General features: G+C 66.9%; 47 protein-coding genes. 26 read left to right on the top strand and 21 right to left on the bottom strand.

The features are described from left to right. Window positions 1-51: 51 nt before the first annotated feature. Entirely contained in the window at window positions 52-405 is a 354-nt protein-coding gene (locus PV773_RS22500) for a hypothetical protein (RefSeq protein WP_347968515.1), read from the top strand. A 133-nt stretch (window positions 406-538) separates the two neighbouring features. On the opposite strand, the gene PV773_RS22495 is transcribed toward PV773_RS22500, so the two are convergent. Beyond that, on the bottom strand, window positions 539-892 hold the full coding sequence (locus tag PV773_RS22495; RefSeq protein WP_347968514.1) for an antibiotic biosynthesis monooxygenase: 354 nt from the start codon (window positions 890-892) through the stop codon (window positions 539-541). Window positions 893-1,019: 127 nt separating this feature from the next. On the opposite strand from PV773_RS22495, the gene PV773_RS22490 reads away from it, so the two are divergent. After that, window positions 1,020-1,913, top strand: a complete 894-nt coding sequence (locus PV773_RS22490) for a LysR family transcriptional regulator (RefSeq protein ID WP_347968513.1) — start codon at window positions 1,020-1,022, stop codon at window positions 1,911-1,913. A gap of 18 nt (window positions 1,914-1,931) precedes the next feature. Here PV773_RS22490 and PV773_RS22485 read toward each other — a convergent pair whose 3' ends face one another. Continuing rightward, window positions 1,932-2,534: a YdeI/OmpD-associated family protein gene (locus PV773_RS22485; RefSeq protein ID WP_347968512.1), complete on the bottom strand. Its 603-nt coding sequence runs from the start codon at window positions 2,532-2,534 to the stop codon at window positions 1,932-1,934. Window positions 2,535-2,806: 272 nt separating this feature from the next. Between PV773_RS22485 and PV773_RS22480 the strand changes: the two genes are divergently transcribed. Further along, window positions 2,807-5,275: an EAL domain-containing protein gene (locus PV773_RS22480; RefSeq protein WP_347968511.1), complete on the top strand. Its 2,469-nt coding sequence runs from the start codon at window positions 2,807-2,809 to the stop codon at window positions 5,273-5,275. 13 nt (window positions 5,276-5,288) lie between these two features. Here PV773_RS22480 and PV773_RS22475 read toward each other — a convergent pair whose 3' ends face one another. Genes PV773_RS22475 through PV773_RS22465 form a run of 3 tightly spaced genes read right to left on the bottom strand, consistent with a single transcriptional unit; the run spans window position 5,289 to window position 9,094 of the window. Further along, window positions 5,289-6,128, bottom strand: coding sequence for an aldo/keto reductase (locus PV773_RS22475; protein ID WP_347968510.1), 840 nt, complete (start codon window positions 6,126-6,128; stop codon window positions 5,289-5,291). A gap of 34 nt (window positions 6,129-6,162) precedes the next feature. After that, window positions 6,163-6,558 carry a DUF305 domain-containing protein gene (locus PV773_RS22470; RefSeq protein WP_347968509.1) on the bottom strand — a complete coding sequence of 132 codons (396 nt, stop codon included), beginning with the start codon at window positions 6,556-6,558 and terminating at the stop codon, window positions 6,163-6,165. 52 nt (window positions 6,559-6,610) lie between these two features. Further along, on the bottom strand, window positions 6,611-9,094 hold the full coding sequence (locus PV773_RS22465; protein ID WP_347968508.1) for a heavy metal translocating P-type ATPase: 2,484 nt from the start codon (window positions 9,092-9,094) through the stop codon (window positions 6,611-6,613). Window positions 9,095-9,257: 163 nt separating this feature from the next. Here PV773_RS22465 and PV773_RS22460 point away from each other — a divergent pair, with 163 nt between their 5' ends. The 8 genes from PV773_RS22460 to PV773_RS22425 all read left to right on the top strand — a co-directional run bounded on the left by PV773_RS22460 (window position 9,258) and on the right by PV773_RS22425 (window position 19,255). Beyond that, the gene (locus PV773_RS22460; RefSeq protein ID WP_347968507.1) at window positions 9,258-12,059 is read left to right on the top strand and encodes a [protein-PII] uridylyltransferase; all 2,802 of its coding nucleotides are present in this window, start codon (window positions 9,258-9,260) and stop codon (window positions 12,057-12,059) included. A gap of 183 nt (window positions 12,060-12,242) precedes the next feature. Next, window positions 12,243-13,835 (top strand): murein biosynthesis integral membrane protein MurJ, encoded by a 1,593-nt coding sequence (gene murJ, locus PV773_RS22455; protein WP_347968506.1) that lies wholly within the window; start codon window positions 12,243-12,245, stop codon window positions 13,833-13,835. A gap of 204 nt (window positions 13,836-14,039) precedes the next feature. Then, window positions 14,040-14,582, top strand: a complete 543-nt coding sequence (locus PV773_RS22450; protein WP_347968505.1) for a dTDP-4-dehydrorhamnose 3,5-epimerase family protein — start codon at window positions 14,040-14,042, stop codon at window positions 14,580-14,582. After that, window positions 14,575-15,498 carry a Gfo/Idh/MocA family oxidoreductase gene (locus PV773_RS22445; RefSeq protein WP_347968504.1) on the top strand — a complete coding sequence of 308 codons (924 nt, stop codon included), beginning with the start codon at window positions 14,575-14,577 and terminating at the stop codon, window positions 15,496-15,498. The genes PV773_RS22450 and PV773_RS22445 overlap by 8 nt, the downstream gene beginning before the upstream one ends. Beyond that, window positions 15,495-16,820: a glycosyltransferase family A protein gene (locus PV773_RS22440; RefSeq protein ID WP_347968503.1), complete on the top strand. Its 1,326-nt coding sequence runs from the start codon at window positions 15,495-15,497 to the stop codon at window positions 16,818-16,820. Before PV773_RS22445 ends, PV773_RS22440 begins: the two co-directional genes overlap by 4 nt. A 91-nt stretch (window positions 16,821-16,911) precedes the next feature. Further along, window positions 16,912-17,979: a tryptophan--tRNA ligase gene (gene trpS / locus PV773_RS22435; RefSeq protein WP_347968502.1), complete on the top strand. Its 1,068-nt coding sequence runs from the start codon at window positions 16,912-16,914 to the stop codon at window positions 17,977-17,979. An 86-nt stretch (window positions 17,980-18,065) separates the two neighbouring features. Further along, window positions 18,066-18,557: a universal stress protein gene (locus PV773_RS22430; RefSeq protein WP_347968501.1), complete on the top strand. Its 492-nt coding sequence runs from the start codon at window positions 18,066-18,068 to the stop codon at window positions 18,555-18,557. Between the two features lie 122 nt (window positions 18,558-18,679). Continuing rightward, window positions 18,680-19,255, top strand: coding sequence for a NifU family protein (locus tag PV773_RS22425; protein ID WP_340041205.1), 576 nt, complete (start codon window positions 18,680-18,682; stop codon window positions 19,253-19,255). Between the two features lie 223 nt (window positions 19,256-19,478). Here PV773_RS22425 and PV773_RS22420 read toward each other — a convergent pair whose 3' ends face one another. Continuing rightward, window positions 19,479-20,099: a L,D-transpeptidase gene (locus tag PV773_RS22420; RefSeq protein WP_347968500.1), complete on the bottom strand. Its 621-nt coding sequence runs from the start codon at window positions 20,097-20,099 to the stop codon at window positions 19,479-19,481. Between the two features lie 275 nt (window positions 20,100-20,374). Between PV773_RS22420 and PV773_RS22415 the strand changes: the two genes are divergently transcribed. Next, window positions 20,375-20,875: an MmcB family DNA repair protein gene (locus PV773_RS22415; protein WP_347968499.1), complete on the top strand. Its 501-nt coding sequence runs from the start codon at window positions 20,375-20,377 to the stop codon at window positions 20,873-20,875. Between the two features lie 87 nt (window positions 20,876-20,962). Here PV773_RS22415 and PV773_RS22410 read toward each other — a convergent pair whose 3' ends face one another. The 5 genes from PV773_RS22410 to PV773_RS22390 form a co-directional block, all read right to left on the bottom strand. Next, a complete protein-coding gene (locus tag PV773_RS22410) occupies window positions 20,963-21,523 on the bottom strand; it encodes an ActR/PrrA/RegA family redox response regulator transcription factor (protein WP_347968498.1) in 561 nt (186 codons plus the stop codon). Between the two features lie 114 nt (window positions 21,524-21,637). Continuing rightward, window positions 21,638-22,963, bottom strand: coding sequence for an ActS/PrrB/RegB family redox-sensitive histidine kinase (locus tag PV773_RS22405; protein ID WP_347968497.1), 1,326 nt, complete (start codon window positions 22,961-22,963; stop codon window positions 21,638-21,640). A gap of 155 nt (window positions 22,964-23,118) precedes the next feature. Continuing rightward, on the bottom strand, window positions 23,119-25,713 hold the full coding sequence (gene hrpB / locus PV773_RS22400) for an ATP-dependent helicase HrpB (protein ID WP_347968496.1): 2,595 nt from the start codon (window positions 25,711-25,713) through the stop codon (window positions 23,119-23,121). 149 nt (window positions 25,714-25,862) lie between these two features. Next, the gene (locus PV773_RS22395; protein WP_347968495.1) at window positions 25,863-26,795 is read right to left on the bottom strand and encodes a hypothetical protein; all 933 of its coding nucleotides are present in this window, start codon (window positions 26,793-26,795) and stop codon (window positions 25,863-25,865) included. A 474-nt stretch (window positions 26,796-27,269) separates the two neighbouring features. Further along, window positions 27,270-28,379: a Gfo/Idh/MocA family oxidoreductase gene (locus tag PV773_RS22390; RefSeq protein WP_347968494.1), complete on the bottom strand. Its 1,110-nt coding sequence runs from the start codon at window positions 28,377-28,379 to the stop codon at window positions 27,270-27,272. A gap of 224 nt (window positions 28,380-28,603) precedes the next feature. Between PV773_RS22390 and PV773_RS22385 the strand changes: the two genes are divergently transcribed. The 4 genes from PV773_RS22385 to PV773_RS22370 all read left to right on the top strand — a co-directional run bounded on the left by PV773_RS22385 (window position 28,604) and on the right by PV773_RS22370 (window position 34,287). Continuing rightward, window positions 28,604-29,482 carry a MurR/RpiR family transcriptional regulator gene (locus PV773_RS22385; protein ID WP_347968493.1) on the top strand — a complete coding sequence of 293 codons (879 nt, stop codon included), beginning with the start codon at window positions 28,604-28,606 and terminating at the stop codon, window positions 29,480-29,482. A gap of 137 nt (window positions 29,483-29,619) precedes the next feature. Continuing rightward, window positions 29,620-31,461, top strand: a complete 1,842-nt coding sequence (gene ilvD, locus PV773_RS22380) for a dihydroxy-acid dehydratase (protein WP_347968492.1) — start codon at window positions 29,620-29,622, stop codon at window positions 31,459-31,461. A gap of 274 nt (window positions 31,462-31,735) precedes the next feature. Next, the gene (locus tag PV773_RS22375) at window positions 31,736-33,124 is read left to right on the top strand and encodes a pyridoxal-phosphate dependent enzyme (protein ID WP_347968491.1); all 1,389 of its coding nucleotides are present in this window, start codon (window positions 31,736-31,738) and stop codon (window positions 33,122-33,124) included. After that, window positions 33,121-34,287, top strand: a complete 1,167-nt coding sequence (locus PV773_RS22370) for a PLP-dependent aspartate aminotransferase family protein (protein ID WP_347968490.1) — start codon at window positions 33,121-33,123, stop codon at window positions 34,285-34,287. Before PV773_RS22375 ends, PV773_RS22370 begins: the two co-directional genes overlap by 4 nt. A gap of 246 nt (window positions 34,288-34,533) precedes the next feature. Here PV773_RS22370 and PV773_RS22365 read toward each other — a convergent pair whose 3' ends face one another. After that, the gene (locus PV773_RS22365; RefSeq protein WP_347968489.1) at window positions 34,534-35,022 is read right to left on the bottom strand and encodes a MarR family transcriptional regulator; all 489 of its coding nucleotides are present in this window, start codon (window positions 35,020-35,022) and stop codon (window positions 34,534-34,536) included. Window positions 35,023-35,110: 88 nt separating this feature from the next. On the opposite strand from PV773_RS22365, the gene PV773_RS22360 reads away from it, so the two are divergent. Then, window positions 35,111-36,010, top strand: a complete 900-nt coding sequence (locus PV773_RS22360) for an EamA family transporter (RefSeq protein WP_347968488.1) — start codon at window positions 35,111-35,113, stop codon at window positions 36,008-36,010. Here PV773_RS22360 and PV773_RS22355 read toward each other — a convergent pair. Next, entirely contained in the window at window positions 36,005-36,253 is a 249-nt protein-coding gene (locus PV773_RS22355; protein WP_347968487.1) for a DUF982 domain-containing protein, read from the bottom strand. The two genes, PV773_RS22360 and PV773_RS22355, sit on opposite strands and share 6 nt — an antisense overlap. Before the next feature lie 202 nt (window positions 36,254-36,455). On the opposite strand from PV773_RS22355, the gene PV773_RS22350 reads away from it, so the two are divergent. The 3 genes from PV773_RS22350 to PV773_RS22340 are packed head-to-tail and all read left to right on the top strand — an operon-like array spanning window position 36,456 to window position 41,717. Further along, on the top strand, window positions 36,456-37,562 hold the full coding sequence (locus tag PV773_RS22350; RefSeq protein ID WP_347968486.1) for an efflux RND transporter periplasmic adaptor subunit: 1,107 nt from the start codon (window positions 36,456-36,458) through the stop codon (window positions 37,560-37,562). Continuing rightward, the gene (locus tag PV773_RS22345) at window positions 37,559-38,629 is read left to right on the top strand and encodes an efflux RND transporter periplasmic adaptor subunit (RefSeq protein WP_347968485.1); all 1,071 of its coding nucleotides are present in this window, start codon (window positions 37,559-37,561) and stop codon (window positions 38,627-38,629) included. The genes PV773_RS22350 and PV773_RS22345 overlap by 4 nt, the downstream gene beginning before the upstream one ends. 1 nt (window position 38,630) lies before the next feature. After that, window positions 38,631-41,717 carry an efflux RND transporter permease subunit gene (locus PV773_RS22340; protein WP_347968484.1) on the top strand — a complete coding sequence of 1,029 codons (3,087 nt, stop codon included), beginning with the start codon at window positions 38,631-38,633 and terminating at the stop codon, window positions 41,715-41,717. Between the two features lie 42 nt (window positions 41,718-41,759). Here the strand turns inward: PV773_RS22340 and pcaD are convergent, their stop codons facing one another. Next, a complete protein-coding gene (gene pcaD / locus PV773_RS22335) occupies window positions 41,760-42,557 on the bottom strand; it encodes a 3-oxoadipate enol-lactonase (protein ID WP_347968483.1) in 798 nt (265 codons plus the stop codon). Between the two features lie 177 nt (window positions 42,558-42,734). Here pcaD and PV773_RS22330 point away from each other — a divergent pair, with 177 nt between their 5' ends. Further along, complete coding sequence (locus tag PV773_RS22330) at window positions 42,735-43,487, top strand: SDR family oxidoreductase (RefSeq protein WP_347968482.1); 753 nt, start codon at window positions 42,735-42,737, stop codon at window positions 43,485-43,487. Between the two features lie 98 nt (window positions 43,488-43,585). Here PV773_RS22330 and PV773_RS22325 read toward each other — a convergent pair whose 3' ends face one another. Next, window positions 43,586-44,956, bottom strand: coding sequence for an aspartate aminotransferase family protein (locus tag PV773_RS22325; RefSeq protein ID WP_347968481.1), 1,371 nt, complete (start codon window positions 44,954-44,956; stop codon window positions 43,586-43,588). 189 nt (window positions 44,957-45,145) lie between these two features. On the opposite strand from PV773_RS22325, the gene PV773_RS22320 reads away from it, so the two are divergent. The 3 genes from PV773_RS22320 (at window position 45,146) to PV773_RS22310 (ending at window position 48,466) form a co-directional block, all read left to right on the top strand. Then, window positions 45,146-45,826 (top strand): GntR family transcriptional regulator, encoded by a 681-nt coding sequence (locus tag PV773_RS22320; protein WP_347968480.1) that lies wholly within the window; start codon window positions 45,146-45,148, stop codon window positions 45,824-45,826. Between the two features lies 1 nt (window position 45,827). Next, window positions 45,828-46,949, top strand: coding sequence for an NAD(P)/FAD-dependent oxidoreductase (locus tag PV773_RS22315; RefSeq protein ID WP_347968479.1), 1,122 nt, complete (start codon window positions 45,828-45,830; stop codon window positions 46,947-46,949). 83 nt (window positions 46,950-47,032) lie between these two features. Further along, entirely contained in the window at window positions 47,033-48,466 is a 1,434-nt protein-coding gene (locus tag PV773_RS22310; RefSeq protein WP_347968478.1) for an NAD-dependent succinate-semialdehyde dehydrogenase, read from the top strand. 42 nt (window positions 48,467-48,508) lie between these two features. Here PV773_RS22310 and PV773_RS22305 read toward each other — a convergent pair whose 3' ends face one another. Then, entirely contained in the window at window positions 48,509-48,973 is a 465-nt protein-coding gene (locus tag PV773_RS22305) for an Lrp/AsnC family transcriptional regulator (RefSeq protein WP_347968477.1), read from the bottom strand. A gap of 132 nt (window positions 48,974-49,105) precedes the next feature. Between PV773_RS22305 and alr the strand changes: the two genes are divergently transcribed. Together alr and PV773_RS22295 are read left to right on the top strand one after the other, a co-directional pair. After that, window positions 49,106-50,239 carry an alanine racemase gene (gene alr / locus PV773_RS22300; RefSeq protein WP_347968476.1) on the top strand — a complete coding sequence of 378 codons (1,134 nt, stop codon included), beginning with the start codon at window positions 49,106-49,108 and terminating at the stop codon, window positions 50,237-50,239. 15 nt (window positions 50,240-50,254) lie between these two features. Further along, window positions 50,255-51,508 (top strand): D-amino acid dehydrogenase, encoded by a 1,254-nt coding sequence (locus PV773_RS22295; protein WP_347968475.1) that lies wholly within the window; start codon window positions 50,255-50,257, stop codon window positions 51,506-51,508. An 83-nt stretch (window positions 51,509-51,591) separates the two neighbouring features. Here PV773_RS22295 and PV773_RS22290 read toward each other — a convergent pair whose 3' ends face one another. The 5 genes from PV773_RS22290 to PV773_RS22270 all read right to left on the bottom strand — a co-directional run. Then, window positions 51,592-52,767, bottom strand: coding sequence for a penicillin-binding protein activator (locus PV773_RS22290; RefSeq protein ID WP_347968474.1), 1,176 nt, complete (start codon window positions 52,765-52,767; stop codon window positions 51,592-51,594). Between the two features lie 111 nt (window positions 52,768-52,878). Further along, window positions 52,879-53,619, bottom strand: a complete 741-nt coding sequence (locus PV773_RS22285; protein ID WP_347968473.1) for a transglycosylase SLT domain-containing protein — start codon at window positions 53,617-53,619, stop codon at window positions 52,879-52,881. A 61-nt stretch (window positions 53,620-53,680) separates the two neighbouring features. Beyond that, window positions 53,681-54,055: a hypothetical protein gene (locus PV773_RS22280; protein ID WP_347968472.1), complete on the bottom strand. Its 375-nt coding sequence runs from the start codon at window positions 54,053-54,055 to the stop codon at window positions 53,681-53,683. Window positions 54,056-54,143: 88 nt separating this feature from the next. Continuing rightward, entirely contained in the window at window positions 54,144-54,443 is a 300-nt protein-coding gene (locus PV773_RS22275) for a hypothetical protein (protein ID WP_347968471.1), read from the bottom strand. A 198-nt stretch (window positions 54,444-54,641) separates the two neighbouring features. After that, window positions 54,642-57,671: Ig-like domain-containing protein (locus tag PV773_RS22270; protein WP_347968470.1), on the bottom strand; the 3,030-nt coding region annotated here is incomplete at its 5' end.

Genomic DNA, 57,671 nt, shown 5'->3' with positions numbered 1-57,671 from the left:
GGACGCGGTTTGCGGCTGGCGGCTCGATGAAGATGCAGCCTGGGCTGGGACGTGGTCATTTTCAGGAACGCGGATACGACCACCGTGCTGCGCACCGGGCTGACCACCTCGACTGTTACCCATGACTATGCCGCCGGCGACGAGATCCTGGCGATCGCCTTCAAGGCGAACAGCTTCATGCCGCTGATGCCGGGCGAGATGATGCGCGACCGGGGCGTGGTGCTGCCCACGATCGGCAAGGACCGGTTCCGGCTGGGGTCGGATGTGCTGGAGATCTCGACATTCGACACGGTCGACGGCTTCGTGCGCAAGCTGGTGCGCAATGGAAACGTCGAGGACAACCGGGTGGTCGCGTCGATCGTGTCGGGGCCGGCACCCTTCGGCGCGAGGCGACCAAGCCGCTGAGGCTCTACAGGGCGTGAGACGCGTCCAGCCCTGACACGGCCGACCCCAGCCATCTGAGGCCGCCGCAATGAAGTGCCGGTGCCCGGCGCGGCAGAACCCCTGCCGGGCACGCCATCGTCGCGAGCCTAGGCGTTTACCTGTCCGCGCGCTTCGGCATCACCAGGTCGTCCACGGTGTAGACGTGGAATTCGCTCGACGAGACGGTGTCGAGCTTGCGGAACTTCTCGACAAAGGCCGGATCGGAGAAGAACTCGTCGACATTGCCCGCTCCCTGGATGGCCTCGATGTTGACCACCGTCTTGCCGTCGGTGCTCCTGGCGAGATTGCTCCAGAGGAAGCCTTCCTTGCGCTCGGCCACGTAGTGCACGACGTCCTGGATCAGCCGGAACGCTTCCTCCTGCCGGCCGGGATGGGCGTGGATGACATTGACGACGAAGGTGGTCGGCCGCGGCTTGTCGGTGAAGCCGGCTGCGAATTTCTTGTCCAACTTTGACTCCTGTGTCGCTGGGAAGCGGCTTGCCTGCCGCACGACGACTGGATATCGGGGCAAGGATATCGGATAAATGGTCCGGTATTCGCTACAGACCGGCAATTTTTTCCGCAATCGAGGCAGCATGGACAGGCTTGGATCGCTCGATGTCTTCGTGCAGGCGGCCGAGGGCGGCAGCTTCGTCGCGGCGGGCCAAAGGCTCGGCCTGTCGAGTTCGGCGGTCGGCAAGGCCGTGGCCCGCCTGGAAAAGGACATGGGGGTGCGGCTCTTCCATCGCTCGACGCGCAGCATGGCGCTGACGCAGGAAGGCGGCGTGTTCCTCGACGCGTGCCGGCGCATCCTGGCCGAACTCGACGCGGTGCAGGCGGAACTGTCGAGCGCGTACAATGCCCCGCGCGGGCTGCTGCGGGTCAGCCTGCCGCTGACCGGGATGCTGTTGATGCCGGCCATCTCGGCCTTCATGCGGGCCTATCCGGAAGTGTCGGTGGACCTCGATTTCACCGACAGGCTGGTGGACGTGATCGAGGAAGGGTTCGATGCCGTGATCAGGACCGGCGAGGTCCGCGACACCCGGCTGATGAGCCGCAAGCTCGGCACGTTCCGGCACCGGATCGTGGCCGCGCCGCACTATCTGGCGGCGGCGGGAACACCGCTGGTGCCGGAAGACCTTGTGCAGCACAGGTGCCTGCATCACCGCTATCCGAGCACCGGCAAGCTGGAACCGTGGCCGCTGCTGCGGGACGGCGGGGAGCTGCGCCTCGACCTGCCGACGACGCATGTGGCCAGCACGTTGGAGCCGCTCGTCCACCTCGCCGAATGCGGCTTCGGCATTGCCTGCCTGCCGCCCTTCGCGGTTGCGGCCGAGATCGCGGACGGCCGGCTGCAAACGCTGCTCGACGACCACCTCGCGCCGACCGGCACGTTCAGGGTGCTGTGGCCGACGAGCCGCTACCTGTCGCCGAAGGTGCGCGCCTTCGTGGATTTCATGGCCGCCAACCTGTTTCCCGACCCGGCCTGAGCCGGAAATGCGGGCCGGTCACGGCTTCGGCTTCTGCGGATAGATGGTCTCGCCGCGCTTCAGCATGTCGACGAAGGTCGCGATCTTGTTCCTGCGGCCGGCTTCCGTCTTCATGTTGTGGACGCGGAAGGCGAGGGCGAAGCGGTTCTGCTCGCTGAGCCTGCCGAGCATCGCTTTGGCCTCCGGCTCGGCATCGATGGCGGCCTGGAGGTCGTCGGGGATCTTCATGTCCTTGCCTGACTTGTAGGCGCGGTCCCAGCGGCCGTCGGCCTTGGCCGCATCGACCTGGGCGAGGCCGTGCGCGGTCATGCGGCCCTCCGCGACCAGGCGGGCGACGTTGTCGACGTTGATCTGGCTCCACACGCTCTTGCGGCCGCGCGGCGAATAGCGCTGCAGGAAGCTCGTCTCGTCCAGCGGCTTGCGGATGCCGTCGATCCAGCCCCAGCACAGCACCACGTCGATGGCCTCCCTGGGCGTGATCGACGGCAGGCCGGAGGCGACCTTGTGGACCTTGATCCAGACCTCGTCGGCCTTGTCGTGGTTGGCGCCGAGCCATTGGTAGAAGCTCGCGGCGTCGCGGAACTCGCGGACCTTTTCGGGATCGACCCTGACCGGCGCCATCAGCCGATGCCCCCATCCACAGCGACCACCAACATTCGCATGCTCTTCTCCGCCGGCACGCCGGGCGCTTGTTGCCGAGGCCGGACCGTCGCACAGGACGGAAGTCGCGTCGACGGGTCCAGCCGATGATGCGGGTAGAATTCGGCACGGCAGCAGCAACTCGAAACTTTCCGTGAAGGGAATCTTAAAGCCTGTTCACGTAGCAACTGCATGTATTGCCGCAAGAAGTGCGGAAACGAGAGGCCGGGGGGCGAGTTCGTTTCGCAGTACATGTGAACACGAAGAACGACACCAGATCCAGGTTCAGGCTCTTCGGGCTGCTCTGGCCCTTCATCGTCGTCGTGCTCGTCCAGACGATCATCGCCGGCGCCAGCCTCTACATGCTGTCGGCGGTCCGCGCCTATGTGGCGGGAGAAAGCGCGTGGTCGAAGGGCCAGCGCGACGCCATCTACTACCTGACGCTCTATGCCGACACCGGCGACCAGGACTATTTCGACCACTTCCGGCAGGCGATCGCCGTGCCGCTCGCCGACCGCGAGGCGCGGCGCGCCATGGAGCGGGCGGACCGCGATTACGGCGCCGCCGTCGACGGCTTCCGGCGCGCCGGCAACCACCCGGACGACATTCCCGCGCTGATCTGGCTGTTCCTCAACTTCCGGAACGTGAGCTACCTGTCTAACGCCGTGCAGCGCTGGGTCGATGCCGATCCCAAGATCCAGGAGATCGCAGCGCTCGGCGAAGCCATCCACGCCGATTTCGCCGCCGGACAGGTCTCGCCCGCCCGGAGCGCCGACTGGAAGCTCAAAATCCACCGCCTCAACGATGAGACGACGCCGCTGGCCGACGCATTCTCGCAGTCGCTCGGGCGCGGCTCGCGCGCCATCGCCGGCCTGCTGCTCGGCGTCAACGCGCTGACGGCCAGCCTGTTGATCCTGCTCGCCACGCGGCGCACCGGCAGGCTGCTCGAGCAGCGCGAGGCCTTCGAAAGCGCGCTGAACGCGGAGCGCGAGCGGGCGCAGATCACGCTCGGCTCGATCGGCCAGGCGGTGATTTCGACCGACGCCGCGGGCCGTCTCGACTACATGAACCATGCGGCGGAGACGCTGCTCGGCTGGCGTGGCGACGCGGCGCGGGGCGCGCCGCTCGGTCGCCTGTTCAAGCTGGTTCGGGAAGAGACCGGCGAGGAGGAAGAGGGGCTGATCGAGCGCGTGCTGGCGGGCGAGCCCTACGACGGCAGCGGCGTGCCGCAGCAGCTGGTGCGGCCCGACCGGTCGACGGTGGCCGTGTCGCTCGCGGCGTCGCCGCTCTATGTCGGGCAGAAGGTCACAGGCGCCGTGCTGGTCTTCCACGACCGGACCAAGGAGCAGGAATTCCTGGCGCGGCTGTCGTGGCAGGCGACGCACGACATGCTGACCGGCCTCGCCAATCGGCGCGAGTTCGAAACGCGGCTCAAGGCGTCGCTCGCCGGCCTTGCCAGGCGGCCGGCGGTGCATGCGCTGATGTATCTCGACCTCGACCAGTTCAAGGTCGTCAACGACACCTGCGGGCATGCGGCTGGCGACGAGTTCCTGCGCAAGATCGCCACCGTGCTCGGACAACAGCTGCGGCACGGCGACCTTCTGGCCCGGCTGGGCGGCGACGAATTCGGAATATTGATGGAGAACTGCCCGAGAGAGCCGGCGACGGCGGCGGCCGAGCGGCTGCGCCGCGCCGTGGAGGAGCTGCATTTCGGGTGGGATGGCCGCACCTTCAATTCCAGCGCCAGCATCGGCGTCGTCGGGCTTTCGGACGCGACCTTGTCGCTGGAGGAGATCCTGCGCAGCGTCGACGTCGCCTGCTACCTGGCCAAGGACAACGGCCGCAACCAGGTGCAGTTCCGCGAGATCGGCGACCCCGAACTCGAGCACCGGCTAGGCGAGATGGCCTGGGTGCAGCGGCTGCGCGAGGCGCTGGAGCAGAACCGCTTCCGCCTCCACGCCCAGGAGATCGTGCCGCTCGATCCCGGACGCGCGGAGGCCGGCGCGCATGTCGAGCTGCTGGTCCGCCTCGTCGACGCCGACGGCGCCGTAGTGCCGCCCGGCGCCTTCATTCCGGCGGCCGAGCGCTACGGCCTGATGCCGCTGATCGACCGCTGGGTGGTGCGCTCGGCGCTGGACACGCTGGCCGCCCAGGCCAGGGCCGGCGATTCCGACCCGATCGCCACCTGCGCCATCAATCTGTCGGGCGCGAGCTTCGGCGACGAAAGCTTCGTCGGCTACACGCTCGAGCAGTTCCAGCGCAGCGGGGTCGCGCCGTCGACGATCTGCTTCGAGATCACCGAAACCAGCGCCATTGCCGACCTCGACGCGGCGGCCCGCTTCATCAGGGCGCTGCAGGCGCATGGCTGCCGCTTCTCGCTCGACGATTTCGGCTCGGGCATGTCCTCCTTCAGCTACCTCAAGGCGCTGCCGGTGGACTATCTCAAGATCGACGGCGGCTTCGTCAAGGACATGCTGGACGACCGCATCGACCGCGCCATGGTGGAGATGATCCACCACATCGGCGAGGTGACCGGCAAGCGCACGATCGCCGAGTTCGTCGAGAACGACGACATCGCCGCCGCCCTGCGCGGCATCGGCATCGACTACGGCCAGGGCTTCGGCATCGCGCCGCCGCGCCCCTTCGGCGACCGCTATGTCGGGATCGCGCCACGCCTGGCCATGCTAGATGCCGGGGGACCGGACCTGGCGCTGGCGAGCTGAGAAGGGCTGGCGGTCAGATCATCTCCAGCGGCCGCTTGCGCACCGGCGGCGCAAAGAGCCCGTCGAGCTCGGCGAAATCCTCGGGCAGCAGCTGGATGTCGCGCGCAGCGGCGTTCTGGCGGACGTGTTCGAGGCGGCTCGCCTTGGGGATGGCGATGACGCCGTCCTGGGCCAGCACCCAGGCGAGCGCGACCTGCGCCGGGGTGACGCCGTGGCGGGCGGCGATGCCGCGCAAGCCCCGGTCGCTCGCCAGCTCGCCCTGCTCCACCGGCGAATAGGCCATGACCGGCATGCCGCGTCCGCGGCACCAGGGCAGCAGGTCGAACTCGATGCCGCGCCGCGTGAGGTTGTAGAGGACCTGGTTGGCCTGGGCGTTGCGCCCGCCCTGGAGCCGTTCGAGCTCCTTCATGTCCTCGGTGTCGAAGTTGCTCACGCCCCAGTGGCGGATCTTGCCCGCCCGGCGCAGCTCCTCGAAGGCGGCGACCGTCTCGGCGAGCGGCACGCCGCCGCGCCAATGCAGCAGGTAGAGATCGATGCGGTCGGTACGCAGGCGCTTCAGGCTGGCCTCGCAGGCGCGCAGCACGCCGCTGCGCGAGGCATTGCTCGGCAGCACCTTGCCGACCAGGAAGAGCTTTTCGCGGCGGCCGGCGATAGCCTCGGCCACGATCTCCTCGGAGCCGCCGTCGCCATACATCTCAGCGGTGTCGATCAGGGTCATGCCGAGATCGATGCCGAGCTTCAGGGCGGCCACTTCGTCGGCCGCCCTGCGCCGGTCCTCGCCCATCATCCACGTGCCCTGGCCGAGCACCGGCACCAACTCGCCGGAAGGAAGCGTGGTGGTGGCAATGGGCATGACGGGTTCCTTTCCTGGGTCGATCCCGCCCAGCTTACATGGGCGGATTGGCCTGAAGCCAGGCCTCCATGCGCTTGATCTCGGCTTCCTGGGCGGCGATGACCTCCTCGGCGAGCTTGCGCATCTCCGGGTTCTTGCCGTTCTCCAGCTGGACCTTGGCCATGTCGATGGCGGCCTGGTGATGCGGGATCATGCTGCGGGCGAAGTCGACATCGGCATTGCCCGAGTACTCCATCGACGTCATGGTCTCGTGCATCTTGTCCATGGCCGCCTTGTAGGCCTCTGTCGCCGCGCCGTTCGCCGCCGGTGCGGCCATGCCGCTCATGTTCATGCCGCTGTGATCCATCTGGGCATAGCCGGTGCCGATCGCGGCAAGGCCGACGGTCGTCGCCGCCGACAGGGCAAGCGCGGTCTTTCGTACAAACGTCATTACAGTCTCCTCGTTGAACCAGTCCAAACGCCCGGGAGCCGGATAGGCTCCATCACAGCTTCAGACTGCGCAGCCGCAGCGAATTGCCGATGACCGAGACGGACGAAAGGGCCATCGCGGCGGCGGCGATCATCGGCGACAGAAGCGTGCCGGTGATGGGGTAGAGCACGCCGGCGGCGATCGGCACGCCGAGCACGTTGTAGATGAAGGCGAAGAACAGGTTCTCCTTGATGTTGCGGAGCGTGCCCTGGGCCAGGCGCCGCGCCCGGACGATGCCGGTCAGGTCGCCCTTGACCAGCGTGATGCCGGCGCTCTCCATGGCGACGTCGGCGCCGGTGCCCATGGCGATGCCGACATCGGCGGCGGCGAGCGCCGGCGCGTCGTTGACGCCGTCGCCGGCCATGGCGACGCCCTCGCCCTTGGCGCGCAGCTCGTCGATGAGCGCCTTCTTGCCTTCGGGCAGCATGTCGGCGCGGATCTCGTCGATGCCGAGCTTCTGCGCGACGGCCTTGGCGGTGCGGGCGTTGTCGCCGGTCGCCATGATGATGCGCATGCCGAGGTCGTGCAGGTTGCGGATGGCCTCGGCCGCGGTCGCCTTGATCGGATCGGCGACGGCCACAAGCCCGGCGGGCTTGCCGTCGACGGCGACGAACATGGCGGTCTTGCCCTCGGCGCGCAGCGCATCGGCACGTGCCGACAGGCCGGCGATGTCGAGGCCGAGATCGGTCATCATGGCGGCGTTGCCGAGCGCGATCTTGCGGCCCGACACCGTGCCGGTGACGCCCTTGCCGGTGACCGACTCGAAGTCCTGGGCCTCCGGCACGGCGACGCCGCGCTGGCCGGCGCCGTCGACGATCGCCTCGGCGAGCGGGTGCTCAGACCCCTTTTCGAGGCCAGCGGCCAGCGCCAGCAGCTCGTTCTCGGCCATGCCGTCGGCGACGACCACGTCGGTCAGCTGCGGGCGGCCTTCGGTCAGCGTGCCGGTCTTGTCGACGATGAGGGTGCTCACCTTGGAGAAGCGCTCGAGCGCCTCTGCGTCCTTGATCAGCACGCCAGCCTGGGCGCCACGACCGGTGGCGGTCATGATCGACATCGGCGTGGCGAGGCCGAGCGCGCAGGGGCAGGCGATGATCAGCACCGCCACCGCCGAGACGATGGCGAAGACCATGCTCGGCTGCGGCCCGACGAGCGCCCAGACGATGAAGGAGACGATGGCGATGAGCACCACGGTCGGGACGAAGTAGAACGACACGAGGTCGGCGAGCCCCTGGATGGGGGCGCGGCTGCGCTGCGCCTTGGCGACCATGTCGACGATCTGCGACAGCACCGTGTCGGCGCCGACCTTCTCGGCGCGCATGATCAGCGAGCCATTCTTGTTGAGCGTGCCGCCGGTGAGCTTCTCGCCCTCGACCTTCTCGACCGGAACCGGTTCGCCGGTGATCATCGATTCGTCGACCGAGGAGCGGCCTTCGAGCACGACGCCGTCGACGGGAATGCTGTCGCCGGGGCGGACACGCAGGCGGTCGCCGCTGAGAACCTCCTCGAGCGGCACCTCGCTTTCGCTGCCGTCATCGGCGATGCGGCGCGCGGTCTTGGGCGCGAGGTCGAGCAGGGCGCGGATGGCCGAGCCGGTGCGTTCGCGCGCCCTGAGCTCCAGCACCTGGCCGAGGAAGACCAGCGTGACGATCACGCTTGCGGCCTCGAAATAGACAGGGACCGAGCCGCCATGGGTGCGAAACTGATCCGGGAACAGGCCGGGGAAGAGCGTGGCGACGACGCTGTAGGCGTAGGCCGCGCCGACGCCGAGCGAGATCAGCGTCCACATGTTGGGACTGCGGTTGCGGAACGAATCGAGGCCGCGCTCGAAGAACGGCAGCGCCGCCCACAGCACCACGGGGGTGGCGAGCACGAGCTCCAGCCAGGCGGTGACCCGCTCGCCGATCCACTCGCGGACGGGCAGGCCGACCATCGCCCCCATGACGACGATGACCAGCGGGATCGACAGCGCCGCGCTGATCCAGAAGCGGCGGGTGAAATCGACCAGCTCGGGGCTGGGCCCCTCCTCGCCGGTGGGCATCATCGGTTCGAGCCCCATGCCGCAGATCGGGCAGGAACCCGGCTTGTCGCGGATGATCTGGGGGTGCATCGGGCAGGTGTACTGCGTGCCCGTGGGCACGGCCTGCGCCGCGGGCTTGCCGCCGAGATATCTGGCCGGCTCGGCCTTGAACTTGCCCTCGCAGGCCGGCGAGCAGAAATAGAAGCTGGAACCCTCGTGCTTGAGGAAATGCCTGGCGCTGGAGCGGTCGACGCCCATGCCGCAGACGGGATCGGTGGCGCTGATGTATTTTTCCGGCTCCTTGGCGAACTTGTCGCGGCAGCCGGCGCTGCAGAAGTGGAACAGGTGGCCCTCGCGCTCGAGCGTCGGCTTGCCGGCGGCCGGGTCGACGACCATGCCGCAGACCGGATCACGAATCACATCTTGCGCCGCTTCGGTGCCTTTCGAGGAATGTCCGTGGTGCTGGTGATGTTCATTCATAAGTAAATCCACGCTCCTGTTGCCGAATCGAGCATAATGTCTCCAGCTGGTGGAAGGTCAACGCGTCATTCTCCCTTCCGGTTCGCCCCCGGCGACGGGCCATACCCATGGCGGAAAAATCGCGCTATAGACGCGGCCTCAAGGGCGAGGCCAGCCGAGGCACATGACGAACATCCCGCTCAAGCTCGATCAGCTCATCGACGCGGACGAACTGCGCCGCGAACTCACCGCGCTGACCGCGGCGACGGGCGGCGACGGCACCGATCCGGCGATCCGCGCCAAGGCGCTGCTGCTGTTCAAGGAGCGGATCGCTGCCGGCAAGAGCGTCGCCGAACGGATGCTGATGGAGGACGAGGGCGGCACCGCCTGCGCGACGCGCATCTCGCACTTCATGGACGAGGTCATCCGCGTCCTCTACGACTTCGCCGTCACCCATGTGTACCGGGCCAAGAACCCGTCGCGCGCCGAGCGCATGGCGATCGTGGCGGTCGGCGGCTACGGCCGCGGCACGCTGGCGCCGGGCTCGGACATCGACCTGCTGTTCCTGCTGCCCTACAAGCAGACCCCCTGGGGCGAGCAGATCGTCGAATACATGCTCTACATGCTGTGGGACATCGGGCTGAAGGTCGGCCACGCCACCCGCAACATCGACGAATGCATCCGGCTGTCGCGCACCGACATCACCATCCGCACGGCGATCCTGGAGGCGCGCTACGTCTGGGGCGAGAAGAAGCTCTGCGAGGAGCTCATCGAACGCTTCGACAGGGAGCTGGTCAAGGACACGGGCGCCGAATACGTGCAGGCCAAGCTCGCCGAACGCGACGGCCGCCACGCCAAGTCCGGCGAGAGCCGCTACCTGGTCGAGCCCAACATCAAGGACGGCAAGGGCGGCCTGCGCGACCTGCACACGCTGTTCTGGATCGCCAAATATTACTACCGGGTCCGCACCGGCGCAGAGCTGGTCGACAAGGGCGTGTTCAAAGAGGGCGAATACGGCCAGTTCGTCGAGGCCGAGGATTTCCTCTGGGCGGTGCGCTGCCACATGCATTTCCTGACCGGCAAGCCGGAGGAAAGGCTGCATTTCGACATCCAGCGCGAGATCGCAGAACGGCTGGGCTACACGACGCAGCCCGGCCTGTCGGCGGTCGAACGCTTCATGAAGGACTACTTTCTCGTCGCCAAGGAAGTGGGCGACCTGACCCGCATCTTCTGCGCGGCACTCGAGGAGGAGCAGGCCAAGGACGCGCCGGGCTTCCACGGGCTGCTGCAGGGATTTACGCGGCGGCGGCGCAAGCTCGCCGGCACCAGCGACTTCATCATCGACAATCAGCGCATCAACGTCGCCGACGACAAGGTGTTCGAGCGCGACCCGGTGAACATGCTGCGCTTCTTCTGGTTCGCCGACCGGCACGGGCTGGAGCTGCACCCCAACGCGCTGAAGCTCTTGACCCGCTCGCTGGGGCTGGTGGACAGGGGGCTGCGCCGCAACGAGGAGGCCAACCGCTACTTCCTCGACATATTGACCTCGGACCGCAATCCCGAGCTCAACATGCGCCGCATGAACGAGGCGGGGCTGCTTGGACGGCTGATCCCCGACTTCGGCAAGATCGTCGCCATGATGCAGTTCTCGATGTACCACCACTACACGGTGGACGAGCACCTTTTGCGCTGCATCGGCGTGCTCTCCGAGATCGAGCACGGCGACGGCGAGAAGATCCACCCGCTCAGCCATTCGCTGATCGGCGGGCTGAAGAAGCAGCGCGAGGTGCTCTATGTCGCGGTGCTGCTGCACGACATCGCCAAGGGGCGGCCCGAGGACCATTCCGAGGCGGGCGGCAAGATCGCACGCCGCATCTGCCCGCATATGGGGCTTTCGCCGTCCGACACCGAGACGGTGGCGTGGCTGGTCGAGAACCACCTCGCCATGTCGATGACGGCGCAGACGCGCGACCTCAACGACCGCAAGACCAGCGACGACTTCGCCGACGTTGTGCAGTCGGTGGAGCGGCTGAAGCTGCTCCTGATCCTGACGGTGTGCGACATCCGCGGCGTCGGCCCCGGGGTTTGGAACGGCTGGAAGGGCCAGCTGCTGCGCACCCTCTATTACGAAACCGAGCTCCTGCTCACCGGCGGCTTCTCGGAGCTGTCGCGGGCCGAACGCACGGCCGCGGCGCGCGACACGCTCGCGGCGGCACTCGAGGCCTGGCCGGAGAAGGCGCGCGGGAAATATGTCAAGCTGCACTACGAGAACTACCTCCTGACCGTCGACCTGGACGACCAGAAGCGGCACGCCGAGTTCATCCGCGCCGCCGACGAGGCGGGCAAGCAGCTGTCGACCATGGCGCGGACGCGCCAGTTCGAGGCCGTCACCGAGATCACGGTGCTGGCGCAGGACCACCCGCGCCTGCTTTCGGTGATCGCCGGCGCCTGTGCCGCCGCCGGCGGCAACATCGTCGACGCGCAGATCTTCACCACCGCCGACGGCCGCGCGCTGGACATCATCCTGATCTCGCGCGAGTTCGACCGCGACGAGGACGAGCGCCGTCGCGCCGAGCGGGTGGGCGGGCTGATCGAGGACGTGCTTTCGGGGCGCGCCTGGCTGCCGGAAATGATCGCCAAGCGCACCAAGCCCAAGCGCGGCCACAAGACCTTCCGCATCCAGCCACGGGCCGAGATCCGCAACGCGCTGTCGAACCGCTTCTCGGTGGTCGAGGTCGAGGGCCTCGACCGGCCGGGCCTTTTGTCGGAGATCACCGGCACGCTGTCGGACCTGTCGCTCGACATCGCCTCGGCGCACATCACCACCTTCGGCGAGAAGGTCATCGACACCTTCTACGTGACCGACCTGACCGGCCAGAAGATCGACAACCCCACCCGGCTCGACAACATCCGCGCCCGCCTCATCGCCACGATGGAAGGCCCCGCCCACGAGCGCGCCAGAACCAAGGCAGCGGCCGCGGAATGACGGTGGCGGCTTGCATTTTACGACGCCCCCTCGCCCGGCCTCCGCTTCGCTCGGCCACCCTCTCCCCGGCGGGGAGAGGAGGTTGAGACACATCGCGCCAATTTTGCCTGATTCACTTGGGCGTATTCAGCCTTCGCGTGAGGGGGACAGGGCCGGCACCAGCAAACAGCGGCGGACAATCCTTTGAGCCTTGTGAAAAAATTCGCAACCGTCGCGTCCGGCACGCTGATGAGCCGGGTGCTGGGCTTCGCCCGCGAGATGCTGATGGCGGCCGCCCTCGGCACCGGGCCGGTGGCGGACGCCTTCTATGCGGCATTCCAGTTCCCCAACACGTTCCGCAGGCTATTTGCCGAGGGCGCCTTCAACGCCGCCTTCGTGCCGCTCTTTGCCAAGGAGATCGAGGCCAATGGCGTCGAAGGGGCCAAGCGCTTCTCGGAGGAGGTGTTCGGAGCGCTGTTCTCGGCGCTCCTGGTGCTGACCATCGCCATGGAGCTGGCGATGCCGCTGATCGTGCGCTTCGTGGTGGCGCCGGGCTTCGCCGACGACGCCGGCAAATACGACCTGACGGTGGCGCTGGCGACCATCATGTTCCCGTATCTGATCTGCATGTCGCTGGCGGCGATGATGAGCGGCATGCTCAATTCACTGCGCCGCTATTTCGCCGCGGCGGTGGCGCCGGTGTTCCTCAACATCATCCTGGTCGGGGTTCTGGCCAATGCCTGGTATAACGGCCATGACGGGCTGAAGGTCGGCTATGCACTCGCCTGGGGCGTGCTGGCGGCGGGGCTCGTACAGCTCGCCATCGTCTGGATCGCGGTGCGCCACGCCGGCGTCTCGATCGGCTTGCGCCGGCCGCGGCTGACGGCCAACGTCAAGCGCCTGCTGTGGCTGGCGATGCCCGCCGCGATTACCGGCGGCATCACCCAGATCAACACGCTGATCGGCACGGCCATCGCCTCGGGCCAGGACAGCGCGGTGTCGTCGCTCAACCTCGCCGACCGGATCTACCAGCTGCCGCTCGGCGTGGTGGGCGTCGCCGTGGCGATCGTGCTGCTGCCGGAACTGGCGCGGGCGCTGAAGGCCGGCAACATGGCCGAGGCCTCGAACCTGCAGAACCGCTCGGTCGAATTCACGCTGTTCCTGACGCTGCCGGCGGCGGCGGCACTGCTGGTCATCTCCGAACCGATCATCCGCGTGCTCTACGAGCGCGGCGCCTTCGGCGCGCAAAGCACCGAGGTCGTGTCGTCGATCCTCGCCATATTCGGCCTCGGCCTGCCAGCCTTCGTGCTGATCAAGGCCTTCACGCCCGGCTATTTCGCCCGCGAGGACACCCGGACGCCGATGGTCTTCGCGGCGATCTCGGTGGCGGTCAACATCGCCACCGCGCTGATCCTTTTCCCCTCGATGGGCGCGCCGGGCATCGCCACCGCCTCGGCGCTCGCCGGCTGGGTCAATGCGGGCCTGCTGCTCGTCGTGCTGGTGCGGCGCGGCCACTGGGGCCGCGATCCCGGCCTTATGCGGCGCATCCCCCGCCTGGTCCTGTCCGCCGCAGCGATGGCAGGCGCGCTGTGGTTCGCCGCAGACACCGCCGGGCCGTGGCTCGGCTCGAGCGTCCCGCTCTACACGCAGGCGACGGCGCTGTTCGCGCTCGTGCTCGGAGCGATGGTCGTCTACTTCGCCGTCGCCTTCGCCATCGGCGGCGCCGACATCGGCATGATCCGGCGGAACGTCAGGCGGAAATCGTCCAATGCGACAACGCCGACAGAAGCAGAATAGACTGCCAGAACCATGCGGCCGCGAGCCTCGTGGGAGCTTTGCCACATAGGGGCGGTATGCTGCCGCGTCAGTCCCCCCGGCGTCGCCGAGAAGGCCGACGGATGGCGCAGGGCCGCTCCCAAATTTGCAGTTACGTCGACGAAGTGATGGGCTATATCGGGTCAGCTTCGGCATGACTACCGGCCAAGTACGGAGGGGGAGCGCATGAGACTACCGGAGGGATGCGTCGTCCGCGACCTGGCCACGCACATGGACGATCGCGGTGATCTGACTGAGATTTTCAGGCTTGAATGGGGCACCGGCATAGAGCCGGTACAATGGAATTTCGTGCGCAGCGAAGCCAATGTGCTCCGAGGCGTGCATGTCCATGTCGTCCACTCCGATTATCTGGTGTGCATGGAGGGATCGATGGTCCTGGCGCTCGTCGACATCAGGCCGGAATCGCCAACGCATGACCTGTCGACCACGGTTGTCCTCAAAGGCGAACGCTTGCAAGCCGCCCTCGTGCCGCCCGGCGTGGCGCATGGCTTCCATTTTCCTGACCGTTCGAGCCTCTGCTATTCAGTCTCCCACTATTGGAATCTCGTCGACGAGATCGGCTGCCGATGGGATGACCCAGCGCTCGGGCTCGACTGGCGGGTTGTCGACCCCAAGCTGTCGCCGCGCGATACCAACGCCGGCACCGCAGCCGAGATGACTCGGCTGTTCCTGGAGGAACGCCAGCGGCTGAGCATGGCCCATGACTGACATGCCCTATGTGGGGCTGGTCGGCTGCGGTGGCTGGGGCCGCCTCATCCTTCGCGACCTCAAGTCGCTCGGCGCGATGGTCGCCTGTGTAGCGCCGGGCGAACGATCGCGCTCCAACGCCGAGGCGAATGGCGCCGATCTCATCGTCTCGCGCCTGGAAGACCTGCCGGTTGTCGAGGGCGTGGTCGTCGCAACCCCCAGCAACAGCCACGGCCGCGTGCTCCTGCGCCTGTGCGAGCGTAACGTTCCGCTCTTCGTCGAGAAGCCCCTGACTTCAGATCATGCGACGGCCAAGCTGCTCGCGGAGACTGCACCCGACAGGATCTTCGTGATGGACAAGTGGCGCTATCACGGCGGCATCGACCGCATCGCACAATTCGTAAGAAGCGGCGAACTGGGCGACCCGATTGGTCTCAGACTGTTCCGGTTGGGCTGGTCGATGACGCACAACGAAGTCGATCCGATATGGAACCTTCTGCCGCACGACCTGTCGATCTGCCTGCACGTGCTGGACGACCTTCCACCCGTCGTCACGGCTTTCGGCGACGGGCTAGGCCCTGCTACAAGCGGTTTGGTCGCATTGCTGGCGCGCGATGGCGGGCCCCGCGTCGTCATTGAAACCTCGGCCCATCATCCCGTGAACCGACGCTCCGTCATCCTGGCGTGCAGCAGAGGAACCGTGACGTTGAACGGCAGCCTGGACGAAGAACTGATCCTGCGTCGCGGCACTCCCGACGACCTCGGCGCACCTGAAATCAAGGTGCCGATCACCACAGACATGCCGCTCAAAGCGGAACTCGCAGCCTTCCTAAGCCACCTGCGCGGCGGACCTGCGCCCATGAGTTCGGCGATGGAAGGTGCGCTCATCGTGGAACGCGTCTGCGATATCCGACGCATGGCGGGCCTGCCGGGATGAGCGCCAGGGGCATCAACCCGCCAACCTTCTCCGTCGTCATGGCTGCCTACAATCGCGGCCACCACATCCTTCCGTCGATACAGTCCGTCCTGGGGCAAAGCCTGCAGGACTTCGAATTGCTGGTCATCGGCGATGCATGCACCGACGACACTTCGGAAGTGGTGGCATCGGTCGGCTCGCCAAAAATAAGGTGGTTCAACCTGCCGGAGCGAGGCGGCAGCCAGTCCTTTCCCAACAACGAGGGCATTGCCCGCGCGGTTGGACGCCACATCGCCTATCTCGGTCACGACGACATCTGGGCACCGAACCACCTCTCGGCGCTGGCCGACCTGTTCGAGAGCGACCCGACGGCGGATTTTGCGATCAGCGGGACCATCTATCACGGACCGCGTGCCAGCAACTATCGCCTGGTCACGGGCATCTTCGATGACGGACGGACCGCCTCGGAGCATTTCTTTCCGCCGTCGAGCGTGGCGCACAAGATCGACGTCGTCGACCGGATAGGAAGATGGCGGGCTCCGTCGGACATCGTTCCCCCTGTCGACGCGGAATTCCAGCTGCGTGCCGCAGGCGCGGGCATGCGGTTTGTCTCGACGCAGCGCATCACGGTGCACAAATTCGCCGCCGGCCACCGTTACCTCTACTACCTGAAACAGGCTTCGGACGAACAGGCGCGCATGCTTCGCCGCATGAGTTCGCCGGGCTATACAGGCTATGTGGCGTCCGAGCTGGCAAGATCGAAGGCATCGGGCACCTTCATGACAGCACGGTTTCCGAGCTTCGATAGCTACTCGAAGGGGCAGCTGGCAGAGCTGAATGGCAGAAACAGGGGCGTTGTCCGGCCGGAGCTCAAGCCGCTGCTTGGGCCGGAGATCATCCGCCAGGACAACCACACCAGGGCGCTGGACTGGCTGCCCAATGCGAGCGACCCCGACTGGATACGTTGGGTCGGCTGCAATCCGCGGCCCAAGCTGCTCGTGCCATTCAAGGCTTCGGAGCCGGTCGCCGTTCGGCTGAGCCTTTGGCATCGCGACCCGGAGGCACTGAAATCCCTGAGACTGTCGGTCAACGGCGTTCCGACAAAAGCGCGGATCGGCCGGCTGCGCCAGCGCGGCAACCTCTGGAAGGCCAAGGCGTCGCTCAATGTGCGGCTCAAGCCGGACGACTACACCATCCTGGAGCTGCACCTCAACAAGCTGCAGCGGCCAACCGCGCAACGCCCCGGACTAGGCGTAGCCAAGATCGAAGTCACGCCATCGAGCTGGCGCGGTCTCCTTGGGCGCCTCGGGAGGCTGGTCGCCTCGATCGGTACGGCGCGCTGACGCCACTTGCCCGTTCCCGCGCCTTCGTCCATAAGCGCCACTCGCATTTCGCCGCGCGCGAAACGGCCCTCCACAAGCCACGGGATCACTCATGACCGCCTACAAGCCCCTCGTCTTCTCCGGCGTCCAGCCGACCGGCAACCTCCACCTCGGCAACTATCTCGGCGCCATCCGCAAGTTCGTCGCACTGCAGGAAACCAACGACTGCATCTATTGCGTCGTCGACCTGCATTCGCTGACCGCGCAGCTCGTCCATGACGACCTCGAAGGCCAGACGCGCTCGATCACCGCGGCGTTCCTGGCTTCCGGCATCGATCCCAAGAAGCACATCGTCTTCAACCAGGCGCGCGTGCTGCAGCATGCCGAGCTTGCCTGGATCTTCAACTGCGTGGCGCGCATCGGCTGGATGAACCGCATGACGCAGTTCAAGGACAAGGCCGGCAAGGACCGCGAGAACGCCTCGCTCGGCCTGCTCGCCTATCCGAGCCTGATGGCGGCCGACATCCTGGTCTACCGCGCCACCCACGTGCCGGTGGGCGACGACCAGAAGCAGCACCTGGAGCTGACCCGCGACATCGCCCAGAAGTTCAACAACGACTTCTCGGCGCGTATCGCCGACCTCGGCATCGGCGTCGAGATGCAGATGGGCGAGGAGACGGTGAACGGCTACTTCCCGATCACCGAGCCGATCATCGGCGGGCCTGCAGCGCGCATCATGAGCCTGCGCGACGGCTCGAAGAAGATGTCGAAGTCGGACCCCTCGGACCTGTCGCGCATCAACCTGACCGACGACGCCGACACGATCTCGAAGAAGATCAAGAAGGCCAAGACCGATCCGGAGGCGCTGCCGAGCGAAACCGACGGGCTGAAGGAGCGTCCCGAGGCGGAAAACCTCGTCGGCATCTATGCCGGCCTCGCCGACATGTCGAAAGAGGAGGTGCTTCGGGAGTTCGGCGGCCAGCAGTTCTCGGTGTTCAAGCCGGCACTTGCCGATCTCGCGGTGGACAAGCTGGCGCCGGTGGCCGGCGAGATGCGCCGCCTGATGGCCGATCCGGGCTACATCGACGGCGTGCTGCGCGACGGCGGCGACCGTGCCCGCGTCCTCGCCGAAGCGACGATGAAGGACGTGCGCCGGATCATCGGCCTGCTCGACGACTGACAACGTGCCGGCGCCGGCCTGCTTGCGGGCGGCCGGCGCCGGTGGCAGATTGCTCGCCGGTACGCCCACGCACAGCAAGGTAGCACATGGTCTCCAAACGCCTCAGCAAGGAAGCCGGCCATCGGCGCAAGTTCCTGGCGATCATCGACGAGACGCCGGAATGCGAGCGGGCCGTGGCCTATGCTTCGAAGCGCGCGAGATCGACCGGCGGCGTGCTGGTGCTGCTTTACGTGATCGAGCCGGACGACTTCCAGCACTGGCTGGGCGTGGAAAAGATCATGCGCGAGGAGGCGACCGCCACGGCCAACGGGGCGCTGGACACCCATGCCTCGAAAGTGCGCGAGACCCTCGGCATCGAGCCAGAGCTGGTGGTGCGCGAAGGCCGCCCCGCCGAGGAGATCCACAAGCTGATCGAAGAAGACCAGGACATCGCCATCCTGGTGCTGGCGGCCGGCGCGGGCAAGGAAGGCCCCGGGCCGCTCGTCGCCTCGATCGCCGGCAAGGCGGCCGCCTTCCCGATCCCGGTGACGGTGGTGCCGCAGAACCTGTCCGACGAGGACATCGACAGCCTGGCCTAAAAACCGGGCGCAACATATTGGCGCGGAGGCGCGCCAGCGGCTTGAATGTCGGCCGCCATGAGCCTAATTAGAACTATTCCAAAGTGACGGCCCGCCGACGCGGCGGCCATGGAGATACGGCCATGTTCATCCAGACCGAAGCGACCCCCAACCCGGCGACGCTGAAATTTCTGCCCGGCAAGGAAGTGCTGGTGGACGGCACCGCCGATTTCCGCGACGCCGACAGCGCGCGCGCCGCCTCGCCGCTGGCCGGCCGGCTGTTCGACATTCCGGGCGTCACCGGCGTGTTCTTCGGCTACGACTTCATCACCGTGAGCAAGGACGGCCCGGACTGGCAGCATCTCAAGCCGGCGATCCTCGGCTCGATCATGGAGCATTTCATGTCGGGTGCGCCGGTGATGGCGCGCGAAAGCGCGGCGGGCGCCGGGCATCAGGCGGACAGCGAGGAATTCTACGACCAGGCCGACGCCGAGATCGTGGTGACGATCAAGGAACTGCTCGACACGCGGGTTCGCCCGGCGGTCGCCCAGGACGGCGGCGACATCACCTTCCGCGGCTACGAGAACGGCACCGTGTTCCTGCACATGAAGGGCGCCTGCGCCGGCTGCCCGTCGTCGACGGCGACGCTGAAGCACGGCATCCAGAACCTGCTCCGGCACTTCGTGCCTGAGGTGCAGCAGGTCGAGCAGGTGGCCTGAGGCTGCCCGTCAATTCTACTCCCCCGGCCATCTGACGCAGTTTTCTGCGCTTCCGGTGCTCACGGACCTGAACGTCCGCTGCGCTCCGGTTCTCGAAAACCACCCCAGATGCCTCGGCGGAGCGAATTGCCGGAACAGCCTCACTACTGACCCAAAAACAAAAAGCCGGGCCTTGGAGCCCGGTTTTTGTTTGCGACGTCCGTGTTGCCTGGACGGTTCGCGGTTAGATCACGATGACCTTGGTGCCGACCTCGGCGCGGTTGTAGAGGTCGATGATGTCCTGGTTCATGAGGCGGATGCAGCCCGACGACATGGCCTTGCCGATCGACCACCATTCCGGCGTGCCGTGCAGGCGGTAACCGGAGTCGCCGCCCTTGTTGTAGAGGTAGAGGGCACGCGCGCCGAGCGCGTTCTTGGGGCCGCCAGGCATGCCGCCCGACCATTTGGCGAGCTCCGGCTGGCGCTTGATCATCGCCGGCGGCGGCGTCCACACCGGCCATTCGCGCTTGAGCGCGATACGGGCGGTGCCCTGCCACTCGAAGCCCTCGCGGCCAACGCCGATGCCGTAGCGGATCGCCTTGCCTTCGGGCTGGACCAGATAGAGGAACTTCTGCCCGGTATCGACGACGATGGTGCCCGGCTTCTCGTCGGTCTCGTAGCGCACGATCTGGCGGTGGAACTGGCGCGGCACCTTGCTGATCGGGATGGTCGGCAGCTGGTAGCCGGCATCGACGCGGGCGCCGTAGTCGTTGGAGAAGATGCGCGACACACCGTCGGTCGAGCAGCCCGCGAGTGCGGCGGAAAGCACCAGTGCGGCGGCGATAGCAGAGAATTTCAAGCGCATGCTGGATTCCCGAAAGGAGCGACGCCCAGGCCGATTCGGCCTCATTTCCGCCACCATTCTTAACGGTCCGGCATTTTGCTTGCCAAGCCTCGCGAGCGCCCATTGCCGCCGCGACCTTAACTAAGGTGGAAGCTATGGCATTTCGGCAACACGCAGGACGGGAAAGCGGATGCAGCCAGCGAGGCGAAGTTGAGGAAGCCCAAGCAAGCATATTCACGGCAACAGCCGCCCCAAGGCGGGTTCAAAACGTGAACAAATGATGCCATGATCGGTGCATGCCGATCATTTCGCCGCTTGCCCAAAATCCCCTCGTCGACGGCCGCCAGTCGGACCGCGCCATGCTGGTGCGGCGCGGCGTGCAGCGCCTGCTCTCCCAGATGGGGGCGCATGTGCTGCCCGAGCTGTCGCTGGCGACCGGACGGCGCGCCGACCTCGTGGCACTGACGCGCCAGGGCGACATCTGGATCATCGAGATCAAGTCGTCGGTCGAGGATTTCCGCACCGACCGCAAATGGCCGGACTACCGGCTGCATTCCGACAGATTCTTCTTCGCCACCCATCCCGAGGTGCCGGCGGAAATCTTCCCCGAGGAATGCGGCTTCATCCTCTCGGACGGCTACGGCGCCGAGATCATGCGCGAGGCGCCGGAACACCGGCTGGCGGCGGCGACCCGCAAGGCACTGATGCTGAGGATAGCGCGCGCCGGCGCGGCGCGGCTGCTGGCGGCAGAACTGGCAGGGGTGTCGGTGCCGGCGCTGGAGGGGGAGAGCGAGTAGTGAGTAGTTAGTCGTTAAAAGCCGAAAACGGCGCCTGTTGAGCAAGCGCTGCCCCCACTACTCTCTACTCACTATTTGCCATTCACGCTATCTCGGCGCCCGCTTGGCAAGGATACGCTGCAGCGTGCGGCGGTGCATGTTGAGCCGGCGGGCGGTCTCCGAGACATTGCGCTCGCACATCTCGTAGACGCGCTGGATGTGTTCCCAACGGACGCGGTCGGCCGACATCGGGTTTTCCGGCGGGGCCGCGCGCTCGCCGCCCGAATTGGTCAGGGCCGCAAAGACGTCGTCGGCGTCGGCCGGCTTGGACAGGTAGTCGATGGCGCCGAGCTTCACCGCGGTGACTGCGGTGGCGATGTTGCCGTAGCCGGTGAGGATGACCGTGCGGGTGTCCTCGCGGCGCTCGCGGATGGCGGACACCACGTCGAGGCCGTTGCCGTCGCCCAGCCGCATGTCGACCACCGCATAGGCGGGCGGATTGGCGCGCACCTTGGCGACCGCCTCCTCGACGCTTTCGGCCGTGTCGACGGCGAAGCCGCGGCTTTCCATGGCGCGCGCCAGGCGCGTCAGGAACGGCTTGTCGTCGTCGACGAGAAGCAGAGTGTGGTCTTCGCCCGGCAGCCCGCCTGCAATGTCCTGGGTGGTCATCACATCTTATCCTTTTTGTCCTTGATCCCAGTCGTCCTTATGGTTTTCCACGCAGATATAGGTGCAAAGCCCGGATGTCCAATGCCAGGCCCGTGAAAGCGCCGCCTGGCTCGCTCAGGCGGTGTCGAACATAGTCGAACCTGCCGGCGCCGGATTGAGGAAGACGGCGCGCGGCCAGGAAATCTCGACCACCGCGCCCTCGCCCGGTCCGCTCGAATTGGTGAAGCTGATCTCGGCGCCGGAGCGCTCGAGCAGGGTCTTGGCGATGAACAGGCCGAGGCCGAGGCCGCCGCCCGGCTCGGCGCCCTGGCGGGTGGACATGTAGGGCTCGCCGATGCGGTCGATGATGTCGTGCGGGAAGCCCGGACCGTCGTCCATGATGCTGAAGGTGACTTCCTCGTCGTCCCAGCTCCAGTGGATGGTGACGCGGCTGCGGGCGAAATCCACCGCGTTCTCGACCAGGTTGCCGAGGCCGTAGATGACGCCCGGGTTGCGATGGCCCACGGGCTCGGGGCCGATGCGTTCGCCGGGGTCGAGCTTGATGGCGATGCCGAAATCGCGGTGCGGTGCCGTGACCTCCTCGACCAGCGAGGTGAGCGGCAGCCGAGCGAGATGCTCCTCGCCCTCCGACGACAGGCTGGTGAGGCGCTTCAGGATCTCGCGGCAGCGCTCGCTCTGGCTGCGCAGCAGGGTGACGTCCTCGCCGAACTTCGGATCGTTGCCGAGGGCGCGCTCCATCTCCTTGGCGACGAGCGTGATGGTGGCGAGCGGCGTGCCGAGTTCGTGGGCGGCCGCGGCGGCGAGGCCGTCCAGCGCCGACAGGTGCTGCTCGCGCTGCAGCACGAGTTCCGTCGCGGCGAGCGCATTGGCGAGCAGGCGCGCTTCCTGGGCGACGCGGAAGGCGTAGATGGCGGTGAACGCGATCGAGCAGGACACGGCGATCCAGATGCCGGCGGTGTAGATGAAGGGCATGGCCAGGACGATGCCCTTGTACCAGGGCAGCGGCAGATGGAAGAAGGCGAGCAGGCTGACCATGGCGATGACGAGGCCGGCGAGCACGGCGGTGAGGCGCAGCGGCAGCGAGGTGGCCGAGATGACCACCGGCACGGTCATCAGCAGCGAGAAGGGGTTGGACAGGCCGCCGGTGATATAGAGCAGGCCGGCGAGTTGCAGGCTATCGAAGGTGAGGATGCCGAAGGCGGCGATCGGCCGGAGCCGGTGGGTGGCCGGATAGCGGAAGGCAAGCAGGAGGTTGAGCCAGGCGGAGCTGGCGATCAGCGCGAAGCAGAGGCTGACCGGCAGCGGGAATTCCAGCACGTAGGCGACCACCACCACGGTGATGCTCTGGCCGACGATCGCCAGCCAGCGCAGGCGGATCAGCGTATTGAGACGGAGCCTGTGGCTATGTTGCAGGTCTGGCTTGGGGGTCAGCGGGTTCATGTCGGCTTTATGCGCTGCAACAGGCGCTCGCGCCAAGCCCCAGAGCCTATTGCATCCCGAAATCGGGATGCGGCTCTATGTTCTTCCTGGGTGAGCATGATCTTTTTTCGAAAACCGGTGCCTTCGCTGCGCGGACCTTCGGTTCGGGATGATGCTCAGGTGCCGCGCGGCTTGGCACGGCTGGTGGCCTTGGCCTCCAGCGGGTTGTCGGGCCAGACATGCTTGGGATAACGGCCGCGCATGTCGGAGCGCACGTCGGCCCAGGAGCCGCGCCAGAAGCCGGGCAGGTCGCGCGTCGTCTGGATCGGACGATGCGCCGGGGACAGAAGTTCGAGCGTGAGCGGCACCGTGCCGCCGGCGATGGCGGGGTGCTTGTCCATGCCGAACAGCTCCTGCACGCGCACGGCCAGCACCGGCCATTCGCCGTCGTAGCGGATCGGCACGTGGCTGCCCGAGGGCGCGTCGAAATGGGTGGGAGCGAGCGAACCGATCCTGCGCTGCAGATCGTGCGGAACGAGCGACATGAGCGCATCGTGAAGGGTGCCCGCGCCGATACGCGCGAAAGAGGCCTCGCCGCGCAGGAAGGGCAGCAGCCAATCGTCGAGCCGCGCCAGAAGTGCCTCGTCGGACATGTCCGGCCAGGGCTCGCCCAGGCCGCGGTGAAGCCAGGACAGGCGCTGGCGCAGGGTCTCGGCCTCCTTGCCCCAGTCGAGCAGACCGAGCCCGTGGGCGCGCAAGGCGTCGAGGATGGCGCGGTCGGCCGCCTCGCCGGTGGGTGCCGGCAGCATGCGCTCCGACAAGGTGACGGCGCCGAGCCGGACGGTCTCGCGGACGCGGACCGAGCGCTTTTCCCGGTCGAAGCTGGCGTCCGTCCGGCGTTCGAGATGGCTTGCCAGAACAGCACGAATGTCGGCCTCGGACACCGCCGCCGCGGAGGCGATGCGGGCGTTCTGGGCCTTGCCCTGCAGGTCGGCGACGACGAGGTAGGACTCGCCGGCGAGCGGATCGGCGGCATCGACGGCAGCGCCGCTGCCATTGGCGAGCACGAAGCGGCCGCGCTCGCCGCGCGCCCTGGCGACGCGGTCGGGCCAGGCATAGAGGAGAAGGGCGCCGGGGGTTTGCGAGCCATCTGCCATCACGTCGCGGGAAGGTTTGCGCCGCCCCTCATCCCCTGCCGGACCTTCTCCCCGTGATGACGGGGAGAAGGAGGATGGCCGCGACGCCGACGCCCCCCTCTCCCCGTCATTCACGGGGAGAGGGTAAGGGTGAGGGGCATTCTTTCCGGCCTGCCGCGCCAGCCGCTCGGCCAGTTGCCGCGCGGCGGTTGCACGAGGCGAGCGCTCGGTGCGGAAGCGCGAGAGACGACGTTCGAGATCGGCGCTGTCGCCGCCGAGGCCGCGCTCGGTCATCAAGACGGCGAGTTGGGCGGCCTCCGGCCCGGCGCCCTGGCGGGCGGCCTCGGCGACCATGTGGGCGAGACGCACCGGCAGCGCCAGCCGGCGCATCGCCTGGCCGGCCTCGGTCAGGCGGCCGTTGGCGTCGATTGCATCGAGCTCGCGGAGAAGAGCGCGCGCCTCGGCCAGCGCCGGCGCCGGCGGCGTGTCGAGGAAGGAGAGCGTGGTCGGGTCGGCGACGCCGAAGGCGGCGCAGTCGAGCATGAAGCCGGACAGGTCGGCCTCGAGGATTTCCGGCGGCGAAAAGGCGGGCAGCGCCGCCGTCTGCTCGGCGCGCCAGAGGCGGATGGCGATGCCCGGGCTGGTGCGGCCGGCACGGCCGGCGCGCTGGTCGGCGGCGGCGCGGGACGCCCGCACCGTCTCCAGCCGGGTCAGGCCGCTCGCCGGCTCGTATCTGGGCAGGCGCGACAGGCCGGAATCGACGACGACGCGGACGCCGTCGATGGTGATCGAGGTCTCGGCGATCGAGGTGGCGAGCACCACCTTGCGGCGGCCGGCGGGCGCGGGGCGGATCGCCGCGTCCTGCGCCTTGCCGTCGAGCTGGCCGTAGAGCGGCACCACGTCGACATCGGCAGCCAAGCGGCCCTCCAGGCGCTCGGCGGTGCGCTCGATCTCGCGCTGGCCGGGCAGGAAGGCGAGCACGCTGCCCTGCTCGTCGGCAAGGGCGTCGCGGATCGCCCTGGCCATGGCGTCCTCGACGGCCGTGCCAGCGGGACGCTCGTCGTAGCGGATCTCGACCGGAAAGCTGCGACCCTCGCTCGCGACGACCGGCGCGCCGTCGAGCAGCTTCGACACCCGCGCGCCGTCGAGCGTCGCCGACATGACGACGAGCCTGAGGTCGGGACGCAGGGCGCCCTGCACGTCGAGCGCCAGCGCCAGGCCGAAATCGCCGTCGAGCGAGCGCTCGTGGAACTCGTCGAACAGGACCGCGGCGACGCCGGGCAACTCCGGATCGTCGAGGATCATGCGGGCGAGCACGCCCTCGGTGACGACGAGGATACTCGTCTTCGCGCCGACCTTGTTTTCCATGCGCATGGCATAGCCGACGGTGCCGCCCGGCTCCTCGCCGAGGAGCGAGGCCATGCGGCGGGCGGCAGCACGTGCGGCGAGCCGGCGCGGCTCGAGCAGCACGATCCTGGCGTCGCCGCGCCAGGCGGCGTCGAGCAGCGCCAAAGGCACCAGCGTGGTCTTGCCGGCGCCGGGCGGGGCGACCAGCACGGCGCTGCTGCCTGAGGACAGGGCCTCGGCAAGTTGCGGCAGGACCGCCGTCACCGGCAGGTCGGGGAGCTTGGTCATCGGCAATCGTTCCGGTCAGCCGCACAGACGGCCCGGGCGGAATATCAGGCGCGGACAGGGAGAGGCAATGGTGGGGAAAGGCAACCATGCGAGGGGCAAGGTTGCCGCCCCACGCATGTCTCTGCCGGACTTGATGTCCGGCGGTGCCCTCAGGGCTGCAGCAGAAGGTCGTAGAAGTTGCGGATGACCTTGCAGGAGCCGAGGCGCTGCACGATCTCCTCCATGTCGCGAAGGTCGGCGTCCGATTGGTGATGGCCGGTCATCGCCTCTTCCCGCACCTTCGCCGTCAGCGCCTCGGGCTGGCCGAGCGACCAGCCGGCCTCAAGCTTTCCGGTCCAGGTGCCGGTCCACTGGATGTCGCCGACCCCGTTCGCCGCCGTCCACTTGTCGATGCAGGCGTCGGCCCAGCCATGCAGGTACCAGAAGAACGGATTGACGTGGCTGGAATAGGTGTCTCCCAGATAGTCATACTCGACCGAATCCCATTGGGGATCGATCGCGTTCACGTCCTCCAGGTTGGGTGACGGCATGTAGCCGAAAGGCTGGCTCGCCCACCGCATGTGGAAGCTGTTGTGGATCGTCATCTCGAGCAGGTTGCCCAGCGCACCCAGCGACAGCCTGCGGAGGTTGTTCGGGCTGGTGTAGAAGGTCTCCCAGATTCCGATCGGGTTGTCGGCATAGGCGTCCGACTTCAACCGCTGCAGCGAGGCGGTCATCTGTGCGTTGTCCGCCGCGGACTGGTTGGGATCGGCATATGCCCAGGCGGCCGGCACCGCGAAATCGGGGTTCTCCCCCGGCCTGGGCATGGCGGGCCAGGCGTCCAGCGACGGCTCGCCCTCCTGCGCGAGCAGGTCGTTGACCTCGCGGATCATCTGCCGGTGCATGTAGAGGAAATCCTCGCCGGCAAAATTGTCGAGGATGAGCTTGCCGTCGGCGCCGAACGGGGCGCGGTCATTGGGCGGCGCCCAGCCCTTGTTGCGGATGAGCTGCCTGACCTCCGCCGTCAGGAGCGGATTGTTCCAGGCACCCCGGACCGCATGCCAAAGAAAATGCCGAAGACGATGGCGACGAGAAGCCAGCATATCAACTATTGGCTTCGGTAGCTTGCGAATTGCCATATGCCCCTCCCTTGATTTGCGCCCCTGACATCCAGGTGGCGTTCAGATCTCGGGGCAAGCAGTCATGGGATCGAGCACGACCGATGGCTATCAGCGTTTCGGTATTTGCGCCCTGTGTATTCGCCTGAATATTCTAAGTTTTTGCGTTGCGCGCTACTGTGCAAGTTCTGCATCGCGCAACGGCGACGCCTGGCGCGCGCAAGGCGATAATCGTTCTCATGCCGCATTCCCCCGCACAGCTGATCTCGCCATATCTATGTTGCAACTTCAAGGGGAATCTTTGGATATGCAGCAACCAGAATTCTATTCTGCGTCTTTTTGGCCGGGCGCTGCCATTTTGTCGCCGGAACCTGGTGACTGCCCCCTCACCGGTTTGCTGCGCAAACCACCTCTCCCCCACTCCGTGGGGGCGAGGAATCCAAGCTGGAATGGCGTCGCCTACCTCACCTTCACCCATCTCTGCTCGGCAAACGACTGCGCCATCGCGTGCACGGTGCGTTCGATCTCAAGGCCCTCGTCGAAGTCGAAGACGCGAGCAGGCGCACCGGCGATGCGGGCGAGCAGTTCGCGGCATTCGATGGTCTTGAGGTCGTTGAAGCCGAGGCCATGGCCGGGCGCCGGGATGAACTTGCCGTAGGGCTCGTGCACGGGGGCCGCGAGGATGGTGCGGTAGCCTTGCTCGGTCGGCCGATCCGAGGTGACGTAGAGCTGGATCTCGTTGAAGCGCTCCTGGTCGAAGACGATCGATCCTTTCGAGCCGAAGATCTGGACCTGGATGCGGCCCTTGCGGCCCCAGGCGGAACGGTTGACCAGAAGCGTGCCCGAGACGCCGTTTTCGAGATGGATGAGGCTGGAGGCAATGTCGTAGGTCTCGACCGCGCGGCGGCCGCCGCCGGCGACCTGGCGGTCCGGATAGGGCTTTGCCATGTCGCACATGACGCTCTCGACCCGGCCGAAGAGTGCGGCGATCAGCGACAGCGGATGGACGGCGAAATCGTCGAGCGCGCCATAGCCCGACTTGGCCTCGTGCTTCCAGAAGAAGGGCGCATCCGGATCGGCCATGAAGTCCTCGTCCATCTCGACGCGGAGATGGTTGACCTCGCCGACGATCTTCTCGTCGAGCAGCTGGCGGATATGGCGGATGGCCGGGCTCTGGATGTAGTTGTAGCCGAGCACGGCGACCTTGCCCGACTTGCGGGCGGCGGCGGCCATGGCTTCGGCCTCGGCGAGCGTCGGCGCCATCGGCTTCTCGCACCACAGGTGCTTGCCGGCCTCGAGCACGGCGATCGCCATCTCCGGATGGAACTGGTTGGGCGTGGTCAGCGAGACGACGTCGACCTCGGGATCGGCGACGACGGAGCGCCAGTCGCCCGACGCCTTCTCGAAGCCGAGCTCGGAGGCGCGTTGGGAGGCAAGGTCGGCATTGGCCTCGGCCAGATGGACGAGCCTCACCTTGTCGACGTCGCCGAACACGGTGCGCACCGAATTCCACGCCAGCGCATGGCACTTGCCCATGAAGCCGGTCCCGATAAGTCCTACACCTGTCACTTCACGCTCTCCCGGTTTATAGACACTGTCGCATTCCGACAAAGCGGAATGGGGTTCGAATTTTCTTTGCCGGAGCATGATCCGGACCGAATACCGGTTCCCGCTTTTTAGGATCATGCTCTTGGCGGACTGAATAGTCGAATTTTGGCGAAAATGGAACATACGGTTCATTTTATTTGGACAGCCGGTCGCCCCGGCGCTATTGTGGACCAGGTGGAGGCGGAATGGACAGCATGGCGGACACGGCTTCGGAGGCATTGCCGCGCGATTTCGAGGCGCTGAGGGCGCTCATCCTGGACCGGCGCCAGAGCTTGCCCAAGCGCATCGCCCAGGTGGCGGCCTATGCGCTCGACAATCCCGACGAGATCGCCTTCGGCACTGCCGCCAGCATCGCGAACTCCGCCGGCGTGCAGCCCTCGACGCTGATCCGCTTCGCCCAGCATCTCGGCTATGACGGCTTCACCAGCCTGCAGCAGGTTTTCCGCGAACGGCTGAGGGAGCGGACGACGTCGTATGAAGAACGGCTGACGGTGGTGCGCGGCGAAGGCGACGACGACGCCAGCAACCGCCGCATCGTCGACGGTTTCCTGGCCGCCGCCAGCAAGTCGATCGACGTGATGTCGCGCAATCTCGACGACGAGACCTTGGGCCGCGCCATCGACCTGCTCAACGGCGCCGAGACCATCTACATCCTCGCCCGCCGCCGCTCCTATCCGGTCGCCAGCTACATCGCCTATGCGCTGGGCAAGCTCGGCGTGCGCAGCCAGCTGATCGAATCCGCCTCGGGCCTCAGCCCCGAGATCATCTCGTTTGCCACGCCGAAGGACGCCGTCATCGCCATCAGCTTCTCGCCCTATGCCTCGGCGACGGTGGAGGAGGCGCGCGTGCTCTCGGCCAACGGCGTGCCTGTCGTGGCGATCACCGACAGCGCGTTCTCGCCGCTGGCGCAGTTCGCCAAAGTGTGGTTCGAGGTCGCCGAGGCCGATTTCGGCGGCTTCCGTTCGCTCGCCGCGACCATGGCGCTGGCGATGGGGCTGACGGTCGGCGTGGCCGAGCTCAGGCGCGGCCGCAAGGGCAAGAAATCGGCCAATTCCAAGGGCTGAGGCGCCCGCGCACTGCACTCAGCGCATGGCAGCTGCCCGCAAACGGCATGCCACGCCGCGCATGGGGCGAAAAAGAGTTGACGCAGGGGCCATAGTGGCTCAATCCCAATTTAGCCATCTATCGTATGAGAGAGCCCATGCCTGCTTATCGTTCGCGCACCACCACCCACGGCCGCAACATGGCGGGCGCGCGTGGCCTATGGCGCGCCACCGGCATGAAGGACACGGATTTCGGCAAGCCGATCATCGCCGTGGTCAACTCCTTCACCCAGTTCGTGCCGGGACACGTCCACCTCAAGGATCTGGGCCAGCTCGTCGCCCGCGAGATCGAGGCGGCCGGCGGCGTGGCCAAGGAGTTCAACACCATCGCCGTCGACGACGGCATCGCCATGGGCCATGACGGCATGCTCTATTCGCTGCCGAGCCGCGAGATCATCGCCGACAGCGTCGAGTACATGGTCAACGCGCATTGCGCCGACGCCATGGTGTGCATCTCCAACTGCGACAAGATCACGCCCGGCATGCTGATGGCCGCGATGCGGCTCAACATCCCGGCGGTGTTCGTCTCCGGCGGCCCGATGGAGGCCGGCAAGGTTGTGCTCGCCGGCAAGAACGTGGCGCTCGACCTGGTCGACGCCATGGTGGCGGCTGCCGACGACAAGGTCTCCGACGAGGACGTCAAGGTCATCGAACGCTCGGCCTGCCCGACCTGCGGCTCGTGCTCGGGCATGTTCACCGCCAATTCGATGAACTGCCTGACCGAGGCGCTCGGCCTGTCGCTGCCCGGCAACGGCTCGACGCTGGCGACGCATGCCGACCGCAAGCGCCTTTTCGTCGAGGCGGGGCACCTGATCGTCGACCTCGCGCAGCGCTACTACGAGCAGAACGACGAGAGCGTGCTGCCGCGCTCCATCGCCTCGAAAGGCGCATTCGAGAACGCCATGGCGCTCGATATCGCCATGGGCGGCTCGACCAACACGGTGCTGCACATTTTGGCCGCCGCGCATGAAGGCGAGATCGACTTCGACCAGGACGACATCGACACCCTGTCGCGCAAGGTGCCGGTGCTGTGCAAGGTGGCGCCCGCCAAGCAGGACGTGCACATGGAAGACGTGCACCGCGCCGGCGGCATCTTCTCGATCCTCGGCCAGCTCGACAAGGCGGGCCTGCTCAACCGCGACCTGCCGACGGTGCACACAGCCAGCATCGGCGAGGCGATCGACCACTGGGACATCTCCAGGACCAAGAGCCAGGCGGTGCGCGACTTCTTCCTCGCCGCCCCCGGCGGGGTGCCGACCCAGGTAGCCTTCAGCCAGGACCGCCGCTGGGACGAACTCGACCTCGACCGCGAGAAGGGTGTCATCCGCTCGGCCGAGCATCCGTTCTCCAAGGACGGCGGCCTTGCCGTGCTCAAGGGCAACATCGCGCTGAACGGCTGCGTGGTGAAGACCGCGGGCGTGGACGAGTCGATCCTGAAATTCTCCGGCCCGGCCCGCGTGTTCGAGAGCCAGGACGCCTCGGTCAAGGCGATCCTTGCCAACGAGGTCAAGGCCGGCGACGTGGTGGTGATCCGCTACGAGGGCCCGAAGGGCGGCCCCGGCATGCAGGAAATGCTCTACCCGACCAGCTACCTCAAGTCGAAGGGCCTGGGCAAAGCCTGCGCGCTTCTGACCGACGGCCGCTTCTCGGGCGGCACTTCGGGCCTGTCGATCGGCCACGTCTCGCCGGAAGCGGCGAATGGCGGAGCCATCGGCCTGGTGCGCGAGGGCGACATCATCGACATCGATATTCCGAACCGCACCATCAGCCTGCGCGTCGACGAGGCCGAACTGGCCAGCCGCCGGGCCGAACAGGACGCCAAGGGCTGGAAGCCGGTCGAGCAGCGCAAGCGCAAGGTGACCAAGGCGCTGAAGGCCTACGCCGCCTTCGCCACCTCCGCCGATCGCGGTGCGGTGCGCGACCTCGGCGACTTCGAATAAGTCCGGCGGCGCACGCCGCGACGAAATGCGCACCTGAAACTTTGCCGCCCTGCCCGATCGTCCGATCCGGCGGGGCGGAACTTTTTTGGCAGCCCGAGAATTTCCTTCCCGCGGGCCCCTCCGAAACGAAATTCGCTGCCTTTGTTTGAGCCGGGCGCCGCCGATAAATGCGGCCAGACCGGCCGGACGTGCCGCGAGATCAACCGGGCGGCAGTGTCTGTCCGACCGAGATGGGGTAAGCTCGATGAAACTGCCGGATGAGGGAGGTGCTGCCATGAGCCGCTTGAACCCACCCTTCAGGTCTGCGCTCGATCTGATCGGCGACACGCCGATCGTGGAGCTCAGGCGCTTCGACACCGGTCCCTGCCGGCTGTTCATCAAGCTCGAAAGCCAGAACCCCGGCGGCTCGATCAAGGACCGCATCGCGCTGTCGATGATCGCGGCGGCCGAGCACGCGGGCAAGCTCAAGCACGGCGGCACCATCGTCGAGGCGACCGCCGGCAATACCGGGCTGGGCCTCGCCCAGGTCGGTATCCCCAAGGGCTACCGCATCATCCTGGTGGTGCCCGACAAGATGAGCCGCGAGAAGATCCAGCACCTTCGGGCGCTCGGCGCCGAGGTCCGGCTGACGCGCTCGGACGTCGGCAAGGGCCACCCCGAATATTACCAGGACATGGCCGAGCGGATTGCCACCGAGATCCCCGGCTCGTTCTACGTCAACCAGTTCGCCAACCCGGCGAACCCGCACGCGCATGAGACGACGACGGGCCCCGAGATCTGGAAGCAGCTCGAAGGCGACGTCGACGCCGTGGTGGTCGGTGTCGGCTCCGGCGGCACGCTGACCGGGCTCGGCCGCTTCTTCGCCAAGGTGTCGCCGAAGACCGAGATGGTGTTGGCCGATCCGGTCGGCTCGGTCCTGGCGCCGCTGGTCAAGACGGGCAAGATGGAGGAGGCCGGCAGCTGGACGGTGGAAGGCATCGGCGAGGATTTCGTGCCGCCGAACGCTGACCTCTCCTTCGTCAAGCGCGCCTATTCGGTCAACGACAAGGCGAGCATGCTGGCGGTGCGCGACCTGCTCGCCAAGGAAGGCATCCTGGCCGGTTCCTCGTCGGGTACGCTGCTTTCGGCGGCGCTGCGCTACTGCCGCGAGCAGAAGACGCCGAAGCGGGTGGTGACCTTCGTCTGCGACAGCGGCAACAAATATCTTTCCAAGGTGTTCGACGACTTCTGGCTGGCCGAGCAGGGGCTGGCCGAGAAGGAACAGCACGGCGACCTGAGCGACCTGGTGGCACGCTCGCACCGCGAGGGCGGCACGGTGTTCGTCGGGCCCGGCGACAGCCTGCTCACGGCCTATGGCCGGATGCGGCGCGGGGACGTGTCGCAGCTGCCGGTGCTCGACGAGGGCAAGCTCGTCGGCATCATCGACGAGGGCGACATCCTCGCCAAAGTGGAAGGCCCCTATGACGGGCGCTGGGACCGTTTCAACGCTCCGGTGGCCACCGCCATGACCAGGGAGCTGCACACGCTGCAGGCCAGCCAGACGCTCGACGCGCTGTTGCCGATCTTCGACCGCAACGAGGTGGCGATCATCTTCGACGGCGAGGAATTCATCGGGCTGATCACCCGGGTCGACCTCATCAACCATCTGAGAAGGGCAAGATGACGACGCAGAAGAACAGGCTGGCATTCTCGACGCGCACCATCCATGGCGGCCAGAGCCACGACCCGACCACGGGTGCGGTGATGGTGCCGATCTACGCCACCTCGACCTACGGCCAGCAGAGCCCGGGCGTGCACAAGGGCTTCGAATACGCCCGCAGCCAGAACCCGACGCGCTTCGCCTTCGAGCGCGCCATCGCCGACCTGGAGAGCGGCAGCGCGGGCTTCTCCTTCGCCTCGGGGCTGGCGGCGATCGGCACGGTGTTCGAACTGCTCGACGCCGGCGCCCACGTCGTCGCCACCGACGACATCTATGGCGGCACGTTCCGGCTGCTCGAACGGGTGCGCAAGCGCTCCGCCGGGCTTCAGGCGACGTTCGTCGACTTCACCGACCTTGGCGCCGTCGAGGCCGCGATCCGGCCGGAGACCAAGATGCTGTGGGTCGAGACGCCGACCAACCCGCTGCTGCGCGTCGTCGACCTCGAGGGCGTGGCGGCACTTGCCAGGCGCAAGGGCATCCTGTCGGTCGCCGACAACACCTTCTGTAGCCCCTATCTGCAGCGGCCGCTGGAACTCGGCATCGACATCGTCGTGCACTCGACGACCAAATACCTCAACGGCCATTCCGACATGGTGGGCGGCTGCGTGGTGGTGGGCGACGACAAGGACCTCGCCGCCCAGCTCAAGTTCCTGCAGAACGCCATCGGCGCGATCTCCGGGCCGTTCGACAGCTTTCTCGCCCTGCGCGGCATCAAGACCCTGGCGCTGCGCATGGAGCGGCATTCGGCCAACGGGCTGAAGATCGCGCGCTGGCTGGAGGGGCGCACCGACGTGCGGCGGGTGATCTATCCCGGCCTCGAAAGCCATCCGCAGTACGCCATCGCCAAGGCGCAGATGTTTGCCTTCGGCGGCATGATCACGGCCGTGCTCGACCGCGACCTTGCCGGGACAAAACGCTTCCTCGAACGGACGCATCTGTTCACGCTGGCCGAAAGCCTCGGCGGCGTCGAAAGCCTGATCGAGCATCCGGCACTGATGACGCACGGATCGATCCCGGCGGAAAAACGCAGCGAGATCGGGATTTCGGACTCGCTGGTCAGGCTGTCCGCCGGCATCGAGGACGGCGACGACCTGATCGCTGACCTGGAGCAAGCGCTGGCGGGGTGAGCGTTTGCAGAGCTCGAACGTCCCATACCCCCACCCCTAACCCCTCCCCACAAGGGGGAGGGGGACTCTCTGGCGACGCTGTCCCTCATTGATCGCCCTCAGCGAAATGAAGCGGGCCGGTCCCCTCCCCCTTGTGGGGAGGGGTTAGGGGTGGGGGTATCTTGCGACCCTCCATGCTGAGATCGCCCTGCCCTTCGATAACCTCAGCAGTGGTTGAGCGGCCGCGCCACGCTTCGCCCGCCAGCTTCACTCGCTCTCGAAGCCGACCAGAAACTTGCTGAGCAACGCATTCAGCACGGCCCTCTCATCAGGCGTCAGCATCTCGACGACGCGCGTCTGCGTCGCGACATGGTCGGTGACGGCCGCGTCGATGGTGGCGAAGCCCTTGTCGGTCAAGGAGACGATGAAGCTGCGGCGGTCGTCGGGGTTGAGCCGGCGCTCGACCAGACCGGCCTTCTCCAACTGGTCGACGCGGTTGGTCATGGTGCCCGAGGTGATCATCATCGTGGCGGAAAGGTCACCCGGCGACAGCGCATAGGGCGCGCCGGAGCGGCGCAGCGTCGCCAGCACGTCGAAGCTCGCATAGTTCAGCCCGTGCCGCGCGAAGGTCTTTTCCATCTCGCGCCCGAGATGCTGGGCGAGCCGCGAGATGCGGCCGATCAGCCCCATCGGCGCGACGTCGAGGTCGGGCCGTTCGCGGTTCCACTGGGCGAGAATGTCGTCGACGCGATCCATGCCGCAACCCTCTCCAAATAATATCTTGACGTCAAGAGAAATGGCATTATCTTGATATCAAGATATTTGACATGAAGAGAGTTTCGCCATGTCCCGCAACACCGACCTTCTCCTGACCGCCCTCGCCCCCGCCATCTGGGGCAGCACCTATCTGGTGACGACCGAGTTCCTGCCTGCCGGCTATCCGCTGACGGTGGCGATGCTGCGCGCCCTACCCGCGGGCCTGCTGCTGCTGGTCCTCGTCCGCAAGCTGCCGCAGGGCATCTGGTGGGCGCGGGTGCTCCTGCTCGGCGCGCTGAACTTCTCGGTGTTCTGGTGGCTGCTGTTCATCTCGGCCTACCGGCTGCCGGGCGGCGTGGCTGCGACCGTCGGGGCGATCCAGCCGCTGATCGTCATCCTGCTCTCCCGCGCCCTGCTCGGCACCACGATCAGGCCGCTTTCGATCGTCGCGGCGATTGCCGGCATGGGCGGCGTGGCATTGCTGATCCTGACGCCGAATGCGGCGCTCGACCCGATCGGCATCGCGGCGGGCCTCGGCGGCGCGGTTTCGATGGCGGCCGGCACCGTGCTCAGCCGCCGCTGGCAGCCGCCGGTTTCGCCACTGACCTTCACGGCCTGGCAGCTCACCGCCGGTGGACTGCTTTTGCTGCCGGTCGCGCTGCTGCAGGAGCCGGCGCTGCCCTCCCTGACAATGGCCAACGTGCTCGGCCTCGCCTGGCTCGGCCTGATCGGGGCAGCGCTCACCTACATCGTCTGGTTCCGCGGCATCGCCAGGCTGGAGCCTTCTGTCGTGTCGCCACTCGGCTTTCTCAGTCCGATGACGGCCGTCATCCTCGGCTGGTCGGTGCTCGGCCAGTCGCTGAGCGCGGCACAGATCCTCGGCATGGCCGTGGTGCTCGCCAGCGTCTGGCTCAGCCAGCGCGCCCAGCGGCAGGCCGTACCGGCCGCAGGACCCGCCCTGCCCGCCGGCTCCATCAGCCGGTCATGAAACCAGGATGCCGATCTCTTCCGCAGCGGCGACGAAAGCTCGCCGCGCAGCCTCGCGCGTACGGGTGCCCGCCAAAGCCGCCGAGACCACCTCGACCGCCTCGCGATAGAGCGGGCCGGCCCGCTTGGTATGCGGCCAGTCGACCAGCGCCTCATAGGCGCCCTTGACTGTGGTGACCTCGCGCCGGGTGCTTTCCGGCCCGATCAGGACCATGACGGAGTGGTCGAACAGCATGCGGTCCATGGCTGCCTCCAGGATGAACGCGACCCACAACGCGCGGAAATCGTTCAGGTTCCCAGCCCGATCCGAACGCGCCGCAGCAGCCCCCACGCGGCGCGCCGATGCTATCCCTGCCCCGCCAGCCAGGCAAGAATGGCGGTACTTTGTTGCCGATCGTCCATTGCCAGCGTAGCGTGGAGCAAGGCGATTTTGGGGGGACACGGCCATGGCTCGAGCACACCCGACCAAGCGTGGCGCAGCCGCCGCAGGCGCACACCTCCTTCGCATACTGGCGCTCGGCCTGCTGCTGCCCATGGCTGCCTGCCAGCCCGACGCAGAAGCGCCGCGCCAGCCTGTCATGGTCAGCGCCGTCGAAGTGCAGTTCTCCGACTATGCGCCGACGGCGACGCTGACTGGCGAGATCGCCGCGCGCACGCTGAACAAGCTGTCGTTCCAGGTGGGCGGCCGGATCGGCGAGCGCACGGCCGATGTCGGCCAGCGCGTCGAAAAGGGGCAGGTGCTGGCGCGGATCGACCCCCAAGAGCAGCAGTCGGACGTGCGCGCGGCGCAGGCCAGCCTGGACGCGGCCGACGCGCAGTTCCGGCAGGCGTCGGCCGCCTTCGAGCGACAGAAGACGCTTCTGGCCCAGGGCTTCACGACCCGGCGCGAATTCGACCTCGCCGAGCAATCGATGCGGGTTGCCCAGGGTGGCGTCGACCAGGCCCGGAGCCAGCTCGACAATGCCAGGGACCGGCTGACCTATACCGAGCTCAAGGCGAGTGCTGCCGGGTTGGTGACGGCGCGCATGGTCGAGGTCGGCCAGGTGGTGCAGGCGACGCAGACCGCGTTTACCATCGCCGAGGACGGCGACCGCGACGCCGTGTTCAACGTCGACGAGGCGATGATCGCCCGGACGCCGGTCGCGCCGGTGGTGAAGATCGCCCTCGTCTCCGACCCCGGCATCGAAGCCACCGGCGAGGTGCGCGAAGTGTCGCCGGCGGTCGATCCGACCTCCGGTTCGATCCGCGTCAAGGTGGCGGTCCCGGACACGCCAGCCGGCATGCCGCTCGGTGCCGCTGTCACCGGCACGATCACCGCCAAGGCGCAAGAGGCGATCGTCCTGCCGTGGCAGTCGCTGATGTCGGACGCCGGCAGGCCGGCGGTATGGACGGTCGACCCGGCCAGCCGGGCGGTGACCCTGGTTCCGGTGGAAGTGGCGGCCTTCGCCTCCGGCATAGCCGTGGTGACGAAGGGGCTGGAGCCCGGCCAACAGGTGGTCGCCCGGGGCGGGCAGTTGCTGAGCCCCGGCCAGGTGGTGGAGGTGGCACGATGAGGGTCGTTGCGACGTGCATCGGGCTGGCCGGCGCATTGGCGCTGGCGGCCTGCAGCGAGAGCACCAACGAACCGGCCGAAGAGATCGTCCGGCCGGTGCTGTCGCAGCTGGCCGAACCGCACGCCCACGGCGCGCAGGGCTTCGTCGGGACGATCCAGCCGGAATTCTCCGCCGAGCTGGCCTTTCGCGTGCTCGGACAGCTGGTGGCGCGCGACGTGGGCGTCGGCGACACCGTGAAGAAGGGCACGACGCTGGCCGCGATCGATCCCTTGTCGCTCGAGCTGGCGGCGCAATCGGCGCGCGCCGACCTCTCCTCCGCCGAGGCGCAATTCGCCAACGCCTCGGCCAGCGAGGAGCGCCAGCGGACGCTTCTGGCCGAAGCCAACACCTCGCAGGCGGTCTACGATTCGGCCAGGCAGGCGCTCGATTCCGCCGCAGCCAATGTCGAACGCGCCCGCGCGGCGCTGGCCAAGGCGCAGGAGCAGCTCGGCTATGCCCGGCTGTTCTCCGACTTCGACGGCGTGGTGACCGCCGTCGGCGCGGAAGTCGGCCAGACGGTATCGCCGGGGCAGATGGTGGTGACGGTGGCCCGCTCCGACAAGCGCGAGGCCGTGGTGGACATTCCCGACCAGATGGCGGCGGCGCTGAAGCAGGGCGAAGCCTTCGAGGTGTCGCTGCAATCGGTGCCGTCGCTGCGCACGGCCGCACGGATCCGCGAGATCGCGCCGCAGGCCGACGCCTCGACCCGCACGCGGCGCGTCCGGCTGGCGCTCAACGCTCCCCCGACCGCCTTCCATCTCGGATCGACGGTGACGGCGACGATGCTGGCGAAGGCCGACGAGAGCATCGACCTGCCGCTGTCGGCGCTGCTCGAAAGGGACGGCAAGAGCTACGTCTGGGTCGTCGATCCGGCGGCATCGACGGTCAGCCTGCAGGCGGTCGAGGTGCTGGCGAAAGATGCCGGCAAGTTCATCGCCGGCGGGATTTCGGAGGGGACGCGGGTGGTGACTGCGGGCGTCAACAGCCTGAGCGACGGCCAGAAGGTGCGGATACCGGAGGGGGCGTGAGGTGAAGGATTTCAATCTCTCCGACTGGGCGCTGGGTCACCGTTCGCTGGTCTGGTACTTCATGCTGATCTTCATGGTCGCCGGCGTGTTCGCCTATCTCAGCCTCGGCCGCGAGGAAGATCCCTCCTTCACGATCAAGACCATGCTGATCCAGGCCAACTGGCCCGGCGCTTCGGTCGACGAGACCACCAGGCAGGTGACCGACCGGATCGAAAAGAAGCTCGAGGAACTCGAGAGCCTCGACTTCTCGCGCAGCGTCACGACCGCCGGCCAGACCATCATCTTCGTCAACCTCAAGCCGACGACCAAGGCGCGCGACGTCGCGCCCACCTGGGTGCAGGTGCGCAACATGATCAACGACCTCAGGCCCTACTTCCCGGAAGGCGTGCAGGGGCCGTTCTACAACGACCGGTTCGGCGACGTGTTCGGCAACATCTACGGCTTCACCGCCGACGGGCTGACGATGCGCCAGCTGCGCGACTATGTCGAGATGGTGCGCAGCCGCGTGCTGACCATTCCCAACGCCGGCAAGGTCGAGCTGATCGGTGCCCAGGACGAGGTCATCTATCTCGAATTCTCCACCCGGCAGATCGCGGCCCTCGGGCTCGACCAGCACGCCATCGTGGCCAGCCTTCAGGCGCAGAACGCGATCTCGCCTTCCGGCGTGATCCAGGCGGGTGAGGAGCGTATCGCGGTGCGCGTCGGCGGCCAGTTCACCTCGGAGGAGAGCCTGAGGTCGATCAACCTCAAGGTCAACGACCGCTTCTTCCGCCTGAGCGACGTGGCAACGATCAGCCGCGGCTATGTCGATCCGCCGACGGCGCTGTTCCGCGTCAACGGGCAGCCCGCGATCGGGCTGGCCATCGGCATGAAGCCCAACGCCAACCTTCTGGAGTTCGGGGCGGCACTCGAACGGCTGATGGAACGGGTTACGGCGGAACTGCCGATCGGCGTCGGCGTGAACCTGGTCGCCGACCAGCCGCTGATCGTCGAGGAGGCGGTTTCGGGTTTCACCCGGGCGCTGTTCGAGGCGGTGGCGATCGTGCTCGCCGTCTCCTTCATCAGCCTCGGCCTGCGCGCCGGACTGGTCGTGGCGCTGTCGATCCCGCTGGTGCTGGCGATCACCTTCCTGGCCATGACCTATCTCGGCATCTCGCTGCAGCGCGTGTCGCTCGGGGCCCTGATCATCGCGCTGGGGCTTCTGGTCGACGACGCGATGATCGCGGTCGAGATGATGGTGGCCAGGCTGGAGATCGGAGATTCGCTCAGGAAGGCGGCGACCTACGTCTATACGTCGACGGCATTTCCCATGCTGACGGGGACGCTGGTAACGGTGGCCGGCTTCATCCCCATCGGCCTCAACACCAGCCTGGCGGGCGAATACACCTACACGCTGTTCGTCGTCATTGCCGTGTCGCTGCTGCTGTCGTGGATCGTGGCGGTGCTGTTTGCGCCGCTGCTCGGCGTGACGCTGCTGCCGGCGACGATGAGGAAGCACGACGCGAGGCCGAGCCGGTTCTCGGCGGCCTTCTCGCGCACCCTGAACCTGGCGGTGCGGCGGTACTGGATCACCATCCTGGCGACGGTCGCGCTGTTCGCCCTGTCGGTGGCTGGCCTCGGGCTCGTCCAGCAGCAGTTCTTCCCGCCGTCGGACCGTTCGGAGCTGATCGTCGACTGGAACCTGCCGCAGAACAGCTCGATCGCCGAGACCCGCGCCCAGATCGAGCGCTTCGAGGAGGTCGCGCTCAAGGGCAACGCGGATGTCGACCACTGGAGTTCCTATGTCGGCCAGGGCGCCGTGCGCTTCGTGCTGGCGTTCGACGTGCAGCCGGCCAGCCCCTATTTCGGCCAGACCATCATCGTGACCAAGGACATCGAAGCCCGGCACAGGGTGCAGGCAGCGATCGAGAAGATCCTGCGCGAGCAGTTCGTCGGCACCGACGCCTTCGTCAAGACGCTGGAGCTCGGACCGCCGGTGGGCCGGCCGGTGCAATATCGCATCAGCGGCCCCGACATCGAGACCGTGCGCGGCCTGTCGCAGCAGCTGGCGAGCGTCATCTCCGCCAATCCCAGGCTGCAGGCCCCGAGCTTCGACTGGAACGAGCCGTCGCGCGTGCTCAAGGTCGACGTGCTGCAGGACAAGGCGCGCCAGCTCGGCATCACCTCGCGGGACATCGCCAGCGCCATGAACAGCGTGGTGGGCGGCGTGACCATCACCCAGGTGCGCGACGCGACCTATCTGATCAACGTCGTGGTGCGGGCGGGCGAAAAGGAGCGCGGCTCGATCGAGACCCTGAGCAACCTGCAGATCCCGACCGGCAACGGCGAGGCGATCCCGCTCGCGACCGTCGCCGACTTCCGCTACGAACTCGAGCAGCCGACGATCTGGCGGCGCAGCCGCCTGCCCACCATCACGGTCAAGGCGGGCGTGGTGGGCAAGGCGCTGCCCGACACGGTGGTGGCCGAACTCAAGCCGGCGGTCGACAGGTTCTCAGCCGAGCTGCCGGCGGGATACACGGTCGCGGCCGGCGGCACGGTGGAGGAAAGCGCCAACAGCCAGGGGCCGATCATCGCCGTTGTGCCGCTGATGCTGTTCATCATGTCGACGGTGCTGATGATCCAGCTGCAGAGCTTCCAGCGGCTGTTCCTGGTCGTGGCGGTGGCGCCGCTCGGGCTGATCGGCGTGGTGGCGGCACTGGTGCCGAGCGGCGCGCCGCTAGGCTTCGTGGCGCTGCTCGGCGTCTTGGCGCTGATCGGCATCCTGATCCGCAATTCGGTGATCCTGATCGTGCAGATCGAGGACCTGATCAATGAAGGCGTCCATCCCTGGAATGCGGTGATCGAGGCGACGGAACACCGCATGCGCCCGATCGCGCTGACGGCGGCGGCGGCGAGCCTGGCGCTGATCCCCATCGCGCGCGAGGTGTTCTGGGGGCCGATGGCCTATGCCATGATGGGCGGCATCATCGCCGGCACGGCGATCACGCTGCTGTTCCTGCCGGCGCTCTATGTCGCCTGGTTCAGGATCAAGGCACCGGGCAAAAGCGAGGGTTTCGTGGTGGCCGCGATGGAGCCGCCGGCCGCATAGGAACGGCCGGAGCGGGGGACCTCCACCGGCGCCGAATTCCGCTTACTGTGGCGGCAGTTGGGCAGCGAAGCGCTTGATGAGGGCTGTGAGCTCGTCCGGCTTCTCGATGCAGGGGATGTGGCCGGCGCCGTCGATGACCTTGAAGCGCGAGCCGGGGATGAGATCGGCCATCGAGCGTACCAGCGCCGGCGGCGTCGAGCCGTCCTGGTCGCCGACGACGCAGAGCGTCGGCACCGCGATCGCGCGGGCCGCATCTGTGTAGTCGGCATCGCGCAGGGCGGCACAGGTGCCGGTGTAGCCGGCCAGCGGCTGGCGCGTCAGCATGTTGCGGTAGCCGACGAGGTCGGCCTTGCGCTGCTCGTGGAACTCGGGCGTGAACCACAGCTTCAGCACGCCATCGGCGATCGAGGCGATGCCGTCCCTTTCGACGGCGGCGATGCGGGTGTTCCAGGATTCGTCGGTGCCGATCTTGTGGGCGGTGTCGCACAGCACCAGCGCCCGCACCAGATCGGGCCGCTTGGCATAAAGCCCCTGCGCGATCAGCCCGCCGACCGAGAGACCGACGACGATGGCCTTCCTGACGTTGAGATGGTCGAGCAGGCCGGCGAGATCGCCGACATGGTCGTCCATCGCATAGGGTGCCGCGCCGACGTCGGAGAGGCCGTGGCCGCGCTTGTCGTAGGTGACGATGGGATAATCGCAGGCAAGGCGGACGACGACATCGCGCCAGATGCGGAAATCGGTGCCCAGCGAATTGGCGAAAACCAGGACCGGCTTGTTCGCCGGTCCGCCGATCAGCTGATGGTGCAGGGTGATGCCGCCGATGTCGGTGAATTGCACTCGATTTCTCCTTGCGATGCTGTCGTGGGGTCCGGTCCTTGGAAGTCGCCCGCGAGCATAGTGCGGTCGAACGCGCCGCGGCAACCGAGCGCGGCTGAACGCCGCCATTCACCGCGCCCCCTCGCAATGGCGAGATGCATCCGCTACATACGCTGTAAGCTTGAAAATGAGGATGCAATGGCCGAGAAGACCGACGGGCGAAAGACGATCGTTTTGACCGGAGCCAGCCGCGGCATCGGCCATGCGACCGTGAAGCGTTTTTCGCGCGAGGGCTGGCGCGTCATCACTTGCTCGCGCCAGGCGTTTTCGGACGACTGCCCGTGGCCGGCCGGCCCGGAAGACCACATCCAGGTCGACCTCGCCGACCAGGGCGACGTCGGCAGTGCCGTTTCGGAAATCCGCCAGCGGCTGGAAAAAGAAGGCGGGATGCTGCACGCGCTGGTCAACAATGCCGGCATCTCGCCCAAGATGCAGGGCGGCGCACGCATGAACTCGATCGACACGCCGATGCATGTCTGGCGCGACGTCTTCCAGGTCAATTTCCTGGCGCCGATCATGCTGGCGCGCGGCCTGTTCAAGGAACTGGCGGCGGCCAAGGGCTCGGTGGTCAACGTGACGTCCATCGCCGGCACCCGCGTCCACCCCTTCGCCGGCTCGGCCTATGCGACGTCGAAGGCGGCGCTCGGCGCGCTGACGCGCGAAATGGCCGCCGACTTCGGCCCGCACGGCATCCGCGTCAACGCCATTGCGCCGGGCGAGATCGACACGGCGATCCTGTCGCCGGGCACCGACAAGATCGTCGAGCAGATTCCGATGCGGCGCCTGGGCGCCACCTCCGAGGTGGCCGACATCATCTATTTCCTGTGCTCGGGACAGGCCTCCTACGTCACCGGCGCCGAAATCCACATCAACGGCGGCCAGCACGTGTGAGGCTTTTCCTTCTCCCCTTGCGGGAGAAGGAAGGGCGAGCCCAAAACGAAAAAGCCCGCCATCCGGCGGGCTTTCGCTTATCGAGTGGTGACCGGCGATCAGCCCTTGACCTGCTTCGCCGCCTCGTCGAGCGACTTCTCGACGATGTCGAAAAGCTCGTCGACCTGCTTTTCGGTGATGATCAGCGGCGGGCAGAAGGCGAGCGCGTCGCCCATGTTGCGGGAGATGACGCCGTTTTGCTGCAGGATGCCGTTGACAAGGCCGCCGAGCGCGCCCACCGCATTCCATGGCGCCTTGGTGGCCTTGTCGGCGACGAGTTCCATGGCACCGATGAGGGCGATGCCGCGCACTTCGCCGACGAGGTCGTGCGAGGCAAGCCTGGCCAGGCGCTTCTGCATGTGGGCGCCGACCTCGCGGGCGTTGGCGACGAGGTTGCGCTCCTCGATGATCGCGATGTTCTCGAGCGCCACCGCCGCCGCCACCGGATGGCCGCCGGCGGTGAAGCCGTGACCGAAGGTGCCGATGCGGTTGCTTTCGTCGGCCAGCGGCTCGAACACCTTGTCGTTGATCAGCATCGCCGAGATCGGCAGGTAGGACGACGAGATCTGCTTGGACATGACCATGATGTCGGGCTTCATGGCGTAGGTCTCGGTGCCGAACATGTTGCCGGTGCGGCCGAAGCCGCAGATGACCTCGTCGGCGACCAGCAGGATGTCGTATTTCCTGAGTACCGCCTGGATCTTTTCCCAGTAGCCGGCCGGCGGCACGACGACGCCGCCCGCTCCCATGACCGGCTCGCCGAACATTGCGGCGATGGTCTCGGGCCCCTCGGCCAGGATCAGCTTTTCGAGATCGTCGGCGAGGCGGGTCGAGAACTGCTCCTCGGTCTCGCCCGGCTGTGCCTCGCGCCAATGATGCGGCGACGACGTGTGCAGCACGTTGGCGATCGGCAGGTCGAAGGACAAATGGTTGTTGGGCAGGCCGGTGAGGCTGGCCGAGGCGATGGTGACGCCGTGATAGGCACGCTTGCGCGAAATGATCTTCTTGCGCTGAGGCTGGCCCAGCGCATTGGAGCGGAACCAGATCATCTTCATGGCCGTGTCGTTGGCCTCGGATCCGGAGTTGGTGAAGAACGCCTTGCTCATCGGCACCGGCGCCATGGTGACCAGCTTCTCGGCGAGATCGACCAGCGGCGAATGACCCTTGTGGGTGAAGTTGTGGTAGAAGGGCAGCTTGGCCATCTGCCTGGTCGCGGCATCGACGAGACGCTTCTCGGAGAAGCCGACGCCGACGCTCCACAGGCCCGACATCGCCTCGATGTAGCGCTTGCCGGCGATGTCTTCGACATAGATGCCATCGCCCTTGTCGATGATCAGCGGCCCGACCTCCTGGTGGCGGCGGGCGTTGGTGTAGGCGTGCATGTGGAATTTCTTGTCGCGCGCCTCGGGCGAATTGGGCTGGCTGTCCATGGTCATTTCCTCGGTTGGGGGCGGTGTCGCCGGAGGCGACGATGTCGTCGATTTTGCGGTCGCCTTGTCGGTCGATCGCTTGCAAAATCCGCAAATTGTTGTTTGATGCATCATGTTTTTCATGTGGACCAATGTCAAGGGCCAGCGGCGCGGCAGCGGCGGGCCAGAAGCGGCTTTCGAGCGCGGGCGATGAACGAGAATTTCGGCTTCCAGGCGGTCGAGCACGACAATCTCGGCGGGGTGGTTTACGGCCAGCTGTCGGAGGCGCTGACCAAGGGGCGCTTCGCTCCCGGCGCGCGGTTGACCATCCGCGACCTTGCCCAGTCGCTGGGAACCAGCGTGACCCCGGTGCGCGACGCGATCCTCAGGCTGATCCAGGACGAGGCGCTGGTGCAGAAATCGGCGCGCGAGGTGCGCGTGCCCGTCATGACGCTGGAGCGCTATCTCGAGATCCGCCAGATCCGGGTGAAGCTGGAAGGCCTCGCCGCCCGCGAAGCAGCGCTGAAGGCTGAGGCCAGGGACATCGCCAGGCTGCGCGAATTGATCGACAGGAACGAACAGGCAATCGCGATCCAGGACTGGAGCGGAGCCTTGGAGCTCAACCAGACCTTCCATTTCGCGCTGGCCGAGATCGCCGACATGGCCGTGCTGCGCGGCATCCTCGGCCGGCTGTGGCTGCAGATGGGGCCGCTGATCGCCGCCTCCTACGAGCATGGCGGCCGCGCGATGATCGACCACCACCACGAACTGCTGGCGGCGATCGAGGCGCGCGACGCCGACGGCGCCGAGTGCGCCATCATCGACGACATCATGGGCGCAAGCTCGGTCATCATCGACCGGTTGGCTGCCCTCAAGCCGGGCGCAGACTGAGATGGAGACCGTCGACTGCATCGTTGCCGGCGCCGGCGTCATCGGCCTTGCGGTCGCCCGCGAACTCGCCCGCCGCGGCATGGAGACGATCATCGTCGAGGCGGCCGACGCCATCGGCACGGAGACCAGCTCGCGCAATTCCGAGGTGATCCACGCCGGCATCTATTATCCTGAAGGCAGCCTGAAGGCGGAACTGTGCGTCGCCGGGCGCCAAAAGCTCTATGCCTATGCCGCCGAGCGCGGCATTCCGCACAAGCGCTGCGGCAAGCTGATCGTGGCGACCCTGCCGGAGCAACGGGAGACGCTGGCGGGCATCATCGCCAAGGCTAGGGCAAACGGCGTCGACGACCTGGTGATGCTGGGCGCGGCAGAGGCGATGGCGATGGAACCGTCGCTGACCTGTACGGCCGCCGTCCATTCGCCCTCGACCGGCATCATCGACAGCCATGCGCTGATGCTTTCGCTGCTCGGCGAAGCGGAAGACGGCGGCGCCTTCCTCAGCCTCAACACCGAGATCGTGTCGGGGCGGATCGACGGCGGCAGCTTCGTGCTGCAGACGAAGGATACTTCGAGCGGCGCAGGCTTCGAGATCGCCGCCCGGCATTTCGTCAATGCCGCCGGCCTCGGCGCCAACCGGCTCGCCGCATCGCTCGAAGGGCTCGACCCGACATTCGTGCCGCCGCTGCGCTATGCCCGCGGCAACTATTTCTCGGTCACCGGCAAGCCCGCCTTCTCGCGGCTGATCTATCCGGTGCCGGAGCCTGGCGGGCTCGGCGTGCATCTCACGCTCGACCTCAATGGCGGCATGCGCTTCGGCCCCGATGTCGAGTGGATCGAGGAGAAGGACTACACGGTCGATCCGCGCCGCGCCGACCATTTCTACGGCGAAATCCGCAAATATTGGCCCGGCCTCGCTGAGGGCGAGCTGAGCCCGACCTACAGCGGCATCCGCCCGAAGCTCTCGGGCCCGGGCGAACCGGCGGCCGACTTCGTCATCCAGGGGCCGGAGTCCCACGGCGTCGCCGGCCTGGTCAACCTGTTCGGCATCGAGAGCCCGGGGCTGACCTCGTCGCTGGCCATCGCCGAGCTTGTGGTCCAAAAGATTAGTCCAACCTATATCTAGCGCATCCGCGCCAAATCGCGTTCTAGGCCGGCGGCGACGCTGGACTTCGCTCCCGCCATATCTCACTGCAGCAAGGACGGACCATGTACCCGGACGTAAAACTGTTCATCGACGGCAAATGGACCGCCGCCGAAGGCGGCAAGACCATCGACGTCTACAACCCCGCCACCAATGAAGTGATCGGCAGGGTCGCCTCGGCCGGCAAGGGCGATCTAGACCGCGCCCTGGCCGCCGCCGACCGCGGCTTCAAGACCTGGCGCAAGGTCTCGGCCTACGAGCGCAGCAAGGTGCTGCGCCGTGCCGCCGACCTGATGCGCGAGCGCGCCGACATGATCGCCGAGGTACTTTCCGTCGAGCAGGGCAAGCCCGTCGGCGAAGCGAAGATCGAAGTGCTGTCCTCGGCCGACCTTTTCGACTGGTTCGCCGAGGAAGGCCGCCGCACCTATGGCCGCGTCGTGCCGGCGCGCGCATCGGGAATCACCCAACTCGTCATCAAGGAGCCGGTCGGCCCCGTCGCCGCGTTCACGCCGTGGAACTTCCCGGTGTCGCAGGCCGTGCGCAAGATCGGCGCGGCCCTTGCCACCGGCTGCTCCATCATCGTCAAGCCGCCGGAAGAGACCCCGGGCTCGCCCGCCTTCCTCGCCGACGTCTTCAAGGATGCCGGCCTGCCCGACGGCGTGCTGAACCTCGTCTATGGCAACCCGCCCGAGATCTCCGGCTACCTCGTGCCGCATCCGATCATCCGCAAGGTGTCGTTCACCGGCTCGGTGCCTGTCGGCAAGCATCTCGCGGCACTGGCCGGCCAGCACATGAAGCGCGCGACGATGGAGCTCGGCGGCCATGCGCCGGCGATGGTGTTCGACGACGCCGACATCGACCATGCGGCCGCGACGCTCGCCGGCTCGAAGTTCCGCAATGCCGGCCAGGTCTGCGTGTCGCCGACACGCTTCCTGATCCAGGAAGGCGCCTATGAGCGCTTCCTCGGCAAGTTCGTCGAGCACGCCAGGGCGGTGAAGGTCGGCGACGGCCTGGCCGAGGGCACCCGCATGGGCCCGCTGGTCAACGAACGCCGCCTCGAAGCCGTGGAGAAGCTGATCAACGAGGCCGTCAGCGATGGTGCCAGGATCGAGACCGGCGGCAAGCGCATCGGCAACAAGGGCTCCTATTTCGAGCCAACAGTCCTGACCGGCCTGCGCCCCGACATGCGCATCATGAACGAGGAGCCGTTCGGACCCGTCGCCCTGGTGATGCCGTTCAAGAGCTTCGACGACGTGGTGGCCGAAGCCAACCGCCTGCCCTACGGGCTCGCGGCCTATGCCTTCGCCAAGTCGAGCAAGACGATCACCGATCTCAGCGCCGAGATCGAGACCGGCATGCTGACCGTCAACCATCTCGGCCTCGCTTTGCCCGAGGTGCCGTTCGGCGGCATCAAGGACAGCGGCTACGGCTCGGAAGGCGGCACGGAAGCGCTGGAAGCCTATCTGATCACCAAGTTCGTGACCCAGGCCGGCGCCTGAACATGAAACGGCCGGCGTCGACCGCGACGCCGGCCATCCGCCCTACGATGCCTTCGGCCGCTTCGACTGCAGCACGTTGCGGATCGAAAAGCTCGAATGGATGCGGGCAAGCCCCGGCAGCGCCGACAAGATCTCCTTGTGCACGCGCTCGAAATCGGCGGCGCTCTCGACCTCGACGCGCAGGAAATAATCGGCGTCGCCAGTCATCAGGTAGCACTCCTTGATCTCGGGATGGCGGCGCACCGCGAGTTCGAAGCGGTTGAAATAGTCCTCCGTCTGCCGCTCCAGCGTGATCTGGATCATCACCGCGATACCCTCCTCGACGGCACCGCTGCCGATAATCGCGGTGTAGCCGCGGATCACGCCGTCCTGTTCCAGCAACTGCACCCGCCGCAGGCAGGCGGACGGCGACAGCCCCACCTCCTCGGCCAGGCGGGCGTTGCTGACGCGCGCATTGGCCCGCAGGGCGCGGATGATGCCGCGGTCGATGGCATCAAGCGAGGGCATTGCAGTTCCTTTCAAAATCCCATCGAAAATTCGACGATGCGCATCCAGTTCGCATAAAGCGCACAAGATTGGCAAGATTTTCGACAATCGTTGCGGTATTCTCCGGGGCATAGGCGAGGACAGTTCCCGGACATGCACATGAGCGCCCAAAGCGAGATCGAAAGCCGTGCGGCCTGCGGGATGCTGACGATCGACCTTGGGGCGCTGGTGGCGAATTACGAGCAGCTCTGCCGCCGAACGGCACCGGCCAAGGCAGCAGCAGTGGTCAAGGCGGATGCCTATGGCCTGGGCGTCGCCCATGTCGCCCCCGTGCTCTACGACGCCGGCTGCCGCGACTTCTTCGTGGCGCATTTCGTCGAAGCGCTGCGGCTCAAGCCCTATTTGCGCAGCGACGCGCGCATCCTGGTGCTGAACGGGTTGTTGCCCGGCAGCGAGGGCGATTGCGCCGACCTCGGCATCGTGCCGGTGCTGAACTCGCTCGAACAAGTGGCGAACTGGTCGGCAACCGCCCGGTCGCGCCACACGACGCTGCCCGCCGCACTGCAGGTCGACACCGGCATGTCGCGGCTCGGGCTGGAGCCGGACGAGGTCGATGCGCTTCTCGCCGAGCCGGACCGGCTCGCCGGCATCCATGTCGACATCGTCATGAGCCACCTCGCCTGCGGCGACGAGCCGGCGCACGCCGCCAATGCCCGACAGCTCCGCCGCATGAAGGCCGTGCGCGAGCGCTTTGCCGACGCCAAGCTGTCATTTGCAAATTCCGCCGGCATCTTCCTCGGCGATGACTTTCGCGGCGACCTCGCCCGCCCCGGCATCGCACTCTATGGCGGCGCGCCGCTGGCAGGCCCGGACAACCCGATGCGACCGGTGGTGCGGCTCGAGGTGCGCGTGGTGCAGACCCGTACCGTGCCCACCGGCGCCGAGATCGGCTATGGCGCGAGCTTCGTCGCCCAGTCCGAGATGCGGCTGGCCACGATCGCCGCCGGCTATGCCGACGGGCTGCCGCGCCATCTCAGCAATTCGGGCGCGGCTTACGTCGGCGACGTGCGGCTGCCGATCGTCGGCCGGGTCTCGATGGACAGCATCATCCTCGACGTCACCGCACTCGAGCCCGGCACGCTGAAGCTCGGCAGCATGGTCGAATTGATCGGCCCGCACCAGCCGCTCGAGGCGATCGCGGCGGACGCCGGCACCATCTCCTACGAAATCCTGACCAGCCTGGGACGGCGCTACGACCGCCGCTACCTCGGCCCGGCAGGGCGCTAACCCACAGGGGCAACCATGCGCATAGTCATTCTCGGCGCCGGCGTCATCGGCGTCACCTCCGCCTACTATCTGGCCAAGGCCGGCCATCAGGTCACCGTGCTCGACCGCCAGGCGGGGCCGGCGCTCGAGACCAGCTTCGCCAATGCCGGCGAGATCTCGCCAGGCTATGCCTCGCCCTGGGCCGCGCCCGGCATTCCGCAGAAGGCGATCAAGTGGGTGTTCATGAAGCATGCGCCGCTGATCATCCAGCCGATGCTCGACGCCTCGACCTGGCGCTGGGTGACGGCCATGCTGCGCAACTGCACCTCGGCCCGCTACGCGCTCAACAAGAGCCGCATGGTGCGCCTCGCCGAATACAGCCGCGACCGCCTGATTGCGCTCCGCGACGACACCGGCATCGAGTACGACCACCGCACGCATGGCACGCTGCAGCTGTTCCGCTACCAGAAGCAGCTCGACGGCATGGCCAAGGATATCGAAGTGCTGCAGAGCGACGGCGTGCCCTATGAGGTGCTCGACGCAAGCGGCTGCATCGCCGCCGAGCCGGGCCTGGCACCGGTGCGGGAGAAGATCGCCGGCGGCCTGCGCCTGCCCAATGACGAGACCGGCGACTGCTTCAAGTTCACCAACGAACTGGCCAAGCTCGCCGAACAGCTCGGGGTCGAGTTCCGCTACAATGTGAAGCTCGAGGGCCTGCGCCAGGAGGACAAGCGCATCGTCGCCGTGCGTACGTCGGAAGGCGAGATCGAGGCCGACGTCTTCGTCGGCGCGCTCGGCAGCTTCACGCCCGCCTTCGTCAAGCCGCTCGGCCTCAAGGTGCCGGTCTATCCGGTCAAGGGTTACTCGATCACCGTGCCGATCGTCGACGAAAGCAAGGCGCCGGTTTCGACCATCATGGACGACACCTACAAGATCGCCATCACCCGCCTGGGTGACCGCATCCGCGTCGGCGGCATGGCCGAGATCGCCGGGTTCAACACCGAGCTTTCGCCATCGCGCAAGGCGACGCTGCAGTTCTCGGTGGAGGATCTGTTCGGCGGCGCCGCCGACCAGAGCCGCGCCAGCTTCTGGAGCGGGCTGAGGCCAATGACGCCGGACGGCACGCCGGTGATCGGCCGCACGAAGTTCGACAATTTCTACCTCAACACCGGCCACGGCACGCTGGGCTGGACCATGGCATGCGGCTCGGGCAGCGTGCTGGCCGACATGATCAGCGGCACCCGCCCCGATATCGACGTGGCCGATCTCGCGCTGTCGCGCTACGCCTGAAAGCTCACTGCAGCTCACATGACGAAGGCGCCGGAGCCCCGCTCCGGCGCCTTTTTCAATGCCGGCCTCCATCTGCAAGCCGGCTAAAAACCCGAGGTCGACTTCTCGACCAGCTTGAGCTTGCCCTTGTCGACGCGGAAGAAGGGCATGGCACGCTCGCCCGCACCGTCCTCGCGGAAGCGGAACACGCCGGTCGAACCACGGAAGCCGGTGGGGTTCTCGATCACCTTCTTGGTGAAGCCCTTGGGGCCGAGCGCGCTGGCAATGCCGGCGGCCAGCGCCACGGTGTCGTAGCCATAGGCAACGTTGACGTCGGGCTCATAGTTGTAGGTCTTGCGGAAGCGCTCGGCGATCGGTCCGATCTCGGCGCTGTCGAGGGTGGCGATGTAGGCACCCTGCAGCGTCGGGTCGTCGATGCCGTGCTCGAGCCAGCGGTTCGAGCCCACCAGGCTGACGTCCTTGCCGAGCATGCCCTTTGCGCGCAGCGCCGCCACCAGCGGCGCCGGGTTGGCACTGCCGCCGGCGACGACGATCGCCTGCGGATCGCTGACCAGCGCCTGCATGTCGGCCACGGCCTTTTCCGAACCGCCGGTCGCCGGCCCGAACGGCAGCGCCACCGCAAGCGAGGCACCGTAGATGGAAAGGCTGTTGGCAACGCGCTTCTCGGTCGCCTTGCCGGCCTCGCCCTCGGCCATGAACAGCACGAATTTGCGCGCACCCTTGGCGGCGATGGCCGCGGCGCCCGCGGCCGCGCTGTCGGCCTCGTTGAGGCGCACGGAGTAGACGCCCGGCGCGCCGGCATAATTGTCGGCAAGCGCCAGCACGAGCGGCCGGTTGCTGCCCGAGACGGAGCCGAGCTGGCGCACCGCGCCGGGCTCGGACGGCCCGATCACCAGCTTGGCTCCCGAGGCGAGCGCTCCCGTCGTCAGCGTCCTGGCGCGGGCATCGTCGCCGCCGGTATCCTCGACATTGAGCGTGATGAGGTCGTTGCCCAGGTCGGCCATGGCCAGCGCCGCCGCATCGCGGATCTTGCGGCCACGGTCGCCCGCGGCACCGCCGGCCGACAGCGGGAGGATCATCGCCACCTTGACCGGGCCCTTGCCGAGACTCTCGGAAGCCTTGGCCGGCCCCGAAGCGACCTGTGCCGACGACGCGGCTTCGGCTGTACCGCCGGCTGCAATCGCGCCGAGCGCGCCCTCGCCTTCGCTTCCCGACTGGCAGGCGGCGAGACCGATCGGCAGGGCCAGGAGCGCAGCCAACAGGCTCGCCCGTCCCCGAAGGCGCCGGACAGATTGCGTCATCATTCCCCCTCACTCATCGGTTCGGTGTCACTGTCGCGACGACTGCGGCACAAGAACGGCACGGCAGCGCTAGCTGCCGAACAATTTCGCGCGCAGGCTGCGGATATGACGCGCCTGGGCAGCGGGCCGGTACTCGGCGCAGCGCATGTAGCGCGGCCCCGGCACGAAGTTTCGGCGCACGCATACCCCCTTGGGAGCCGCCGAACCGGCCGCGGTCACCGGCCCGAGACCGGCCACCGCGGCAAAGCCGAAAGTGGCTTCGGGCACCGTGCCCGTGACGGCGTAGCCGTCGCGCTTGAGGATCTCGCGCGCCCGCTGGCAGTAGCGGACCGACAGGGCCGAGAAACGCGTTTCCGCATGGCCGGCGCGGTATTTCATCACGGTGGTGCAGAGATCGCCTTCCGCCAGCCGGAAGGCGTCGGCGAGGTAACGCACGCCGAACGCTATGTTGGTGCGCGGCTCGGCCAGTTGCTCGTCGGTGCCGCGAAAGCCCATGAGCCGTGCGGTGGCCGGCATCACCTGCATCAGCCCGACCTCACCGTCGCCGCCGCGGGCCTCGGGATCGTAGAAGCTCTCGATCTCCATCACCGTCAGCGCCAGCTCGGCCGGCAGCCGCTTCAGGCCCGCCTCGCAGGCGGCAAGGACGCGAAACGCCTCCCTGCCCGATTCCGCATCAGGCGGACGGCACTCCACATGTGCCGGGGGCGATCCGTCCGCTCCGGGCCGGACCAGCTCGGGAGCGGCGGCGGCTGCGGCAGCCGCCGAGGCCGACAACCAGGCCAGAACCGCCGGAATGGAGCGAAGTGCCATCGCGCGAGGCCGCGCCGGAACGTGCCACCTGGGGCGCGCCAAGGCTGCGCCCGCCGGGCGGCTAGTTCATGTATTCCACCATGCGGTCGTAGAAGCACTCGCACTTGTTGAGGTAGTCCTCGTCGCGGTAGCTGGTCTTGAGGTAGCCATAGGCCTTGCCGCAGGCGACCTTGGCTTCCGAAGCCCAGACGAAGACCGGACGCGAGGAATCGACCCACTCCGAGCTGTTGGCCGCCACCACCGCCTCGTCCATCATGCGCACGACCTCGGTCTTGAGCTGCCCCATGTCTTCGGTGAGCGCCAGATTGGACGGGCCGGCGACGCGGCAATAGTTGGTTACCGGCGTGCCGATGGGGTCTGCGGCCATGGCCGGACCGGCAAAGGCAAACACGACGAGGCCGGCGAGCGCCGACCGCTTCTTCCAGTTGAAAGCCATCTCTTCTTCCCTCTCCTGTCCGGCATCGGCTCGATGCCGCCCGTCACCCGTTGAATTTCCAGCCCGGCAAGCCGGGCGCATGCACTTTTCAGACGGCCCCGTGTCCCGAGGAGCCATCGTCTTCGAACAAAATGGCGAAAGGCAAGGAAGCCGCCACGCCCTCCCCGCCCGTCTCGACGACGGCAGGTGCGCTGTCGGCCGGAGGCTCGTGCCCACCCGGCTCCGGCCCCAAGAGATGCGGGATGAGATCCGCCATCTCGATGACATCGCCGAACAGCGAATCGCCGAGGATCTCGCCGAGCTCGACCACCGGCACGGGAGATGGCGCGAGGATGGGGAGGGCGTCGATAAGCAAGGCCTGTTCCGAATCCGGCGTGATGACGGGCATTTCCGCGCCGTCGGTTCCAAGCTCGCCCGTTGGGCCCGAGACTCTGTCGACCATCCCGTTCGCCTTCGTTGCTATCCTGCTCTCGTCTGCAGAAGACGGGGCATCCTGTTCTCTTCAAAGCCTTAACCAACTTACGCCAGTTCGGCAATTGCGGGACAACCCGCAATTGCCGTCTGCGAAAAAGTCAGTCACGTCGCATCATGGAATTCCAACAACCGTAACGTCATGGTCGACATAGAGGTTGGCGACCGCGCCGTTGACCTGCGCGGTGTAGAGGTTGAACACCTGCCCGCCAGGCGAGGTCGTGGTGGTGCCGGTGTCGGTCCACACCGCCGTGTCTGCGCTGAGATCGACCTTGTCTCCGCTTGAGCCGACGACATACAGGTCATTGCCCGTATCGCCGGTGAAGTTGACCACGTCCTGTGCGGTGAACTTGAGCGTGGTTCCGACGTTGTCGAGCGGGATTGCTTCCTCGGTGATGAGGATCTCCTCGATGTTGACGATCGGTTCCCCGGTCAGGTCGACGACTGCATTTGCAAATCCGGAGGCAGGGCCACCTTGCGCCGTCGTGTTGAACAATGCGCCATCATCGATCCTGAGGATGTCCCAACCCGCACCGCCGTCAAGCTGCAGATCAAGCCGGTCGTAGACGAGGATGTCGTTGCCAGTGCCGCCTTGGACCGTGTCCGCACCGTCACCGCCATTCAGGACGTCAGGGCCAGCGCCGCCGTTGAGCGTGTCGTTACCGTCGTTGCCGAAGGTGTAGTGCAGCCCCGTATTTGCATCCGTGATCGTGTTTGCGTTGGTGCCGCCGTCCGTAGAATATGTCCCCCCCACACTTGCCGGGCCGGTCGGATTGATGACGGCGGTGATACCCATATTGGTGCTACCGCTGGTGTCGTAATCCAGCTGGATGTTGCCGCTGGGCGGTGTAATCGTCACTCCCTCGAGATTGAAATTGGTGATGATCACCTTGCCGGGCGAGCTGGCGGCTTCTTCCGCTGCAACATAGAAGCTGTGCGACGCATCGATGTTGAACCCCGCATCGGACAACACAGCACCTTGCTGGCCTTGTGCACTCCTGAGCACCACCTGGGAGTACGAGTCGAGCGGCACGGATGAATCGACGAAGGTCAGGATCATCGTCTGGGCGCTGCTGTTGGTGTTCGTCACCATCGAGCCGTTGAGGACGCGGGTGGCCGGGATGCCGGTGGTGTCCGTCACCGTAGCGACGTTGTTGGCCGTATCGTCGGTGTGCCCCGGCGCGCAGCCGCCGCCGCTCAGAGCGGTCTCGGTAGCCGTGGCTGTCAGGTCGAAGTTGAGGTTCGACGGGAGCGTTCCGCTTGCCGGCGCGGTCACGGTGATGTTGAAATCGGCCGTCGCCACACTCGAGGGCGCAGTGACGGTAACGACACCGGTAAGCGAGTTGTAGGTGTAGGCGTAGGTGACGTTTCCTTGGGTGAAATTGCCGGCGGCAGACAATCCGGCGGTGAAGCCCGGAGCGAGTTGGACCGTCAGCGTATGCGCCTCGGATCCGTCGAGATCGCTGAACACCGCATGCACGTGCACCGTCCCGGTCTCGCCGTTGCTGAACGACGAACCTGCGTCGCCCGAGTCGGTGACGGTAATATCGACCGCGGTGGGGGCATCGGCGACCGCGTCGACATACAATGTCGCCGCAACGTCGGCACTCGTGGTGCCCACGCCGTCGTAGGTCGACGTCGCATTGACCAGGATTGAGGCATCGACGTCGCTGTTGGCCGGGGGCGTCATCGGAACGGTCGCCGTCACTGCGGTGCCTGCAGCGGCGCCGACGACCTGGATCGTCAAGACCCCGCCGGCGAATGCGACCGTGCCGACAGTGCCCGAGGTGAGAGAAATGGTATTGGTCGGCACTGTCCAGTTGGCGAGACCGGATATCTTGATCTCGGTGACCGCCGACAGCGCGTCGACGGGAGTTGCGGTGAACGTCGGCGAAAGGGCGACATCTTCGGGGGTGCAGTCACTGCCGCCCACGGTCACCACCGGCGCGTCGCTGGCGCCGTTGATGGTGATCGTCAGCGTCGCAGCGTCGGTGTCGCCGTCGCCGTCCTTCATCGTGTAGCCGAAGCTGTCGCCGAGCTGCTGGCCGGGGCTCAGTGCCTGGATCGCCGCTTGCGTCGCTGCGTCCGTCTTCAGCGTGTAGGTGTAGCCGCCGTTGGCGTTCAGCTGCAGGGTGCCGTAGGTGCCTTCATAGCTGCCCGGCGTCGTCACCGTCTTGCCGCCGTCCGCGCCCGCCACGTCGTTGTTCAGCACGTTGCCGCCGACGCTCGCCGCATCCTCGCTCAGGCTGTTGGTATCGTCCTGGGCAACCGGCACGTCGTCGTTGACGGTGACCGTGAACGAGCCGGGCACGGCGTCGCCATCGTCGCCGTCGGTCGCGCTGAAGTTCACCGTGATGACGTCGTTGTCCTCGCTGGTGGCGTCCGCATGCTTGACCGGTTCGCTCTGGGTGGCCGTGTAGCCATAGGTGAACGTGCCGTCGCCATTGTCGGTCGCCGTCACCGTCAGGCGGATCACTTCCGTGGCGCCACCGTCGACCGTGCCGATCAGCCCGCCGGCACCGTCGCTGGCAAACACCACCGTCTCGCCGTCGAGCGTCACCAGTTCGCCCGTCACACCCGTCAGCGCAAAGCTCGAGCCGGCGCCGTCGTTGCCGTAGTCGATCGTCACCGCGCCGCTGTCCGTCGAGGTGCCGCCCGCAAGCGTGCCGTCGTCGTCGGTGTTCAGGTTCTCGGCCGCGACGCTGATCTCGGGAACAGAATCTGCCGCCAGCGTGATCGTCACCGTCGCAACCGAGGTGTCGCCGTCCTTGTCGGTGATCGTGTAGTCGAACGTCACCGTCCCTTCCTCGCCCGCAACCGGCGTGTAGCTGAAGCTGCCATTGGCGTTCAGCACCAGCGTGCCAGCGGGCTGGGCATTGCCGCCGGTGTCCTTCGACACCAGCGAACCGTCTACCAGCGTCACGGCGGGCGCATTCTGTCCATCGGCGCCGAACGCATCCGCGCCGCTGCCGTTGTCGACGAGCACGTTGCCCGTCACGGCCGCATCTTCCGGCGACTGCGTGAACGCATCGTCCTGGGCAACCGGCACGTCGTCGTTGACGGTGACGGTGAACGAGCCGGGCACGGCGTCGCCATCGTCGCCGTCGGTCGCGCTGAAGTTCACCGTGATGACGTCGTTGTCCTC

The sequence above is a fragment of the Mesorhizobium sp. CC13 genome, from assembly GCF_039907765.1.
GTDB lineage: Bacteria > Pseudomonadota > Alphaproteobacteria > Rhizobiales > Rhizobiaceae > Aminobacter.
The sequence above is the reverse complement of the archived record's forward strand: the minus strand, read 5'-3'. Positions and strand labels throughout refer to the sequence as shown.

Coding starts and splice junctions, on each gene's coding strand:
- PV773_RS22490 (WP_347968513.1), top strand. CDS start 1,020: ATGGACAGGCTTGGATCGCTCGATGTCTTCGTGCAGGCGGCCGAGGGC.
- PV773_RS22485 (WP_347968512.1), bottom strand. CDS start 2,534: ATGGCGCCGGTCAGGGTCGATCCCGAAAAGGTCCGCGAGTTCCGCGAC.
- PV773_RS22475 (WP_347968510.1), bottom strand. CDS start 6,128: ATGCCCATTGCCACCACCACGCTTCCTTCCGGCGAGTTGGTGCCGGTG.
- PV773_RS22470 (WP_347968509.1), bottom strand. CDS start 6,558: ATGACGTTTGTACGAAAGACCGCGCTTGCCCTGTCGGCGGCGACGACC.
- PV773_RS22465 (WP_347968508.1), bottom strand. CDS start 9,094: ATGAATGAACATCACCAGCACCACGGACATTCCTCGAAAGGCACCGAA.
- PV773_RS22460 (WP_347968507.1), top strand. CDS start 9,258: ATGACGAACATCCCGCTCAAGCTCGATCAGCTCATCGACGCGGACGAA.
- PV773_RS22450 (WP_347968505.1), top strand. CDS start 14,040: ATGAGACTACCGGAGGGATGCGTCGTCCGCGACCTGGCCACGCACATG.
- PV773_RS22445 (WP_347968504.1), top strand. CDS start 14,575: ATGACTGACATGCCCTATGTGGGGCTGGTCGGCTGCGGTGGCTGGGGC.
- PV773_RS22440 (WP_347968503.1), top strand. CDS start 15,495: ATGAGCGCCAGGGGCATCAACCCGCCAACCTTCTCCGTCGTCATGGCT.
- trpS (WP_347968502.1), top strand. CDS start 16,912: ATGACCGCCTACAAGCCCCTCGTCTTCTCCGGCGTCCAGCCGACCGGC.
- PV773_RS22430 (WP_347968501.1), top strand. CDS start 18,066: ATGGTCTCCAAACGCCTCAGCAAGGAAGCCGGCCATCGGCGCAAGTTC.
- PV773_RS22425 (WP_340041205.1), top strand. CDS start 18,680: ATGTTCATCCAGACCGAAGCGACCCCCAACCCGGCGACGCTGAAATTT.
- PV773_RS22420 (WP_347968500.1), bottom strand. CDS start 20,099: ATGCGCTTGAAATTCTCTGCTATCGCCGCCGCACTGGTGCTTTCCGCC.
- PV773_RS22415 (WP_347968499.1), top strand. CDS start 20,375: ATGCCGATCATTTCGCCGCTTGCCCAAAATCCCCTCGTCGACGGCCGC.
- PV773_RS22410 (WP_347968498.1), bottom strand. CDS start 21,523: ATGACCACCCAGGACATTGCAGGCGGGCTGCCGGGCGAAGACCACACT.
- PV773_RS22405 (WP_347968497.1), bottom strand. CDS start 22,963: ATGAACCCGCTGACCCCCAAGCCAGACCTGCAACATAGCCACAGGCTC.
- hrpB (WP_347968496.1), bottom strand. CDS start 25,713: ATGACCAAGCTCCCCGACCTGCCGGTGACGGCGGTCCTGCCGCAACTT.
- PV773_RS22395 (WP_347968495.1), bottom strand. CDS start 26,795: ATGCTGGCTTCTCGTCGCCATCGTCTTCGGCATTTTCTTTGGCATGCG.
- PV773_RS22385 (WP_347968493.1), top strand. CDS start 28,604: ATGGACAGCATGGCGGACACGGCTTCGGAGGCATTGCCGCGCGATTTC.
- ilvD (WP_347968492.1), top strand. CDS start 29,620: ATGCCTGCTTATCGTTCGCGCACCACCACCCACGGCCGCAACATGGCG.
- PV773_RS22375 (WP_347968491.1), top strand. CDS start 31,736: ATGAGCCGCTTGAACCCACCCTTCAGGTCTGCGCTCGATCTGATCGGC.
- PV773_RS22370 (WP_347968490.1), top strand. CDS start 33,121: ATGACGACGCAGAAGAACAGGCTGGCATTCTCGACGCGCACCATCCAT.
- PV773_RS22365 (WP_347968489.1), bottom strand. CDS start 35,022: ATGGATCGCGTCGACGACATTCTCGCCCAGTGGAACCGCGAACGGCCC.
- PV773_RS22360 (WP_347968488.1), top strand. CDS start 35,111: ATGTCCCGCAACACCGACCTTCTCCTGACCGCCCTCGCCCCCGCCATC.
- PV773_RS22355 (WP_347968487.1), bottom strand. CDS start 36,253: ATGGACCGCATGCTGTTCGACCACTCCGTCATGGTCCTGATCGGGCCG.
- PV773_RS22350 (WP_347968486.1), top strand. CDS start 36,456: ATGGCTCGAGCACACCCGACCAAGCGTGGCGCAGCCGCCGCAGGCGCA.
- PV773_RS22345 (WP_347968485.1), top strand. CDS start 37,559: ATGAGGGTCGTTGCGACGTGCATCGGGCTGGCCGGCGCATTGGCGCTG.
- PV773_RS22330 (WP_347968482.1), top strand. CDS start 42,735: ATGGCCGAGAAGACCGACGGGCGAAAGACGATCGTTTTGACCGGAGCC.
- PV773_RS22325 (WP_347968481.1), bottom strand. CDS start 44,956: ATGGACAGCCAGCCCAATTCGCCCGAGGCGCGCGACAAGAAATTCCAC.
- PV773_RS22320 (WP_347968480.1), top strand. CDS start 45,146: ATGAACGAGAATTTCGGCTTCCAGGCGGTCGAGCACGACAATCTCGGC.
- PV773_RS22315 (WP_347968479.1), top strand. CDS start 45,828: ATGGAGACCGTCGACTGCATCGTTGCCGGCGCCGGCGTCATCGGCCTT.
- PV773_RS22310 (WP_347968478.1), top strand. CDS start 47,033: ATGTACCCGGACGTAAAACTGTTCATCGACGGCAAATGGACCGCCGCC.
- PV773_RS22305 (WP_347968477.1), bottom strand. CDS start 48,973: ATGCCCTCGCTTGATGCCATCGACCGCGGCATCATCCGCGCCCTGCGG.
- alr (WP_347968476.1), top strand. CDS start 49,106: ATGCACATGAGCGCCCAAAGCGAGATCGAAAGCCGTGCGGCCTGCGGG.
- PV773_RS22295 (WP_347968475.1), top strand. CDS start 50,255: ATGCGCATAGTCATTCTCGGCGCCGGCGTCATCGGCGTCACCTCCGCC.
- PV773_RS22285 (WP_347968473.1), bottom strand. CDS start 53,619: ATGGCACTTCGCTCCATTCCGGCGGTTCTGGCCTGGTTGTCGGCCTCG.
- PV773_RS22280 (WP_347968472.1), bottom strand. CDS start 54,055: ATGGCTTTCAACTGGAAGAAGCGGTCGGCGCTCGCCGGCCTCGTCGTG.
- PV773_RS22275 (WP_347968471.1), bottom strand. CDS start 54,443: ATGCCCGTCATCACGCCGGATTCGGAACAGGCCTTGCTTATCGACGCC.